We start from the raw sequence: 57,671 nt of genomic DNA, 5'->3' as shown, positions 1-57,671 counted from the left end.
GCCGACGACATGGAAAACGCCGACATCAAACCGCAGGAAGCCTTGCGCGCCATCGGCGCCAACCGGCTCAAAATCCTAGGCTTCGCCATCCTGCCGCAGGTCATGCCGCAATATATCGCCTATACCCTCTATGTGCTTGATCGCAATATGCGTATGGCCATGGTGATCGGTCTCGTCGGGGCTGGCGGCATCGGGCAGGAACTGAAAGGTCGCTACGACATGTACAATTACGGCCATGTCGGCACCATTCTGGTCGGGATCTTCCTGCTGGTGCTGATTCTGGAGCAGGTGTCCAACCGTCTAAGACGCATCTATCTGTAAGGCCGCCTTCCTGGACACTCTCTCCCAGATAAGGGGGCTGTTTGTTCGAGCCACCATCGTGGATTGGCAGTCCTGGATCTGACAAGAGCCTCAGACCTTGCGTCCACGCCATGCTCCCCTTCACTACCCCCAGGCACGTCTTGTCAGCGGCGCTAGGCATGACTCTCAGTCAGACCTCATCCCACGGCCCTCTAAGACATCGACGTGCAAACGCAAAAATCCCCGTAATCGATAAATGTAGCATTTATCGATTACGGGGATTGGCGACCAAGCGGCCTCTTAGAACTTAGGCAAGCGGGGCTCAGGCGCCACATAAGCCGCCGGCGCACGGGCCAGAGTTGGCGCCGGGTCGCTGAAGCTGTGCGCGCCGGTCTCGATCCGGCCGGCAAAGCGCCGTTCGAACCCGTCCGCCGTCACCGTGACATCGTACCAGTTGCCATGCTCGCCCGCCAAAAACACTTCCTTATGGCTTTGTCCTGGCTTCAAAGTCAGCGACTTGCTGCCGAGATTATAGACCTCGGCATCCACAGCCACAGTCAGCGACGCCTTGGTCGTGTTACGCAAGGTTAGGGTCAAGACGGCTGGCTTGGGCGACGTTGTGGCCGCAATCTCTATGGCGTTTGTCTGCCCTTTGAAGCTGCGGTGGAAACCGTTCGGCGCCAAAATCCACAGGTCATAATGACCGTCAGAGAAAGCGAAACGGTCGCTCAGTGTCTTGCCGGCCTCGACCGTATAACGGCGCGGAATCGCTTCGAGATTCTGGCGGTCATAGACGTGGAAGACAGCCCCCATCTTGCCGGTGTTGACGAAGTCCAGCGTGAGGCTGTCCGATTCAAGCTTCGGACGCACCTCAAGGGCGTATGGCAGAGCGCGGGATGGGCGCGTTCCGGTTTCCTGCGTCAAGGGCGACGGTGTCGCCGGCGGCTCGATGCGCTTGCGGTGGATCTGCTCCAGAACGGCTTTGCGCGAACCCGAGGCATCCGGCAGCGGCGCGACCTGCGCGTTCGGATTGGCAAAATCAAAGGCCGAGGTCAGGTCGCCACAAACAGCGCGGCTCCACGGACTGATAGCCGGGATCACCACATCAAAGCGCTTTTCCAGGAACCGGCCGACAGAGGTGTGGTCGAACACTTCGGATGACACCCAGCCACCGCGGCTCCACGGCGAGACGACATACATCGGCACGCGCGGGCCAAGGCCCCAGGGCCTAAGCGTGCCCGTGATCGTGTCATCGGCTTCAAGGAACTTGCGCTCAGGATCACTAAAGTAGAAGCCCTTTACATCTACCGTCGACTTGCCCATGAGCTCGCCGGCGACGTTGAAGGAAGGCGGCGCCGGCGCCGGCGCGTGATCGAACAGGCCGTCGTTTTCATCGAAGGTCTGGAAGAAGACCGTACTGGCCCATACTTCAGGATTGCTGGTCAGCGCCGACAAAATGCCGGCCGTAAATTCCGCGCCTTGCAGCGGCGTCGAGGCGGAAGGATGCTCCGACCAGTCCTTGGGTGGCAAAATCCACGAGACTTCCGGCAGGGTGTTGTCTTTCACATCCTGCGCGAACTGCTCAAGCGACCAGTGGCGCATGCCTTTTTCGTAAATGGCCGAACCTGGCTTGGCGTCGCGGAAACTGGCGAACGCCAGGGCGCCGTGCATGGCGCCGGTCCAGTTGTCGTTCGGGTCCTGATAAAAGCGCCAGGACACGCCGGCTTTTTCCAGAACGTCCGGCAGGGTCGGCCAGGTGAAAGCGGAACCCTGGTAGGTGTAGCCAGGTTCCGGCAGAGTTCCCTTGACCCAGCAGCGCAGGTTCATAGGTTCAGAATTGTCTTTCGTCGCATTGATGCCCTTGGCGCGTAGGTCCGGATCGTGGTTCGAACCTGACCAGAAGACGATGCGGTTGGGATCCGTGCAAGAGGTCAACGAGCAGTGATAGGCATCGCAGATCGTAAACGCTTCGGCGAGTGCGAACTGGAAGGGGATATCCTCACGTTGGTAGTAGCCCATCGAATAGGGGTTCTTGTATTTCGGCCAGTAGCCAAACTTGCCCTGGTTCCAGGCGGCTTGCGCGTCACCGAACCCATGCGGTGTGCCGGGCACCGCGATGGCATTGGTCGTTTTGGTATCGAGGTGGTAAGGTGGGATGATCTTCTTGCCATCCGACTGCTGCCATACCGGCCCGGCCGCCATAGGCACCGGATGGCGATCACCAAAGCCACGCACGCCTTTCAAGGTGCCGAAGTAGTGATCGAACGAGCGGTTTTCCTGCATCAGGATGACGATGTGCTTAACGTCTTTGATGGTACCGGTGACGGATTTGGCCGGGATGCTGAGGGCCTGGGCGATAGCGTTCGAAAAGGGCGTGGCGCTGGCGGCCAGACCCGCCCCAGCGCCAAACATACGAAGAAGATTGCGACGGTTGGTCTCGGTCATGGGATCGTGCTCCGGAAAGGGAAAGTCCAAGCGGTGAAGCCTTGTCCTGCCCGTCTCAGGATGTGACGGACAGGACAAGGCAGGATCACATCGGAGGAACGCGCGCGGCTAAACGCTTTCTCGCCACGCGCGCCCCGAGTGTTGACGGGGACACACACAAAGTTGGCACAAGAGAGAAACTAGAACTTGGTGGCGAAGGTCATGTAGAAGCTGCGCGGCTTGCCTTCGAATTCGTAGCCGTAGAAATAACGGTCATCGGTATTGCTATAGAGGCCCTTGTTATAGTCGACGCCGTAGAAGTTGTTGCCGTAGCCATAACGCTCGGCATAGTGCTCATTGAAGAGGTTGACGATGCGGAACTGGAGGCGGTGCTGCATGTCGTCGCCGAGCAGATAGGTGACGCTGCCGTTGACCACGGTGTAGTCGCCGAAGTTATGACGGTAGCGCGGCACACCGGAGTCAGCGCCAATGCCATTCACCGCCGGCTTGGCGGTGCCAGGCATGGCGGGGCCGCCCGTTGACCATTCCGGCCCCTGGATACGCGGCAGAAGCTGGATCTTCAGGCGCTTGTCACGCGAGGTCCAGTCGATGGCACCGATGGCGAACCATTCCGGCGTTTCATTGATCTGCAGACCCTTGCGCGAACCACTTTCGTCCGAGGCGTCTTGTTTGGTGTAGCCAATATTGAAGTGCCACTGTTCACCCAGGCGCAGGTCAACTTCCGCCGTCAGCCCCTTGATGATCGTCTTGGCCGAGTTGTTGAAATAGGTGTCGACCGGGGTGTTGACGCCCTTATATTGTACGATGATCGGGCGGCCCGATGTGGTCTGGATACGGTTGGAAATTTCCGTGTTGAAAGCGCCGACTTCCGCAAAGAAGCCCATCTTGCCGAAGTCATGCTTATAGCCAATCGCGGCGTTGTAGGTCTCGGTTTCCTCCGTCTGCAGATCCGGATTGCCGATCACGGTAAAGCCGGCCGCCGTCGCCGTCGTCGGACGCGGATTATTGATGTAAAGTTCGTTAGTCTGCGGCAGGCTGTAGGACGTGCCACCATTGGCGCGGGCGTAGAAGTCCTTTAGGAAGGGCTGCTTTACGCCGAACTTCCAGATCATCTTGTGATCGAAAGCGTCCGAGAAATCTTCGCGGATGGCCAGAGAAATGCGGGTATCCGGGCTGAACGGCAGGCGTGGATGGACATCGATAAAGACGCCGGTCGTGGTGCTGTCATTGTTCGGGATGGCGAAGCGGTCATCAGAGTCATCAGCATAGGTCACATATTGCAGACCGCCGACCAGTTCGAGATAAGGGTTGACGTTCCAGGTGGCACGTACCGTGGCGCCCTTTTCCTTGAAGCCACTAACATATTGGTTGCTGTTGCCAAAACCATGGCCAAAACCCGGCTCGACCGCACCCGTCCAGGCACCCTTCGGAATGGTCTTGGTCGGGGCGTTCGGATCAACGCAGCCCGCCGCGATCATGCAGATTTCAGGATAGACTTCGGCATTCCACAGCTTTGGATTGGAGTAGTAGGCCGAGGCCTCCAGGAACAGCTTGTCGTTCCAGCGCTTGGTGAAAGACACATCAAAGATCGGGTAGCGCAGCGTATTGGGTGAATAGGATTCACCGGATGGGAATGGGTCCTGGAACCAGCTCTCGGTATAGATGGCGTTGGCGCGCAGTTCGGTGTTTTCGTCAATCTGCCACAGGTACTTGATGCCAATGTCGTTCTTGTTGAGCGGATACTTTTGCACGCCGCCTGAAAGCGCGACATTGTCGGTAAAGACGGCGGGATCGAATATGCGCGGACCGTCGGTCGCCAGCATCGATCCGTAGAACATGATCGAATGTTTGCCGTCCTTATCGAGCGGGAACGAATAGTTACCCCAGATCTCGCGCGTCTGGAAGGAACCGTAGGAGACGCCGAAGTCACCCTTGCGCGTACCGTCGGGCTTCTTGGTGATGACGTTAACGACGCCAATGCCGCCGTTCGATCCGAAGTACAGGCTGTTACCGCCGCGGAAGACTTCGATATTGTCGATCATATGCTGATCGATGGTAGTTGCACCCCAAATGTTCTCCAGCGCCGGGCCGCGGTCGTAAAGTGGCGTGCCATCAAGGGTCACCAGCGTATCGCGGTCACCGCCGCCATCAAGACGGATCGTGAACTCGCCTTCATCGGGCGAATAACCGATATTGACGCCCTTGACGAGGAACTGAACAGCTTCGGCGAAGTTGACCGCGCCGCTTTGCTCGACCTGAGCCGATGAAATGACCTGCACGTCGTTGCCGTACTCGGCCTGCTCTTTGGCGACCGCTGTGGCGCCGGAGAGCTTGCGATTTCCCTTCACGACGACGTTGGTGATGCCATCCACCTCTGCACTGGTCGTGGTGGAGGCTTCACCCTCAGCGTGGGCAGCGCCAGCCAGGCAGGCCAAAGTCAGCGCGCCCAGAAGCGGCGCATAAATCACCCGTTTCTTAAAAGACATGGTATATCCCCTTGATGTTGCGAACCTGTGGGCGGCGCTATGAGCGTGCGGGGCCCGGTCGAGGGGAAACTAGCCAGTGGCCGTGACAGAAAATGCAGCCTTTTATGACAAATTAATGATTTTCACTCATTTTTACATTGGCAATAAAGTGAGTGAAATTTATCATACTTCGGCCGACCAACCGGGGAAATCGCGGAAGGAAAGACCTGACGCGGGGCCGATCAGGACGGCCCGCAAGCCATGCGCCCTGGCGCCATCGCCATCCGTTTTGGGGTTGTCTCCGATCATGACTGTGGTCTGGGGCGAAGCGCCAAGCACCTGGCAGGCACGCTCAAACAGGCCGCGGCTGGGCTTGCCTATGATGTCATAGTCTATGGATGCATGGTCGGTGCCGGCCAGAATCGCTGCAAGCAAGGCGCCGGTTTCCGGTACAAGGCAGCCATTGGCGCCCGGATGCGTCAGATCAGGATTGGCGACGATGAGGCGCGCACCGCGGCGCAAGCAGTTGGCGGCGCGCGCCAACTTAACATAGCTGAACTGCTTGTCGCGGAGCAAGACCACAAGGTCAGCCTCCTCGCGCACCACCATAAGACCAAGGCTTTTTGCATAGGTTTTAAGCCTATGATCACCCAGGACCATGACACGGCCAGCGCCGGAGTCACGGGCCTGATGGAGCGCCTCCGCCCCCGCCAGAAGGACATGAGACGCCGGCAGGGTTATGCCGGCGGCAGCCAAAATCGCGACGAAATCCTCCGGCATGTGGGTTGAGTTGTTAGACACAATGGCGACACGTCCTGCCCATGCGCGCATAAAGGCGATCGCCGCCGGCAAGGGTTTATCGGCCAAAGCGACACAGCCGTCCCAGTCAAGCAGAACGTGCGTAGCGCCGTCAAAGACGGTGGCCATATCATCGTGGGTCAAAGCGGCTGGCTGGTTCCATTGGCCCTTGCCGCCGGCAGGCGACGTGATCAGTATATTCAACACTATACTCCCTCGGTCGCGTTGCGAAGCCGCGTGCGACAATTTTGGGATGTGTAAATTTCACTCATTAATTATTCGCGACAATAATGAGTAATATTTATGTCAACAAACGGCTATATAGGCTGAATATGACAATCGACCCCGATCTCGCTGACATGATCAAATTGCGGAATCACGATACCAAACGGCATGTTAGGGAGAGCGGCAGGCCATGGACAAAAAGATTATGAAGAACGAAAAGACAGCGCGATCAGGCCCAACCCATCATACACCGGTGGAAAACGCCCTGGCGCGGCTCACGATCGCCTACCCGACCCTAGCCAAGGGGGCACAGCGTATCGCCGACTACGTCATCGAACAGCCCGAACGCATCGTCAGCATGTCGGTCACCGAACTGTCCGAAGCCACCGGCGCCAGCGAAGGCAGCGTGATCAACTTTTGCCGCAAACTGGGCCTGTCCGGCTTCCAGCAGTTAAAGCTAAGCCTGGCACAGGAGACCGTGCAGCCCGTACAATTCATCCATGAGGACCTTGAACGTGGCGACGATCCCGATACCGTCTGCCGCAAGATATTCCACTCTGGTATCCAGGCGCTGCGTAACTCGTTGTCCGTGCTTGATCCAAAATCCCTGGCCAAGGCCGTAGAGATATTTCGCCAAGCCAAGCGCATCGAAATCTATGGCGTCGGCTCATCCGCCCCCATCGCGGAGGATGCGCATTATCGCATGCTACGCATCGGCCTTGACGCCAAAGTCGTCACCGATAGTCATATCCAGGCGATCAGCGCCTCACAGGCAAATCCGGACGTCGCCGTTCTGACGGTTTCACACTCCGGCGCGACGCATGAAACGGTCACCTCGACCAAGCTGGCCAAGAAAGCCGGCGCAAAAACGGTCGTCATTACCAACTTTGCCCGCTCACCGATCCAGAGCCATGCCGACGTTGTGCTGTTCACTATGGCGCGTGAGACCCTTTTCCGAACGGAGGCGATGACCAGCCGAATCGCCCAGCTTTGCGTGGTCGATGCCCTGATCGCGGCGCTGGCGCTTGCAGACTACGACCGCTCGACGACATCGTTGAAGCAAACTTTTGAAACACTCTCGATCAAGAGATTTTAGCCTGGCGGTAAACTGTCGCCAAAAGGTAGATCCCTATATGCTTTAACAAGGGGAAAATTGAAGGGCACTTGTCTTGAGGTCCATGGCACAGCTTTAGTATCATGTGCGCGACACTTTCAATTCGCGTTCGGTCGTTCACGTTAATCTACTTGGCCAGTCGCCCTCGCTGGAGATTTCAGAGCGCCTTCAGCTTTTGCGGACCGTCCGACTGAACCCCTTGTCGCTTTGCAGGAAGGCCTCAAGCATGAAGGGGATCAGATCGGTGACCGATTCCTGGACGCCATACTGGACCCGATACAAATCTGCATAGTCTTTGAGGGCCTGGCTTAAATCGGCGCCAACCGTAATCGTAAGTTTGATCGGTGTGCGATCGGGCAGCCTTGGCAGTTTTATGTCGGTCACGGGCGATCTCCGTCCAAGCTTTCGGTAATGATCAGGTCTTTCTGGACGATCACCCGCAACGGCCAGCCCGGCCGCACCTTGAGCGTTGGCTGAACATCCAGTTGCCGGCTGACAATCTTCTGGCCGGCCTCATTGGCGGTCTGCTGAACGGACTGGCGCAACGCCCTGACCAGATCATTGTCGCTATCGTTTCCGATGTCTCCGGTGAGGGCCAAAAGGGTCGACAGTCCGATACCCTTTAGTAAGGCCGTGGAGTGGAACGAGACCTCGTCGTAAAGTCCGGCATAGCCCGACATATCTGAGGCTGGCATAGTGTCGATCTGCAGAGATCGACCATCTGGCCATATCAGACGCTGCCAGACGATGAGCGCACGCTCTTGACCGAACGATACCGTGTTGTCGTATGTCCCGATCAGGCGCGTGCCTTGCGGAATAAGAATCGACCGTCCGGTTAAATCATGCACGTCGCTGGTCACCTGCGCGAGGATGGTGCCTGGCAGATCCGAGTTCAAGCCTGTGATCAGCGCTGCGGAAATGACGGTGCCGGCCATCACGATGTTTGTGCTCGCCGGTTCCTGCACAACATAGGGATTGATATTGGCGCTCCGCTTCGCCGTTTCGAGGAAGCCTGTCTTTGCCGCCGATGGCGACGATGCCTGAGGGATTGCCGGCGTCAACATCAATGATTGGTTGTCAGTGCTGGAAAGATTGGGAGCCGAGGCCACGGGCCGCTCGGGTGCCACGGATGCGGCGACCTGGAAAAACAGGCTGCTCGTACGGTCGGCGGTTGACAGCGATGCCTTAGAAGGGGTTGGCGCACCCTGGTCTACCATCGCCATATCGCCATGCCGTCGCCTATATTCAAGAATCGCCTTCCCCAAATCGCCCGGTAACGGCTCGCCCAGTTTCGGTACATCAGCGTAGGTTTTCGGCAGGCCGGCAACCTGATCAGGAAGGCCGGCCTTGTGCTTTTCCGGGTCCTTGTCGTCCACCGAAGGCGCGCCCGGATGGATCAGGGAGGGGACCAAGCCCAGCGAGGTCAGACCAACAAGAACAACGCAAGCCCCGCCGGCAAGACCGATCAGAAGATTGCGCTTGATGCGAATCACACGGCGAGGTTTTGCGCGCAAGACCAGGGTTTCCGGATCGACCTTTTCCACTTTTTCTGTCTCAGTCATGGCGCGCACCGCCCTTCCGATCGGCCGTGATCCGCACGATCGCCTGCGGCTTTTCGCCGAGGCGCAGTTCCGCGACCTCAAACAGGCCCTCGACAATGTAGTAGTTGCGGCTCACCCGATAATTTACGAGTTGCGCCTGACCGCCCTTCCCTACGACGAACAAGGGCGGCGCCTCGGTTGTCGACAGGTCATTGGGGAATTCGATAAAGACGCGGGCGCCGTCGTCGAAAGCGCGTACCGGTCGCCACGCAGGCTTGGCGCCGGTGATCGCATAGCCAAAGTGGACGTTCTCCAGCGCAATCGCGTCTGCCGTCGGCGCAGCCACCTGGGCCCTCTTCTCCGCTGCCTTGAGCGCCAGTAATCCATCTTGCGGGTAGCGCCAGGACAGGGCGGCCATTGCGGTTGCCGGCGTGCTTTCCATCTGGAGATGGTAGGTGCGGCGGTCGGTCGCGATGATCAGGTTGGTCTTCAACCCACTGAGCTGCGGCTTGACCAGGATATGGACGCGGGCATCGGCACCTGCGCCGCTTTTGGTGTTGCCGATGATCCAGCGCGCTGTGTCACCACTGGAAATAGCAATCAACCCCTCACCGGCCTGGAGGGTGATGTCGGACACACGGTCCGGGGCCGCGTAGAGACGATAGAGAGCCCCTTCCATATAGGGGTAGACCTGTATCGCGCTGATAAATCCTTCACCACGCGGTTCCTGAAGCGCTGCCTTATTGGCGGCGGTTATGCGGTCGAGCGGTTTTGCCACGGCTCCCGCGGACGTGGCCGGCAACGGCACTGGCATTGAGACAATGAGGCCGGCAGGCACGGCCGGTGTATCGAGCGATCGCACGGTCACGGCGGGCGGAGTGCTGGACAGCCGCTTGGCGGCGACGAAGTCCGGTGAAACCAACGGCGTGCCAGCCACCGCGCAGACGGCCAAACTGGACACAGACACAACAAGTGGCAGACAGATCAAACGCATATCAAGGCTCCTCAAGATCAGGGTTGAACAAGGGGTAAGGGACTGGCAGGCGAAGGATTGGTGGGTACGACCTCGCCGCCATAGTCTTTCGACCAGGCGAGCGTTGTGACGTAGAGACCCAGCGGGTTTTTGCGCAGCACGTCGGCGGTACTGGGAGTCTTCTGGCGAACGCCTAACAGGGCCGTCCACCGCGTGGTCGAGACGAGACTACCGGACGCGAACACCTGCTCGACCCATTTGACCTGGAACGTGCCAGCCGATGCGCGCACAGCGCTGGCGATGTTCACCGTTACCGACCGCTTGCCAACATCCGTAAACGGATCATTCAAGCGGGCCTGTTCGTTCAGGAAGCGCGCCGCGTCGTCCGTGGCGAAGACATAGGCTTCCAGCCAGTTTTGTCGTACCAGGACCGGGTCTGTTGGCAGGCCTCTGACATCCGTGATGAACCTTGAGAGAAACCAGCCAATCTGGGCGTCTGTGGGTTTAATCGCTTCTGACGCGGGCGCTACAGCGCGCACGCCTTCCCCCGGTCCGACCTCGACCACATAGGGTGTGACACGGCTTTGACTGCCCTGATAGATGAGGCCACACGACAGCAGCGCGCTGACTGCGACCGCCCCGAAGGCCAGCGCGCGCCAATTGGCGGCCTGGGCGGCCGCGCTGCCGATGCGGCGATCCCAAACCTCACCCGCCTTCTGGTAGGGCGTGAGGGGCCCCGGCGTATCGCCATATTTCTGGATAATGCGTTTGAACATGAGGTCTCCTTCCGGGGTGAAGCTTTGAAACAGGCAGATTAAAAAACGGAAATATCAGGACTTGTCGGTGATATCCGGCGCAGGCCCACTGCCGCCCTGGTCACCCGACGTGATGGCGGATTGGATCATATGGATGTGGCCCTGACGTCGATGTTGCTCGTGCTGGCGTCTGGCCCAGGCCGGTGGCGTATCGTCGCTGCCACTGGCAGTAGGGCTTTTTGGCATATTCGGCGGAGGACCACCGACGCCAGCCCCTCCACCGGAGGAGCCGCCGCCACTCGACGGGCCGCCGTTCCCACCCGTCCCACCATTGCTCATCCCACCGGACATACCAGCGGCGGCCTTGACGGCACTGAAGGCCTGGGCGCCACCGCCGGCCAGGGCGCGCACCGCCCCACCGGCCAGCATACCGGCCCCTACAGCGGCCGCGGCGGTCCCAACAGCGGCGCCGGCGCCCAGTTGCGGTGCTCCGGAGACAAGCCCGGAGGCGATGGTAGGTCCGAAAATGCCCAGGCCCAAAAGGGTCAACGAGGCCAGGGCCAGGGTCAGGGCCTGGACGAGATCGGGCGTGGCGCCGTTCAAACCCATGACATAGTGTTGAAAGAAGGACGCGCCGATGCCGACGATGACGGCCAGCACCATGACCTTGACGCCGGAGGTGACCACGTTGCCAAGGACGCGCTCGGCCAAAAACGAGGTCTTGTTCCACAGGGCAAAGGGCACGAGGGTAAAGCCGGCCAGGGTCGTTAGCTTGAACTCCAGGATCGTAATGAACAGTTGAATGGCCAGCACGAAGAAGGACAGGAGGACAAGCAACCAGACGATGAGCAGGACAGCGATCGTAAGGAAGTTTGAGAAGAAGGTGTCCAGGCCCATGAGATCGGCCAGTTGATCCAGCAAGGGCTTGGCCGCGTCGAAACCGATGCCGGCGAGACGGCCGGGCTTGAGCAGGTCGGCGGCTGACAGGGTGTTTGCGCTGGCATCCAGCCCCAGGGTCGAGAACGACGAGAAAATGATGCCGGCCAGGGTTTTGAAATTGTTGATGATGTAGGCGAACGCGCCGACGAACAGGACCTTTTTCACGAGCCGTGTCAGGATATGGGCCTCTTCGTCCAGCAACCAGAACAGGGCTGCCAGGGTGACGTCTATGGCGATCAGTAGTCCGGCCAGATGACCGACGTCGCCCTTGAGCAAGCCAAACCCACTGTCCAGATACTGGCTAAAGACACTCAAAAACTGGTCAACGACATTGAGATCCACGGGGGGCTCCTAAACAAAAACCAATGTGGGTTAGTGTGCAGTGTAGGCAGAGCCGGAGCCGATAAAGGCCTTGGTCATCGCTTTTGCGGCCGCTTCGCCTTGTGCCTTACGGGCCAGGTCGAGGGCCTCGGCGCGATACTGGGCGGCCAGAAGGGTGGTGATCTGCATCTGCTGTTTGGTGTTCAGGGCCAGAAGCTGGTTGGCCGCCTGTTGTGCCTGGAGATTGCCGTCTGCGCCCTGGGAGGCTGACACGAGATCGCTCAGGGTCATGGCGTCATCCGTCAGGCTTTCATTGACCTTGGCCTGGACGAGCAGGGTCTGCTCAAAGGCATCCATGCTGCTCTGCCACCGGGTCATGGCCTCACCGATCAACCCGCTCGACTTCACATTGGCATAGGCGCTGGGATACTGGCCTTTGAAGGCGGCCTCGGTTTCCTCAATGGTGAAAGCGATGCCCTTGGCCTGTTTCATCAGGTCGTTGATCGCGGCGATATCGCCATTGAGCTTGGCAAGCTCATTGAGATCTAGCTTTTGCAGATGCTTGGCCATGCTGACGAGCATGGTGGCTTCATTGGACAGGCTCTGGATCTGATTGTTGACCTGCTGCAGGGCACGTGCCGCCTGCAGAACGTTGGACGCATAGTTGGTGGGGTCGTAAACGACCCATTGCGCGCGGGCCGGTGATAGGCTTCCGGCTCCCAGCATAAGGGCAACAAGTGCAGGCAGTACACGGGTTTTCAAACAGGTCATCACAGTCTCCTCAGTTGGCATTCAGATAAAGGGGAAGGGTCGCAGGCCAGTCAGAGGCAGCGCCTCCTTCAAAGGCTGGCAACAGGTCACGCGCCCAGTCCGGTCCGCGGGCGTTGATCAGGGCGTTTGGGAATCCTTCGGCGCCGTGTTCCGCCAGAAGGCGATCGACCAGCGCCTGGTCCTCTGGACCGGACACACCGCAGACGGCCAGGGCGATCGGACCCAGAGACAAATCGAACAAACGATTGCCGCGGCGTGACTGCAGATAATAGTGCTGCTTCGGCGTGGCGCGCGCGATGATCTCAATCTGGCGGGTATTGAGACCGACGCGTTCATAGGCAAGCCGCATCGCTGGCTCAACCGCCCGATCATTGGGCATCAGGATGCGCTGTGGGCACAACTCGATGATGGCCGGCGCGATGGGGCTTTCGATGACATCGGTCAGGGATTGAGTGGCGAAGACGACGCTGACGTTTCGCTTGCGCAGGGTCTTAAGCCACTCCCGAATACGCGCCGCAAACAAGGGCTGATCGAGAAACACCCAGGCCTCGTCCAGGATCAGCAGGGTCGGCCGCCCGTCGAAGCGCGCCTCAAGGCGATGGAAGAGGTAGGTCAGAGCCGGCCCCAGCAGGCTGGGCTCCACCATTAGGTCTTCGGTCTCAAAACAGGCCACCCGCCCGAGATCGAGGCTATCTTCCTCGGCATCAAGACACTGCCCGAAAGCCCCATCAAGGGTGTAGGGACGAAAGGCCGCTTTCAGCGCGTTCGAGGACAGAAGCATCACCAGACCGGTCAGGCTCCGTTCCGCAATCGGTGCCTGGGCCAGGCTGTTTAATGCTGACCACAGGCTTTCCTTGGCTTCGGGGGTGATGGTAACGTTCTCGACCGCTAACAGCCCCTGCAGCCACTCCAGCGCCCAGCCGCGCTCGGCTTCATCATCGATCCTACGCAATGGCTGGAATGCGAGCGCAGCCTGGCGCCCAAGCCGGTAATGTTGTCCGCGCAGTGCCAGGGTCGCCGCACGGGCGGACCCTCCCTTGTCGAAGATGAAGACCTGCGCATCTTTATAGCGCATGAATTGCAGGGCCATGAAACTCAGCAGGACTGACTTACCGGCGCCGGTCGGCCCCAGCACCAGGGTATGACCGACGTCGCCAACATGGAGGCTCAGACGAAAGGGCGTCGCACCCGAACTCAGGGCATAGAGCAGCGGCGGTCCGTCCAGATGGGTATCGCGCGCGGCACCGGCCCAGACGGCCGACATCGGCATCAGGTGAGCCAGATTGAGACTATGGACCAGGGGCTGGCGGACATTGGCGTAGACGTGACCGGGAAGACTGCCGAGCCAGGCCTCGACCGCGTTCAGGGATTCATCGATGGTCGTAAAGCCCAGGCCGTTGATCACCTGTTCGATCTGGCGGAGCCGGTCATCGGCGATCGACTTGTCCGGATGCCGTACCGTCAGCGTCGTGGTCAGATAGCCGAAACTAACCTGATCGGCGCCTACGGCCTGTAAGGCGGCATCGGCATCGAACACCTTGTTATCAGCATCGGTATCGACCAGCCGGCTTTCCTCGGAATAGATCACCTCCCGCAGGATGGCCGTGACGGACTTGCGCTTGGCAAACCATTGGCGTCGCAGCTTCGTCAGGGTCGACACGGCTTCCGTCTTATCGAGAGGGATAAACCGCGTCACCCAACGGTACGGGATATCGAGATGGTTCAAGGCGTCGAGCACGCCGGGATATGTATGGTTCGGGAAACCCAGAAGGGTCAAACTGCGCAGATATTCCCTTCCCAAAATCGGGGACACACCGCCCAGCAGGTCCGTGTCCGCCAGTATGGCGTCAAGATAGACCGGGGTTGCGGGCACGGCCACGGGATGGGTCTTCGTCGAGACGCAAGTGTGCAGATAGGTCAGGGTCTCCGTATCGTTCAGGGCCGAAATCTGGTTGAGGGAGCCTGACAACAGATCGAGCGCCGCGTCGGTGCGGCGGATAAACCGGGCCAGGGCTTCACGCCAGTCCCGCCCCTCACCCGCCCTCTCCGTGTCGAGTACGACCATACCGATGGCGTCCGTCTGATCGGCGTCGGGCAGGAAGACCAAGGTGAAAAAATAGGCCGTCTCAAACGTATGGGCCAGTTCGCCTTCGAACCGGGCGCGTCGCTCCTCATCCACGAGACGGGCAACGCCGGTTTCAAACCCCAGCCCTGGATAGGCCATGGCGGGTTCACGGCGGGCCTCGAAAAATAGCGCCCAGCCAGAGCCAAACCGACGCAACGCATTGTTGAGGTGGGCACAGATGCCGACGAGGTCTTCCGGCGTCGCGCTGTCAATATCCGGCCCCTGATAGCGAAACGTCCGCTGAAAGCTACCGTCCTTGTTGAGCACAATGCCGGGCGCGACCAGCGCCGCCCAGGGCAGGTGATCTGCCAGACGATCCGCGCTATGGCGATATTGTTTGAGGTTCAGCATGACCAATACCCTTTCTGACGGAGGTGACGCAGAAGCACCGGCACGAAATCCGGGTCTTTTCGGGCGGCGAAGACCGCCAGGCTATGCCCGGCCAGCCAGACGGCCAGACCGGGCAGCCACAGGTGAAGGCCGAGACCCAGCGCGGCCGCCAGCGTGCCATTGACGATGGCGACCGAGCGGGGTGCGCCGCCCAGGAGGATGGGTTGGGTCAGAGCCTGATGAACAGGCACCTCGAAGCCTTCAACGGGATGGGACATCAGACGACCGCGCCTCCGCCGAAGCTGAAGAAGGCGAGGAAGAAGCTGGACGCGGCAAACGCGATGGACAGACCGAAGACGATCTGGATCAGCTTGCGAAAACCGCCCGAGGTTTCCCCGAAGGCCAGGGTCAAGCCCGTGACGATGATGATCATGACGGCGATGATCTTGGCCACCGGCCCCTGAACCGAATCCAGGATCTGCTGGAGGGGCTCCTCCCAGGGCATGTCGCTACCGGTGGCATTGGCGACGGCGGCGAACATCAGGACAGGCAGACATAGGCAGCCCGCCCGGGCAAAGGCGCGTGACGACGGGGAACGCAGAACAGTTACAAACATAGGACTTTCCGTAAAAAAGGTGGATGAACCTTCAGGCCTGGATCAGGGGCTGAAGCAGGTAATCGCCGGTGGCGTCGAGGCCGACCAGTTCGGCAATGGTCTCGACGTGGCGGGGCGAATGGGTGTGCGGATTGTCGCCCGCGATGTAGACAATGACGTCGATGCCGTCGGCAATCAGGGCGCGCGGCACACAGGTGACGGCTTCCTGGATGAGGTGTTCCAACCTGTAGAGCGCCCCGCGTGCGGAATTGGCATGTAGGGTGGCGACACCGCCGGGATGGCCGGTGTTCCAGGCCTTCAGCATATCGAGCGCCTCTCCACCCCTGACCTCGCCGACGATGATCCGGTCGGGACGCAAACGTAGGGTGGAGTGCACCAGATCTCCCAGCGAGACCCATCCGGGTCGCGTACGCAAGGCCACGCAATCGCGGGCGGCGCAGCGCAGTTCGCGTGTGTCCTCTATGAGGATGATGCGTTCATTAAGCTCGGCCATCTCGGCCAGAAGGGCGTTGGTGAGGGTGGTCTTTCCGGAGCTGGTACCGCCAGCGACCAGGATATTGCGCCGGTCGCGCACGGCGGTGCGCAAAGCTCTGGCCTGCAGGGATGACATGACGCCGTCAGCGACATAGTCGCCCAACCCGTAGAGACGATGCGCTGGCTTGCGGATCGAGAAACAGGGCGACACCACCACGGGCGGTAGCAGACCTTCGAACCGCTCCCCCGACAGGCCATCGCGGAAGGGCAGTTCCGCGCTCACAATGGGATTGTCGCGATGGGCTTCCGCCCGAACGTGACTGGCAACGAGCCGGATTATGCGTTCAACCTCGGCCGGTTCCAGCCGGCTACCGGTCTCGATACGGCCTTGCCCGAGACGATCGATACGGATCTCGCCATCTGGGTTGACCATGATCTCGGCGACTTCGGGATCGGCCAGAGCGGCTGCCAGGACATTGCCCATGGCCGTGCGCAGCATAGACCGAAGGCGGCGGGCGGAGACGGTCTCAGTCATCGAGGCCTCCCAATATCTCCGGATCGAAGCTGGGCTCATCCTGAGCCAGTCTGCGGCCCACCTCAGCCACGAAGGCGCGAAAACGTTCCGCGCCTCGGGCGCGGGTGGCTTCATCCGTTTCCGGCAGAAAGGCGTCCCGCTGGAGGTTCAGACGGATGAACAGGGCCAGGGTCTCCATCAGGACGCGCTGATCGCGTTCAAAGCGTTCGAGCTGGACGCCGTAGTTGCGGAAGCGCACGCCGAACCGGTCATCCAGTTCGTTGGCCGCCTTGCGGTCTATCCACGCTGTGATGGCCATGGCGAGGATGGCCGATTTGTTGGTGCCAGGCCGGGCGGCCAATGCCTCGAAGCGCGCCACGACCGGACCATGCAGGTAGATCTGATATTTTTTCTTGATGGGCAGGCGGGTCATGTCAGTTGTCCCTGAAGAGATCGAGGTTGAGGCCCCTGGCGGCGGCCTTGCGGTCCGACGCCATCGTGGCAGCCTGGGTAACGGCTCGCGACGCACAGGCCAGATCGATGGACTTCTTGTCAGCGACGGCATCGCCATCATCGTCGGAAGGTGGACCTGCCGGCTCCGGCGCCGGTCGCAGAACAGGAGGTGCGGCCGGGTGAAAACCGGGCACCTTCTGGAGGGTCACACCGTCTTCTTCGGCCTGCCGCGCCTCTTCGGCCTTCAACGCAGCGCGCAAGGTTTCGGACACAGCGCGCACATGTTCACCCCACTCATCCGGTCGGTTGGCCGGCTTGTCGGCGTAGCCGTCCGTCGGGAGGGCTGGAGCAGACAAACGTCGCACTACGAAATTTCGGTCCTCGAAATAGCGCAGCTTTTTAGCGCGGACGGGCGGCAGGCCTGAGACAAGAACCAGCTCATCCGACGGCGGCAGTTGCATGATTTCGCCGGGCGTCAGGAGCGGACGCGCGGTTTCCTGACGTGACACCATGACGTGGGCAAGCCAGGGTGACAGGCGGTGGCCGGCATAGTTGCGTTGGGCGCGCTGCTCAGTCGCTGTCCCCAGCGCGTCGGATATGCGCTTGGCTGTGCGCTCATCGTTCGACGAGAAGGCGATGCGGACATGGCAATTGTCGAGGATTGAGTTGTTCTCACCGTAGGCTCTGGATATCTGATTCAGGCTTTGGGCGATCAGGAAGGCGCGGATGCCGTAGCCGGCGATGAAGGCTAGGGCCGTCTCAAAGAAGTCCAGGCGCCCCAGGGCGGGGAATTCATCCAGCATCATCAAAAGCTGATAGCGATGTTTGAAACCGTCGTGCCCCTCGAGCTTTTCGGTCAGGCGGCGACCGATTTGGTTCAGGATCAGGCGGACCAATGGCTTGGTTCGGGAGATATCGGAGGGCGGGACGACCAGATAGAGGGAGGCGGGCCGCTCGCCGTCCATCAGGTCAGCAATCCGCCAGTCGCAGGCCGCCGTTGTGGCCGATACGACCGGATCGCGGTACAGTCCGAGAAAGGACATGGCGGTCGACAGCACGCCGGAGCGTTCGTTTTCGGACTTATTGAGAATTTCCCGAGCGGCGGAGGCGACAACGGGGTGTACCAGTGGTTCGTCCTTGGTGCCCAGATGGTTGGTGGTCATCATCCGGCGCAAGGTGTTCTCGAAGGTGCGCTCGGGATCAGAGAGGAAGGTCGCCACCCGCGCCAGAGTCTTGTCGGGGTCCGCGTAGAGTAGGTGGAGGATAACACCGACCAACAGCGAATGGCTGGTTTTTTCCCAATGCGAGCGGTGCTCCAGCGCGCCTTCGGGATCGACCAGGACGTCCGCGATGTTCTGGACATCCCGCACTTCGTTGGAGCCCTTGCGCACTTCCAGCAGCGGATTGAACCGGGCAGAGCGAATGTCGGTCGGATTGAACAGCAGACAGTGCGAGAACTTGGCGCGCCAGCCGGATGTCAGTTCCCAGTTCTCGCCCTTTATGTCGTGGACAATGACGGACCCGGTCCACGACAACAGGGTCGGCACTACCAGCCCGACGCCCTTTCCGGAGCGGGTTGGGGCAAAGGCGATCACATGCTCCGGGCCGGCATGACGAATATAGCCGTCTTTCCAGCAACCGAGAAACACGCCCGCATCGCCCAGCAGGCCCGAATGTTCGAGTTCGGTCTGGGTCGCCCAACGTGCCGAGCCGTAGGTCGTCACCAGCTTGGTCTGCCGGGCCCGCCAGACCGATCCGGCTATGGCCGTGGAGCATCCGACCAAACCGCTGAACGCGGCCAGCACACCTGAACGGGCGAAGATCTCCGGCGCATAGGCATCGTAGAAGTACCACCAGATGAACAGCTGCCAGGGCCGGTAAACCGGCACACCCAAAACCGAAAACCAGGCAGGTCCCAACTGAGATTGATAACCCAGCTGCGCCGCGGCCCACTGGGTCGCCGCCCAAACCCCCAATAGGGCCGTCAGCAAGACGATGAATATCTGACCGAACAGGAGTTTGGTGGGGGTCATGTGGAGTGTCCGAGGGGGAAGGCTTATGCCTCGTCATCCTCGGGCACTCTGCGTGAATCAGCCAGATACCAGGGAGGGCCTAGTCAGGCCAAATGAGGACAGGTAAACCACGCCGGTCGGGTATTGCTTGCAGTCCTGCGTTCATCGCGGATGTGCCCCAGTCTCATCGGACGAATTGTGGCTCCGCTTTTGGATTCGTCAGTTGGGCACCGACCGGTTCATAGCGAATGTTAGTGGACGCTTAATAGGCGACATGATACAAAACATATACCTGAAAGATAATCAGTTATAGGTTTTGTATCATGCAGCCCCTGGCCGCCACGCAGCAGCAACGCCTGAAGGCTATCGTTGAAGCCCAACCGCTTGTGCGGGCGTATGACCTGAGGGCTCAAGGTATCACATCCGCAACGATCGCCCGTGCCGAGGCCAGCGGTCTCATCGGTCGGGTCGCTCGTGGCCTCTACCGAAGTCGTGATAGTGAACTGGAAAACGACCACGCTTTGGCTGAAATTGCCAAACAAATCCCCAACGGCATTATCTCCATGACCTCCGCCCTGGCCTTTCATGGCCTGACAGACCAGATGCCCCGTAGAGTTTGGGTGGCCATTGCCAAGGGCGCCTGGGCGCCTGACGTGCGTTCGCCACCGATACGACTGGTGCGCTTTAAATCCGGTTCCTTTCGCGATGGCGTTGAAACCCATACGATCTCCGGCGTTCACGTACCGATCTACTCCATTGCCAGAACGCTGGCAGACGTCTTCCGTAACCCGCGACTGGTGGATAGATCCATCGCTATCGAGAGCCTAAAATCTGCGCTGACCCAACGCAAAGTGACGCCATCTGACATCTATGAGGCGGCGAGACATGGCGGCGCGGTCAAAATCATAGCGCCGTACCTGGAAGCCCTGACCTCCAATGGATAAGGCCAAGTCAAACCTGGCGGCATCGTTTAAGGACCGGCTCCTGAGGCTTGCTAAGGCCCAGGGACAGCCGTTCGATGTGATCCTGGTCCGATACGGCCTGGAGCGACTTCTGTACCGGCTTTCAATTTCAACCTATCGGAACCGATTTATCCTCAAGGGCGGCCTGCTTGTCACACTCTGGGTGGACGATGCTATGCGCGTCACCCGAGATGTCGATTTTCTTGGCCATGGTGACGATAATCCTGATCGTCTGCTAGAGACCTTCGCTGAGATATTCGCGATCGACGGTCACGACGGCCTGATCTTTGACGCCGAGGCCTTAACCGCCGAGGCGATCCGCGAGGATGCTGACTATGGCGGCACCCGCCTTAAGACCGTAGCTTTGCTTGAGAAGACGCGCATTTCGATCACCATTGACATTGGTTTCGGAGATGCGGTTGCTCCACCTGCTATGGACATCGACTTTCCCAACCTGCTGGATGGCCAAGCCTCCCGCATACAAGCCTATCCGCCCGCAGCGGTGATCGCAGAAAAGTTCCAGGCGATGGTCCATCTCGGCCTCATCAACGGGCGTATGAAAGACTATTACGACCTGTGGGCTATTCCCCAGAGCCTGGCCATAGAGCCGAATTGTTTGGATGCCGCGATCGAAGCCACATTCAAACGGCGTGGCACGGCCGTACCCACCGAGACACCGCCGGGGCTTTCAGAAGCGTTTTATACCTCTGCGGACAAGCGGCGTCAGTGGGATGCCTATGCCCGCTCCATCGAATTTGACGGCCCGCCCTTCCCGGACATTGTGCGCGCCATTTGGGCTTTGGTTGGCCCCGCGTGCCGGCGGCTCAACAACCCGTAACGGGGCGCCAATAAAATGACGGGTGGCTGGCCTCTCATACGGGCAACCGTCCTTTCGCCTAAACATCGCCCCTGATGTGAAAGCTGTCATTGTACGCCTCTCCCCCTGCCACGGCCGATCGTCCAATTAATGCCCCCGTCACGGTTCATACCAGACACGGTTTTCCCGATATGGTCTTCAAGCACCGGCCGCCAGGGCACCAGCGTGAACTGCTTGCCCTTTTCAACCATGGCAAACTTCCCACTTGGCAAGTTGACCGACTGTCTGAGCTGCCCTTCGATCCGTTCGCCAACTTGAGCGGCTCGGTAACTCAATCCAGACTCTTTGGTGAGGCGCGCTGCCGCTTTAAAGAGGTCGCGTGTCTCTAGCTTCCCCAGCATGTCCGGTCTGGTCACAAACTGCCCCTCAACCTCGATGGCCATGTCCTCTTGCAGGAGCCACGCTTGACGGAGTTGTAGGGCGACCCGGACTTCTTTTCCAAAGCCAGCGTCCGCCACCGCGATCGTGCTCTCGTTCAGTTCGCGATCTAGCCATGTGGCCCCATTATATTCGGGCAGCCGCGATAAGACGATCGGCGAAAGGGGCTGGACGTCTGCCGGCGCTTGGTCCACCCGCTTCTTTTCATATGTAAGGGCGTGATCGAGATAGGCCTCGTCGATATGAAAAGCACCCGTGTCATTTCTTTCCACTTTTCCGGTCAAACGCCGAATAGCTTCCAAACGCCGCGCGTGGGTCTCCGCGAAGGCTTCAGTCGCCGACTGATCGAAGTTCAGATGGGCGGCGACATCATAATATCCGTTATTCGCCGCTGCCACATCCACGATTGTCCTGTCGGCCGGCTTGATTTCGGCCTGCCGAAATTCGATACGAACGAGCATGTTCTCTGACAGTGGGCGTGTCCGGCCGGCCCGCCCGATATCAACCCAATGGACGGCGCCGTCGACACCGTCGATCATGAGGAAGTGACGATCTGACTCGCTGTCGAGCAGACCGCGTTTTAACACTTGGCCGACGAGGGGGGGCTTGGCGATGGTCGGATCATTCGATCTATGGATAATGCCTTCCTCCGCGGCACGCGCCATGCCTTTGAGCGCGAGCTCCTTATGCATTGCTTTGATGATGTCGCCGCGTTCGCCCATTTCCCGCAACGTGGCGTCGAGATGCTCAGCTAGTCGCCACCGGCCCTGCCCCATTTCCTCTGCCAGGCCGAACTCACGCAATTTGCTTAGACGTCCAACCTGAAGCGATCTCGTCTTCACGTTCGAAATATCGGGTTCGACGATCCGGTCCAGGGACATGTTTCTTATCAACTGACGATCGAGACTGGTCAGCCGGCTCTGTTCGACCTCCTGGCGTCGGGCAATATCGATTTCCCGCTCGGAACGGGGCCCGAGGTCAAGGGTCACTAATTGCTCAAGCCGGTCACGCATACCCTCACTGATATAATCACGGGCAATGACCAGTTCCTTCCCGGCCTCATCGCGACCGCGGACCACAATGTGGGTATGGGGATGCGCCGTATTGTGATGATCGACCGCGACCCAATCGAGGCGCGTGCCCAGGTCCTTCTCCATCTGATCCATAAAGCGTCGGGTCAAAGGCTTCAGATCCTCATACTTGTCGCCATCCTCGGCAGAGACAATCAGCCGGAACTGAATCGGATCGTCTGCAGCCCGATCCATGAAACCTCTGCCGTCTGCCTGGTCGCTCAATCGGTCATACATCTGCCCCGGCTCCCCCTCCGGCGTCACCCCGTCACGCTGGAGATAGCGTAGGTGCGCCCTGGCCGCTTTGACACCGCTCGGCGTGAAACGGGTGTACCGCGTTTTGACGATCACGCGTCGTGCAGAAAGCCCCCTAACCCTCGCACCCGCCGTAACGGCGGCGATACCCGCCCCCCGCCCCCGACTCCAGAGCTTTCCCCGCCCCTTTCCGCCCGGCGTTTTAAGACCGCCTGCTTTGCGCGCGGCCTTCAGGACTTTGGGCAGAAAAGATTGGTCGCCCTTAGCCCGGATTCGACCCAGTTTAGGCCGCACATCGTCATCCTGCATCACAAAACCCACAATCTAATGATTTCAGCCAGTTACCGCGATTTAACTCCAAACAATTTTCGTAAATCCCTAAAACCGATGTGCAGACAAACCCTTAAGCGAAACGGGAGTTGAGCCTTTATCTTGCCTTCACTCAGTTCTCATTTTGTGCTCATTTTCAGGGTATGGTCAGGGGGACAAAAACCGAGGGCACGACGGAGGATTCCGAGGGCGCCACCGGATCGCCTAAATTCACGAAAATGCTGTCAGGTGCAGGGGCCTGGGCGGTGGTCGCTCTGGTCACCTTGCGCAGATAGTCGCGCGTTTCCGCAGGCAGTCCGTGGCCGTTCAAGCTGCGGGCGTATCGCTCTGGCCCTGCATTATAGGCAGCGAACAGGCCGGGATATCCGAAGCGGTCGAGGTTCAAACGCAGGTAAGCGGCCCCGGCGAGAATGTTGTCGCCGGGCACGTACGGGTCATCACCCAAACCGTAAAGTCGGCGCATCTCGGCGTAGGTAGGCGGCATGAGCTGCATCAGCCCCATCGCGCCTTTTGGTGAGGTGATGGGTCTGCCGCCGACCTCCGTCTGCCCGTTGCTTTCCGCCCCTATAACCGCAGCAATCCAAGCTTCCGGTATGGAAAATCGCTGGGCGGCGATGGCGATCTCCGCATGCCAGCGCGACAGGATTTCGGTGTGTGAAACCCCGTCTGTGGCCGCTTCGATTGCCATAGACGTAAACGGGAATGCCACCAAGGCAATGGCGGCAGAAAGCACTGACAAGCGCATCGCACGGGTCATAAATGCACCAACCGGGCCAGCACAGCCTCTCGGGAGACGACGCCAAAGTAGCGCCCGTCAAATGAACTGGGAGAGAACCGGTTGATGACAAAGACATCGTTCGCTCCCAGGGTCCGACATCCTGTCCACCATGGCAAAGGCCGTCCGTGATGATCAACGTGTAAGCGGGCCGCAATCATCGCACCGTTGACGTAGATCAGGGAGCCGCTTGCGCAAATGCGATCCCCAGCGAGGGCGACGACAGTTTTGATCATGGGCACAGACGCGGACAAATAGCCGCGTTGATCCGCCAACTGTCTGGCCGCTTTCGGCGCTCTTACAAGCACCCAGTCGCCTCTCATCAGCGGGCGGGCGGGTAAGGTGCGATAGTAGCCGAGCGGCGCGCTTGGACTTGGATTGTAGACCAGAGCGGGCGTTCCGGGATGGCCAGAGAGTGACAGAGCACCGATGGCAATCGCGGAGATTTTGCCGTAGAGGCGCGCGGATTTCGAGCCTGAGGGCCCGTGATTTCGGGGTTGCCAGCGCAGCATTACATGTCATCCCATTCTGGCTTTTCGGGAATCTTGATGAGGGCTTCCGCCTTACACCACGCCTTCAGGTCATCGATATGGTAGCGAATGGTCCAGCTCAGTTTTCGGAAAGCCGGGCCGCCGCCGGTGATCCGCAACCGTTGCAATGTCTTCGATGAAAGGCCGAGATAATGGCCAGCCTGCTGGGTATTTAAGTAAGGGCTACCCTTTCGTGCCAGGGCGGCACGCGTAATTTCGTCGTCCATAGAGGTCTGTCCTTGAACCGCCGGGTGCGAGGGCCACCGGTCGTCAGGACAGCGTATTTTTGAGGGGTGTTTTCGGGAGAGTCGAAATTCGCTCCGAGACAAAAACGATTCCCTATTTCAAGACCGGTTTGACCTGAGAATTGGGATCCCCGCGAGCCATGCCGTCGGCATGGCGAGCCGCCGGAAACACGGGGTTCCCGACGGCAAAACGGGCCTATGAGAGCGGGTTCAGACAACCACTGACATCAATTTCTTAGCCTCCTTTTCCAATTCCAGACGGCTATCCTGATGCGGCTTTTGACGGGCCAGGGCGGTAATACCTTGGACGAAATCAAAGATGCTTTCCGGCTTTTTGCCTTCTTCTTTGAGCACGGCGTCGATGATTTTGGCCGTCTCCGGCTTCGAGAATCCGCGCTTTTTCAGGAAGGTTTCGCGGTCATCGTCATCCTTCGCCACGACCCTGTCCCGTGCCGCCTTGATCCCGGCAATGAACGAGGCTGGGGATGAATTGGCGAAATTTTTCAGGGCCGGCGCGGCTTCATGGGCGAAGCGCTGGGCGGCAAATTTAGAGTGACGAATGGTGATGTCTTCAAAGCTTTCAACACCCCATAGGTTGCGATTTTGACAAACCCCACGCAGGAAAAAGGACGCGATGCCGAGGGTTTTGGAGCCGACTTCCGAGTTCCACGCATAGAACCCCCTGAAATAAAGATCCGGCTCGCCATTGGGCAATCGCCCTGCCTCGATGGGGTGGGTGTCGTCCACGAGAAACACGAAGACGTCACGGTCACTGGCATAAAGGGTCGTCGTTTCCTTGGTGACATCGACATAAGGGTTATGGGTCATGGTACCCCAGTCGAGCACGCCGGGGACTTTCCAGCGTGTATCGCCAAGGCCATTTCCGGCAATCTTCCGCACCGCGCCGACCAGTTCATGATCCCAAATGCGGCCGTAGTCCGGTCCGGTCACGGCGCGCAATTCGACCTGCCCGTCACCGGTTTCTAAGGTTTTCATCAGTTCAGCGCGATGACTTAACAGGCCGTGTTGCAGATTGATCCCGGCCAGCGGCGCAGGCAACTGACGCATATAGGTGCTGGGCGCACCGACCATGCTGCACAATTGCCCGAAGCTCCAATGTGTCGGGGCAATTTCGGCATCGCGTCCCGGAAGGATCAGGCGCAATGACTCGGTATCGTCACGGTCGGCTTCCACCCGTACCTGATCGCTTTTCACGGTGCGAACCTGTGCGCCATCAGCACGGCGACGGGTGCTTTCATAAAGGTCATCCAGATTCAAAAACCTTTGATCGTCCGGGCGGCTGAACCACTGTGACGACACAACGCCGTTGTGACTACCACGCGAGACATCGACCTTAAAAGCCCCTGAAATCGGCGCGGCACACGTTGTAATATTTGAGGTATTCATAGCGTTTCGCTCCTATTTGATGATGTGGACGTAGTGGCTCAGGGGGACAAAATCGGCCACGGTGAACGCTGAGAGCGCGTCCCGAATGGGCTGCATCCCTTCTGTCGAGAGGGTGCGGTCGCCGTCTTCATCGGGTTCAATATCCATGATGCCATCGAGCAGGCACACAAGGCTCGGCGCCATGGCCATGGCGCGCGCGAGGACATGGATAGATATGCCGTCGAGTGTGTTTATGGTCACCGTGGCGACAGGCGTCGCTTGTGAGTCATCCTGAACAATGGCCATCAGGCTGGGCAGGTATGTCATTTTCATATGGGTCTTTCCTTTTGAGGCTGGGTTACAGCGGCCTTCCTTGGCGCGCTGAAACCCTGCCCGTCGGCGAGACCGGGGTAGCAGAGGTCAAGGACGGCGCGGGCGGAGGGGGATCACCCAACCTGCACAAGCCCCCTTGGGCGCGGAAGGTTGGGGAGACCGCCCGCGCCGGTCCCCCTATCGGGACGTTCTCCTTGACCGTCGCGAGGGCAGCGCCCTTAGCCCCTTTCTGTCAACAGCGTCACACTCAGGCCCCATTTTTCGCCTATAATGCGAATTCGCCGCCCTGTTCATCCCCCCGAATCTGGCGGCGCGCGGGCGCCTTGCCCCCCAGGGCGCCCGCTCCCTTTTTTGTCCGCGTCATCGCCCTTTCGGTCGTGACCAGACCAGATTGAAGCGATTTTCATCGTCATCGGCAAACAGGCTCGCATAGATCGGATGGGGAAAGGCCGGATCGTCAAGCTTCACGGACAGGAACGCCTGGCCGGCGTCGTTGGTCCGCTTCCAGGCCGCGCCGCAGTCAACGCAGCCCCAGTGGATCCGATAGTCGGGCGACTGGTCTGAAACGCGGTCGGCGGGGACAATATTGACCGTCACATTGAGTGTCAGGGTCAGGATGGTGCCGGTAAAGATGTCTCCGGCCTTGGTGAAAGTACCTATGGTTGGCATGCTCGTGTTCCTTTGTGGGATCGGACCGCTCCGTTGCGACCTCGATGACGGTTCCAGCGCTCAAGTCCGCGCTGAAACCCTGCCCACCGGCGAGGTTGGGGGTAGCAAGGGCCACGGCCCAGGTTCGGAGGGGGATCACCCGGCCTGCACAAGCGCTTCGCGCGGAAGGCCGGGGATACCGAACGTGGGCCTTGCCCGCGCGAGGGGCGACGCCCCTGAGACCTGAAGTCAGATAAACTAAGCATTGACGGAATTCAAAATGCTTGGTGAAATCACCCAAGGCTCAAGACCTGCGCGGAGGACTGGATTTCCATGACACAGCGACCGCCGTCTTCAGGGGCCACCTCAGCCGACGCACCCGCCTTCGACGTCGGCGAGGCCGTAGATCGGTTGTTCCAGGACATCATCGACTCTGCGGATAACCCGCTGCTGCAGACGAGCATATCATTGCTGCGGGAAGAGACACTGGCGATCCGCGCCTACGAGGCCGAGATGTTGCCGGATCGGGAGGCGGAATATCAACGCATGCTCGATTGCTGGCGCCGTAAGGACAAACGCGGGCTGCAAAGGGAATTGGCAGCCTATTACGAGCGCCGCGAGGGGATTGCCGCCCAGGTCGCCAATCGCCTGTCACCGTTGAACTGATCTGAACACGGACGGTCGTCCGCCAACACCTAGCCCGCCACAGCTTGATTTTACCGCGCGTTCATTCTATTATGAAGCGACTAATTCCTCAAAATATCACGCCCAAGCTGAAGTCAGCCGGTTGGCTGTCTAGGTTTCAGGCGTCTGCAAGGACCGTCATGGGCAAGCCGTCTCGTATTGAACACATCTATAGTGATCTGCGGCCGCACCTGTTGTCGGCGCCGCTCCAGCCAGGCCAACGGATAGATATCGAAGCCCTGTCGCAACGCTACGGCGTCAGCACCATGCCGATACGCTTATTACTCAACCGCATGATCGGCGAACGCGTGGTCGATATCACGCCACATGAGGGATACGTCATTCCGGCCGCGAAGGAGCGCCGCGTCCGCGATGTCCACAAATGGAATAAAATGATCCTGATGCTGGCGATTGAGACCGCCATGGACAACGGGCCTGCGCCACACTTTCCGGAGTTGAACCTGGATCAGGCCGATATCGTGGCGGCCACAGAAGCCCTTTTCCTGGCGATCGCCGATTTCAGCGACACCAGCGAGACACGGTATGCGATCGCTAACGTCAACGACCGTCTGCGCCCCCTTCGGCAACTAGACACCGGCAACCTCATCGACCTGCCAGCCGAGATGGCCGAATTCAAGGCGGCGTGGGAGGCGCACGATCTGGGCTCACTTCGGGATCTCGTGAAACGCTATCACCATCGACGCCTGGCCCTGGTGCCAAATTTCATTGCTCTGGCCTACGGTCAGTAGCCTCAAAAATTTCAGATTTTGAGGGGTCACGTGATAATCGTTTGATCAGAATAAGATCAGTTTGGGATCAAATTTCACCGGTCGTACAGTCGAAAGGCCATGAATTTCCATGGCTTTTCAAAACTGACAAAGGAGACTGTCATGACCAAGTTCGATCATGAATCCGAAGACCTCATCGACCTGGGCAACGCGTCGGTCGAAACCAAGGGCAATCAAACCATCTTCGCGCCCGACGAAGTCGCCCAGCACCTGCGGCAACCCGGTCTGAGCAACGACTGATCACCCGGCGGAGGACAGTACTGATCCCGTTCTCCGCATTTCCTCTCATCTCCGAAAAGCTCATCCCGCCGACAGATTGTCGCCGGCATAGCTTCTCACAAACTGAAAGCAGCGACCATGACCAAAATCGAACCTCAAGACGTCATCGACCTTGGTGCCGTAAGTACCGAGACCAAGGGCATGCAGACCCAGTTCCAGGCAGATGATGCCCTCCAGCACAAGCCTAACCCTGGCCTGAGCCATGACTAAACAGGTGGGGCAGTGCGGGTAGCGCTGCCCTTTCTTCATTTTTATGGGCGGTATCAGCATGGCATTTGCTTTCCGAACGGACGTGTATGGATGCGTCGCCAACGGTCGTGTCGTCGTGCTCGATCTGGCCGCCGACCGGTATTTTGCCCTTCCCACCGCGACGGATGCCGCCGTTCAGGACTGGTTTAACGGCAAGGGTCTGGACCCGGCGACAACGTCCAAACTGATGACCGCTGGGCTTATTGTTCAAAGTGAAGCGGGCGCCCCCCGTCAGCAGGTGGCCCTTGCACCTGCCCGTTCCAGTCGGCTGCCCCAGCAGAGCGCTAGTCTGTCTTTGCTCCCTCCGTTGTTCCCTGTCTTCGCGCAGATCCAGGCACGGCACGATCTGAAGCATCGGCCTTTGAACGACATAATTTCCGATATCCGCCAACATAAATGCCGAAAGGCCTCTCACGCCCCACCTGTGGATGGCGACACGCTCAGCCATATAACCCTGCGATATTTGGCGTCCCGGCGCTTTATCTCTGGGCAGAATGAATGTCTTCGCTGGTCGATCGCGATGGTGCGTTATCTCAGCGCCTATGGCTACTATCCAAACCTGGTGCTGGGTGTTCGCATGATGCCGTTTGGCGCGCACGCCTGGGTCCAGGACGGAGACACCCTTTTAAACGATACGGTTGAGCAGGTCTCAGCCTACACACCTATTCTGGTGGTGTGACATGGCTCTGCGCTATATCGCCATCGTGACGCGAGATTCCGATCGAAGGGCTCGTGTCTCGCGAGCCGTCAGTGCGATCGGTCTGGCGCAGACCGTGACGTCACCGGCGGTAATGATTCATTCGAACACCCCTTTGCTGCCGCTTCACGGTGGCATCGGCGCAGTCGTCGGTGATCTGTTCACGCGCGCGCCGTGTTCCGTGCGGGTTCAGGTCATGGATCACCGGGCGAGCCAGATCGCGCGGGACACCCTTGGACAGAGCTTTCTGACGTCCTATTGGGGTGGCTACGTGGCCGTCATCGAAGATGCCCGAGGCCTTGTTCACGTCGTGCGGGATCCGTCTGCCGCCATGCCTTGCTACGTTTTGAAACATGAGGGCGCCGTTCTTTTTGCATCTGATGTGGATGTGCTGGTTGCCGCAGGCTTCCTCACCCCTGAGATCGATTTCAGCTTTCTCGGGCGCCACCTCCATGCACCAGATATCCGTACGCCGGACACGGGCCTGGTCGGGGTTCAGGAAGTCATGGCGGGTTTTCGGCTCTCCATTGGGGCTGAGGTGCAGATGGCCACTCAGGCCTGGTCGCCATGGGATTTCGTTCAAGCGGACCGCGCACAATCGGATGCGGAGATGGTCGAACATCTTGAGGAGACCCTCCTCTCTTGCGTTGCCGCTTGGGCCGGTCGGTATCCGCGGTGTTTGCTGGGTGTGTCCGGTGGACTGGACTCTTCGATCCTGGCGGCCTGTCTGGTCGAAGCGGGCGCCGATCTCACCTGCGTGACCCTGGCGACCCATGAAGCGGAGGGGGATGAGCGCGCGTTTGCGCGCATCCTGCGCGACAGGTTGCAGGTCCCACTAGTAGAAGCGTTTCATCGCCCAGAATTGGTGGACTTCACACGCGCGCTGTCCGCCAACCTGCCGCGCCCTATTGGTCATGCCTTTGCCCAAAGCAATTTCGGCATCCGCTTCGAACTGGAAAAAGTGCTCGGTATAGATGCCTTTTTCAGCGGCATCGGTGGCGACAACGTCTTCTGTTTTACGCAATCGGCGACGGCCCTGGTGGATCGGTTCCGCAGCGAAGGGCTCGGCTTGGGTCTGGTCCAGACCTTCGCTGATATATGCCATCAGAACAATGCGAGTGCCGGTGCCGTCTTTAGGATGGCATTTCAACGGTATGTCGACGCAGACCCGACCTATAGATTTCACGGTGAGACGCGCTTCCTTGGTCCCGCTGCGGCTCACGTCAGCGATAGTCCGCTGAGCCATCCCTGGCTACACGCCCCAAAGGCCGCCCTCCCGGGCAAGGCGGCTCACATTGCGATGCTGGCTGGTCTTCAGGGTACGATTGACGGACTTCCGAGGGACCATGCCCCGCAGATTTTGCCCCTGATTTCGCAACCGGTCATGGAGACCTGTCTCCGGATTCCGATGTGGAAGTGGATCGCTGGCGGGCGCAACCGGTCTGTTGCCCGGGCAGCGTTCGCCCGGCGTCTCCCCAAGGCGCTCATCGAGCGCACCTCCAAGGGCGGTCCGAATAGTTTCGCCTACACCGTCATGGAACACCACAAGGACCTGGTACGCGAACGTTTGACAACGGGGCGGCTCGCCCAAGAGGGCCTGATCGATGCGCGGGCCGTGTATGAGGCGCTGGCCCCAAACGCGCTCATCAAACCGCTCGACCACATGCGTCTGTCTGACCTGGCGGAGGCAGAAGCGTGGGTACGACATTGGGAGGCCGTCCGAAAGGAAAAGACGGCCCCGACCATGCTCGAATGATCGAGGCCGCACACCGGACGCGGGAATGCCTAATTCCCTCTGGATGCGTCCGAACCCGGCAGGTTGGCGCGGAGTGATCGCCACCGTTTGTATTGCTCTTGTTTTGCCGGATTAGTGTCTTCCTGGCCCAGGAGCCAGAATGTGAACCAGTCGAGATTACGCGCGTAAAGTGCACGCCGATGTATGGGGTGCCACTTCTCGTGAAACTCATCTGGAAACACATACATCTCGACGGGCGCGGCCTGCTCCTTGAGGGAAAAGTAGCTTTCCAGCGACGCGAGATATTCGTGATCCGCCAGTTCCATCAACAGGGGTGTTTTCATTCGGCCGGCGTTCAGGCGCATGGAAAATGGCGCCCAGAAGGCCCTGCCGTCCGCCGTCAGGCCAGGATAGCCATAACGACGCATTTCGTTTCCACCCTGCTCGCCGTACACCGTGAAGATCGAGGTCATGTCTTCGCAACAGCTTCCGATGACAGCCGCAGAAAACAGATCGCTGTTCAGCAAGGCCCAGCGCGTGGTGTTGGACCCAGCGCTGATGCCCGTAATGCCTAGCCGCTTCTCGTCGATCGCGCCCGTCGCGACCGATTGCTTGATGGCCAATTCGAGCAGCTCTTGTGTGCTGCGATGGCCACGCCAGTGGATGCGATCATAAGCCGTGATCGCGTCCCAGGAGGGGCCGCCTTTTATGGACCCGGGCGACTGGTAATCTTCAAAACTGAGCACGGCCATGCCGTTGGCAGCGAACAGGAGAATTGGTACCTCGTCATTGATACCACCACGCAAAAAGCCACGATTGAGATATTGTACTACGACGAGCGGTACCTTATCTCCAGGCTTACGGTTGGCCGGCAGGACTAGGTCTGTAAAGCCTTGCACCCCAAAACTATTGACGTACTGCAGCCGTTTGACGGGTCCGAAGGCGATGGCCTTGTACTCCGGATTGGGGTCGAACAGCGTCTCTAACCGCCTTGATGTCAGATCAATCCGCACGATATCACGGGGTTGCACCTTGGCTTCGTGGGCGCATACCAGGACGCCTGTAGCGATCTGGCATCCAGCGAGGAGATCCTCCGTCTTGAGGATCTGCCGCACCTTGCCTGAACGGATAGACCATTCGTACAGGCCGGTCTCGGATCGCGCCCAGCCTTCGAGTTTCTGGAAAACGACAGTCTCCTCATCGCGCCACCAGACCGCCCTCGCACCTGCACAGACCTCAGCCGCACAGGTCCAGACTTTCCCGTGAGGTCCGCTGACACCCAGGCGTTCAGGCGACGCGACATTTTTGGGGTCAGACATCTCGGTCCAAGCCACTTGGCCGGATGGCCCTGAGACGCTGTTCAGGGCTCTTTCGGGGGTGGCGGTCGATCGTACACTCAGACTTTTCGCCACTTCCATATCGGTAGCCAACCGGGCCTCACCGGTCTCCACGTTGATGAAATAGGCTTGCCTGGGGACATTGTTACGACGCCACGGTACATTGCTGTCGAAGGGAACAAAGCGGTCATCAAACAAATAGCCGTTTTCACCTTCGCGCTGAATCGCACGCTTCGCGTCGTCCAGGCCCGGTCGACCCTTTACGATCAGACCCAGTCCATCGGGTGTCCAGCTCAGGTCTTCAACGTCGAAAGGGAGATGGGAGACGGCGCGTGACCCGCTTCCGTCGGCAGCGGCGATCCAGGCCTGAATACTACCATTGTCGCTGCGCTTGAAGGCGATGACCTTGCCGTCGGGCGACCATTTGGGCGTGATAATTTCAGTATATCCGCTCGGCCCGTTGGTGAGCGTGCCAATCTCCTGTCGCACGCGGATATAGTCGCCGCCTGTATCGACGATGGTCGGTCTTCCGCCGGGCGTAAGCGGCATCACCACCATGCCCAGACAGTAGGCATCCATCTCAGGATCGGCCCGACGAAGTTGAAATGCCACGCGTGTACCGTCCGGCGACAAGCTCAAGATGGGGTCGCTCGCCGATGGGTGCTTCGGTCCGATGTCCCTAAGCCGTAAGAGGTCGTCAGCGACGATGGCGCGCTTGGCGTCTCCTGCCAGCGAAGGTGCCGGCAGGAGGCTGGTACAAGGGGCGGAGTTTGCGACCCCGGCCGTACCGAGGCTGAGCCCGACCAGCAGGGCGATCGGTGAAGCAAACGACGTGATGCGCATCTTTACCAGCCCTTGGTCAGGGTCAGGCTGACAGTACGTCCGATGAGAGAGGCATTGGTGCTGTCGAACGCCAGGCCCTCGTAGAAAAGGGCCGGGCTGGGCGCGTAGGGTGGATCGCGATCAAAGAGGTTGGAGACGGACAGGGCTAGTTTCAGGCCTTGGGCAAAACCTGACCGGCCCGCGAAGCTGTAAGCCAGATGGATATCCACGGTAGTCCAGGACGCGATCACGCGGTTGGGCGTCACGCCGGTGTCGGTCTCCTCGCCCAGATAGTTCACGATGCCCGAGAGGGATAGCCCGCCATTTTGCCACGTCATCCCGCCGCGCGCCTTGAAATCAGGAGCGTTGAAGATGGTCCCGGACAGACCGACCTTCGGCTGTGTTGCGATGGTCTGCTGTTCGAGATGAAGCCAGGTGGCGTTGGCAAACGCGTCCAACCCTCCGCCTCCCAGAGTGAAGTGCTGACGATAGCCGAGGTCCACCCCATGCGCGGTCTGGGCCGTCGCATTCTGATAATTGTCGTAGACTATCACCGAGACCTTGTTCGGGTCATAGGTCAGGCCCGAATAGTTATCCATGGAATAGGCGTTGGCGACTAGGGCTTCAACGGTCGCTGTGGCCGGATCGACCTTGAGGAACGGCTCAAACTGCGGATTCGACAGGGACGCCGTTAGCGGATTGATCGGTTGCACGACCCTGTCTGTGTAATCGATATTGAACAGGTTGAGCGATAGCGTCAGGCCCGGCATACGTGCCGGGGCGTAGTCCGCGCCGAGTGACCATGAGGTGGACGTTTCCGGCTTCAGGTCTGTGTTGCCACCATAGACGAGCATCGCGATCGAACCGTCATTGCTGCCCCCCAGAAGACCGGGCTTGTAGAGCGCCAGGGTGACCGCCTGATACATTTGCAGGAAGGAGGGCGCCTTAAACGACTTGCCCCAACTGGCCCGGAGGGTCAGGTCTTTGAAGGGAACGTACCGCATACCGACGCGCGGATTGGTCGTCGATCCAAAGTCGCTATAATGCTCTGTGCGCGCCGACAGATTCAGTTCCAGGGCATGTAGCCCGGTCCGGTCCGAGGACGGCGCGATCAGGGGCAACTGCCCTTCGAGATAGGCATAGTCCACCTGCCTTGAGGGCATCAGCAGGCTGGGGCTGCCTTTAAAGCCTTGCTGAAAGCCCTCGGTGCGCATGCCTCCGCCCACCGCGACCTTTAAGGGACCACCTGGCAAGGACATGAGGGTACCGTCCGCCGTCGCCTCGATATACTGAAGGTGGTTGGTGTTGTAGTTTGGGTAATCCACGCCATAGGACCTGATGCCCGTGCTGTTGCGGCTGCCGGCTGCGCCGCCGGCGATATGGGCCTTCCAGCCCCCGGACAAGGCGACATCGACCATGGCCGTCACAGAGAAGGCCGGTGTGTAGGCCCAGCCGGTGTAACCGGGATAGTCCTTGTAAATATGATTGAGATAGGTCGTGTCCCGGTCCGACAGCAAGGCATCCAAGGATACCGAGACGGCGTCGCTCAGGTCACGGCCAAGACTGACGAACGCCGAGCGTCTCACCTGCGGCTGAATGAGGGTCGCGTCCGAGGCAACGTTAGACGCGAAGGCACGGTCGCCCGCCAGGATAGCGTCCTGTTTGGCATATTCCAGATTGAGCATTGCGTAACCAGCGGTGCCGGCGCGGCCTGCCAGGAGGCTGTAGGTTTGTTCCGCGCCGCCGCCTTGGGTGGTCGTCCCCAGACGGGCACTGACCTCGGCCCCATTGAACGTCCTGCGAAGAATGATATTGGCGACACCGGCCACCGCGTCGGATCCGTAGAGGGCCGAGGCGCCGTCGGGCACGATCTCGATACGCTTGACGGCCGAAAGGGGTATCCCGGAGATATCGGCGCCCTGAAACGAACTGTCTGCGGCCAGACGGTGGCCGTTGACAAGTACCAGGGTGGCATCAGACCCCAGGCCTCGCAGGTTCATGGTCGAGGCGTTGGTGATGTTCATATTGGCAATATTGCTGTTGGAGGCCCCCAAAACGCCGGGATTCTGGCCGCCGGCGAAATTCTCCGGCAGGCTGCGCATCACGTCGCCAATCTGCGAAAAGCCCGAAGCATCGATATCAGCACGCGTGACGGTATGGACGGGCGAGGTCGGGTTTCCGCCCCGGATGTGGCTGCCAGTGACAATCACCTCAGTCGCCGCCTCCCCTTTACCGGCAGTCACGCGGAGGGAAATACTGCCATCCTTCTGTTCGGCGATCTCCAGGCCGCTCCCCGACAGTATCAAAGTCAGCGCCTCATCAACGGAATAGGTGCCCTTGAGGGCGGGCGCGGATGTGCTCGCGACGAGATCGTAGGGAAACAGCAGATGGATATTGGCCTGGGCCGCCAGGTCGTTCAGCGCGGCAGCGGTGCTTTCCGCCGGAATATCGAAAGCAATTTTTCGGTCGTCCGCGACGGCAACCCCACTGGAATAGAGGGCGGCCCCGATGATGAGAGCGATGACGGATGCGCGCACAGTAGACGGATGGTAATGGTTGGACATGATCTTTTCCCCTTCGTGACGTGTCACTTTTGTGACCGTTGGGGAGAAGGAGTGGGAGATCTCTGGATACCCCACACGCTTAGATCAAAAACCACCATCGCGCCGGAAATCCGTCACCAAATTTAGGAAAACTTCAGCCCAGACGCACGCTGTCTATAATGAGTGCCTAGCAGCCGCCTAGCACGGTAAAATGTGCCTCATAAGCCTATAAAATAGTTCATTTTTTCGCGCGCCGTCAAACCCAGGCCAACACGCGTCACCGCGTAGCGCGAATAATCAACAATTTATGCCTGTAAAGAGACTTCGCAAAACGACCGGCACATTCCCCTCGATGTCGGCGTCCTAGGCCCAAAGGGTTTTTGAACGGAACCTCACGAAGCATATCCAAAAGGGAAAGAGCATAAAGCTCGCTTCAGATACCCGCCATGGAAAGCCTTGAAGATCTTGATCGGCTCCCAATGCTCAGGCACCATTTATTGAAACAAAGTTTTTGCAAATCAAACATCTAATGGATCAGGTTGTGATTCCGCTTTGGATGCCGTTCCACAGTCCTGACCGCATATTTATGTGCTTCAATGTCGGACATATCTAACATACCGACATCATCGGCCAGCGGTTTCTCCATGGCAACGCCGTCTCCAACTCGGTGGCCAGAGCCAACAGGGTCGGTTCAGATCCGCGATTTCCCGCGAACATGATACCTGCTGGCAGTTCCTTTTCCTCATAGAGAGGCAGAGAAATAGCCGGAGTTCCGGCAAGATTTTGTAGCGGCGTGAAACCGAGAAATCCGAACATACGCTCAATCAAGGTATCACCGTCAACCGTCGGGGCCTGTTCGCCGATTAGCGGCGGCAGATGTGCCAGGGTGGGCGAAAGCACGACATCGTATGCCTGATGGAAAGCGTCGAGTTGGCGCGGCAGGTCGGTCAGTTGACGATAGGCCGCTTCCAGTGCCGAGACCGGCAGAGCCGCCGCCATGCGCCCCAAGGCGTTGGTCCATGGTTCCAGCACTGCTCCCGGGTCTTGCCCCGTTGCTCGGCAGGCATCGACGCAATCGGCGCCTATATGAATCCAAAGGGTACGCTCGGCTGCTTCCGCCGCCGGGCCATCAATCGGATAGTCTACGAAGCTGACCTGATGACCGAGACTTTCGCATAGCTTGGCCCCCTTGATCGTCACCGCCATCAGTTCCGGCGCCGCCTGCGCACCAGAAAGCGTGCGCGTGGTCACGGCGATGCGCAACCGGCGATCCACGGCCGGCGTCATTTGCCCCGTATGCGCCAATGAGAAACCAACGGCGACGTCACGCACGCTGCGCGCCATCAGGCCGTCGCCAACCAGCAGGTCCTCAATGACGTGACGAGAACGTACCCGCACCGTAGCGCCGCGGCCCGGCTTCAGCCCCACCAGGCCACAGCACGAGGCCGGGATACGGATTGAGCCCGCGCCATCCGAACCATGCGCCACCGGCACCAGACCCGCCGCGACCGCCGCACCAGCGCCCCCGCTCGAACCACCGGGTGAATGTTGTGCCGACCATGGATTGCGTGTGGCCGAACGAATCAAAGGTTCGGTAACCGGCAGCAGGCCGAATTCCGGCATGGCGCTTTTGCCCAGGGCGATCAGGCCACCGGCGCGAATACGTTCGACATAGGGAAAAGCCGACGTCTTCGCGGTATCCGGCTTGCTGCGCGAACCGCCCAAGCTTGGCATGCCAGGATAGTCGAGCGAATCTTTCACCAGCCATGGCACGCCCGCTAACGGGCTGTCCGCGAGTGGCGACGAGGCCTCGCCCCGTGCCTGATCATAGGCCCTGTAGCTCACCGCATGTAGCTCCGGATCCAGCGCCTCAATGCGCAGAATCGCCGCCTCGGTGAGTTCCAAAGCTGAGACCTCGCCCAAGCGTACCAGCGCCGCCTGATCGTGACCATCAAGCTGGCCTAGCGCAAACGCCTCGGCCAGCTTCATGCCGGAACCTCGGAATCCGCCTTGACCGTCGCGAACAACCTGGCCAGCCACATCGCGCCATCATGGATAGCTTTTTCAGCCAGTGGTGAGATCGAGACAGCCTCAAGGAAGCTGTGCGATGCGCCGGGATAGATTTCCACTTGCGTAGCGATACCCGCCGCCTTGAAACGCTCGGCCATTATCCTGCTCTGACCACTCAACACGTCACACTGTGGAATCGTGAAAAAGGCCGGCGGCAGGCCGGTCACATCGGCGCGCATCGGCACGGCCAGCGGGTTGTGATGATCGGCGTCATTGTTGAGATAGTTGTCCCAGAACATCACCATCTCAGCGCTGGAGAGCATATAGCCCTCGCCACCATAGCGGATGTGATCCTCGGGGCTTGAATCATCGTCAAATGCGCCGTAATGCAACATCAGGCCTTTCAGCAGATCGCCCTCGCCGACATCGCGCAGCATCAGGGCCGTCGCTACCGACATATTGCCACCGACACTATCGCCGCCAATGGCGATACGATCAGGATCGATGCCCAGTTCGGCGGCATGGTCGTGCGTCCAGCGCAACGTGGCCACCACCTGCTCCAGCGCCACGGGAAACTTTGCCGCCGGCGCATAAGCGTAATCCATGGCGATGACGACGACACTAGCCCTCGCCGCATATTCGCGCATCACGCGATCATGGGTCTGCATCGAAAACAGCATCCAGCCGCCGCCATGGACATAGACCAGGCACGGCTTAGGTGCATCGCTGGCAGGTGTCGGGTCGAGCAGGCGCACGTTCACGCGGCCATGCGGCGTGGCGACCTCAAACGCTTCTGTGCGCACCATTACCGGTCCGCCCTGACGCCACGGTGTGCGTACGGCTTCGCAGACGGCCCTCATCGCATCCGGCGAAAGCGTGTCGAAGGGCGGATGATCGCCGTAGGCCGCGCCAGTTTCCTGAATGAAACGGCGAATATCCGGGTCGAGATCGGCGCCGAAGGCGCTGACAGGTGGCATCATAAGCTATGGAACTTTCGTCAGTTAAGATTTCAGGCTGAGTTCAGCGAACGACCAGAACAGCGCCGCCTGTGCGAACGCGTCGGAAAGGCCCGAATTGCTCTGGTGGCCGCCGGACATATTAATGCGGAACAGGATCGGCTTGCCGGACGTGGTGTGGGCACGCAGGGCCGCCACCCACTTGCCCGGTTCCCAATAACTCACCCGATTATCGCGCACCCCCGCCGTTGCCAGCACCATCGGGTAAGCCGCCTTGTGGACATTCTCATACGGCGAGATCGAGGCGATATAATCATAGGCCTGTCCGTCCGCGAGCGGATCACCCCAGTCAGGCCGGAAGGCCGGCACTAACGGGTGCGTGGCATCCGACATGGTGTTGAGCATGTCGACGAACGGTACCTGCGCGATGACGCCGGCATAAAGATCAGGTCGCAGATTCAGCGAAGCCCCGACCAGAAGACCGCCGGCCGAAAGCCCGTAAGCAACAAGGCGCTTCTTTGCGGTATAACCTTGGGCGATCAGGTACTCGGCGCAGGCGTTGAAATCGGTAAAGCTGTTGCGTTTTTTGAATTTGCGCCCATCGAGGAACCAACTCCGCCCTTTTTCCGAACCGCCGCGCACATGGGCGATGGCGTAGATCCAGCCGGCGTTGACCAAAGCAATATTGGCTATGGAAAAGTCGGCTTCCGAAGGCACGCCGTAAGCGCCATAGCCATAGAGCAGCAGTGGCGCTGTGCCGTCAAGCTTTGTCCCCTTCTTCATCAGCACGGTCAAAGGCACCTGCTGGCCGTCAGGCGCTGCGGCAAACAAGGCCCGCACCTCGTAGGCCTGAGGATCGTGACCGGGGACGCTGGAGCTCATGATGACGGTCTGCTGCGAGGTCGCCATGTCGTAGGCTATCCAGCGCTCCGGCGTCCGCGGCGACTGATAGCTCAGGCGCAGGGTTTGGGAGGCGAACTCCTGATTATCGGCGACACGCACATCATAGGCCGCTTCATCGAAGGCGATCGTCTTCGTCCTCCCATCGGCTTGCGTGACGACGACCTCTAACTTGCCCCCGGCACGCTGAAGCAAGACAAAGTGGTCCCTGAAAGGATGCATTTCGAGCAGGTTGCACCCTTCAGCATACGGCACCCAATCCTGCCAGTCGGTTTTGCCGGGTCTGGAGACATCCGCACGGACCAGACGCCCATCAACGGCGCTGTCAGCATCGGTCAGGATGATAAGCTGGTTGTTCCATGTCTCGACCTGGTAGTGCAGCCCTACGGTGCGTGGCTCGATCAGGACCGGCTTGCTTTCTGGCGCAGCCGCCGGGATGAGATGCCATTCGTCGAGATCGGGACCGGAAATACGGATCGTCACATGGCTGTTGGACGCAGTGCGGCCAAGCGAGACAAACAAGGCGCCGTCGTGTTCTTCATAAACAAGCGCCTCTGGGCCACCGTGCGCCGGCATACGCATGACCTTGGCCGGGCGGCCATACTGATCACGCTGGATACGGAAAACCCACTTAGAACACGGCGAAACGATCACGCCCAGCCAGCCATAGGTGTCGGTGGTTGTGGTCACCGATACCTTGCCGGTTTTGAGATCATGGACGCCTATATCGAAACGGTCACCGCCGCCGAGGTCCTCGGCCCACACAAACAGGTTGTGATCGGGCGAATGCTGCGCGTCTTCTACGCGGTAATAGTCGCGCCCCTTGGCGCGTGCCTGTTCATCAAGAAGGATCTGCTCGTCACCACCTCCGCGTGGCTTGCGCGCGTGGATGGTGTGGTCCTCGCCGGGTCGGATGTAGGTGTAGTAGTTCCAGTCGCCGTCGGGAGACGGCGGTGTCTCGCTATCATTCCCGACCATGGCGTTCATGGAGGCGACATACTGCGCCTGACGATCTTTGGTCGGCGCGAGAATGGCGTCGGCGTAGCGGTTTTCATCGTCGAGATGCTGACGGATATCGGGCTGCATCTTGGACGTATCGATAAACACCTCGGCCCAGTTCGAATCACGTAGCCAGGCATAGTTGTCGATCCGCGTCCGCCCCAACTGCTCGATCCGTTTCGGGATCATCGCGGTTTCGGGCGGACGTAGAACGGTTTTGGCAAGAACAGGGTTTGAGCCAAACGCGGGCATGAAGGCGGTGGCTGCCGCCGTTACAAGAAAACCTCTTCTGTTCATGCCCGCGCTCCTGCTCATATCCGCTTTTACATACCCCAGCTCAGGCGGACACCATAGGTGCGTGGACGGATAATGCCCTGCCCCGTGCCGTTAACCTCACCGACCTGACGGGTGACCCCGCGCTCGTCGGCAATATTGTCGGCATAGACGCTGACGGTTGTTTCACCCATATCAAGCTTCAGGCGGGCATTGATCAGGTTGTAGTCGCCCTGATAGTTCGGCGCGCCCAGAGCGGCCGAGCTGAGATCGCTGATCCCGCGCGACAGGTAGCTATGGGTCAGACTGAAGACAGGGCTGTACGGCGCGCTGAAACGGTAGGTCAGGCTGCTGGAGGCCGACCACTTGGACGAACCCGGTAGTTGCGTGCCCGATTTGGCGGTGCCGTAGTAGAGGATGAACATATCCTCGGTCAGTTGCGCATCCGTGTAGGTGATGCTGGTCGACAGGTCGAGCTTGTCGGTGGCGTGCCAGGTGGCGGCCACTTCCACGCCCTGGCTCTTCGCCTTGCCGCCATTGGCCGCGTAGTTGAAGAAGTCCGGTGTTTGCAAACGAAGCTGGATATCGCTCCAGTCGACATAGAACAGGGTGGCGTCAAGCAGCACGCTGTTGCCGAACAGGTTCGAGCGCACACCGGCTTCGTAGTTGATCAGTTCATCGCTCGTCGATCCGGAAGGGATGTCATAGGTGCTGAGACCCGGCACGTTCGGCGTACCGAAACGAAAGCCCTTGGAAACCAGGCCGTATACCATCAGATCCGGCGACGCCTTGTAGGTCAGGGCCACCTTCGGCGAGAATCCCGAAGTCCTTGCTCTTGGAACTGGAAAACAGCGGCGTATTGATGTGCGTCGTCGTATTATAGGTCGAGAAGCCATCCTGCAGGGTGCCGGAATAAACCTCAGTCTCGAACAGACGCCCGCCGACGGTTACCTTCCATTGCGGCGTGAAGTTGTAGGATAGTTCACCGAAGACAGCCTGCTCTGTGCCCTTGACCTTGGTGTAGTAGCCGTTGAACACCTCGCCATCCGGTGCGATGACCGCGCCGGCGTTCGGATCATTGGCCCAGGCAGAGGTGTTGAACTCCGCGGCAGCACCTTCGGCGCCGATCACTTCGTAAAGATACTTGTCCGACTTGTAGTACATGGCCCCGGCCACCCACTCGAACTTGTCCCCCTTGGGCGAGGCCAAACGGGCTTCAAAGGTGGTGTTCTCACTGTTGCCACCGGAATTGATATAGAGTGGCGCAGTCAGGTTGAGGTCGAGATCGGCATTGTAATAGATTTCGATCGGCGTGTAATCGATGGTCCAGGCCTGCGACTTCTTGCCATAGGAGGCAATGCCGGTGAAATTGGCCCAGCCGAAATCATGATCGACGCGCAGAGAGTGCAGTTCGACCTCGGTTTTGACCGGCTCAAGCTGCGAGGTCGAGCGTTTCAGGTCGCCGAGGGAAGGAATCTGGTAGCTGGAATCAGCGACGTCGGTCTGCTGGTACATACTGAGCCAGGTCAGCCTGGTGTCGGCCGTGGGTGTATAGACGAAGGACAAGCGGCCGCCCGAGGTCTTAACCTCGTTGGCGCCATCGACGCCCACGCCGATATTGTCAAGATAACCAGCCTCCTGGCTGGCATAACCGACAACGCGCACGGCCAGCTTATCCTCGATCAGCGGCACGTTGAACATGGCTTTCAAGCCTGTCGAGGTGTCGGCGTTCTTCGTTGACGAGACATCGGCCTGAAGCTTGTACTCAAAACGGCTTGTGTCGGCGACGTTCGAGACGTAATTGATCGCGCCGCCCATTGAGGCCGCACCAAACAGGGTGCCTTGCGGGCCGCGCAGCACTTCGACACGGTTGACGTCAAAGGTGTCAATATCCGGCACGACAATGGTCCAGCCCGGCTCGGTCAGCGGCACATCATTGAGATAGTAACCGGTCGTGCCCTGCCCTTGCGCATTGCCCGATGATGTGGCGATACCGCGCAGGGTCACATGCGAGACGCCCGGCATGTAATTGTTGAACACGGCGCCCGGCACCCGCTGGATATAGTCGGCATAGGAATCAGCACCGAGATCTTCCAGCGCCTTGCCGGTCATAGCTGAGACCGAACCAGAGACGCTGCGCACCTTTTCAGAACGCTTGGTGACCGTAACGACGACGTCTTCACTGGAGGCGGCGGGCGCGGCGTCTTGTGCGAATGCCGGTAAAGCCATCGCAGACATAACGATGGCCAAAAGGCAGGTTTTACGCAGTAAGGCAGTTTTGAAATTGGTCATGTGTCTTTATCCCCTTGAAAAACGGCTCATGGCTTCGCTCCCGGAAGACCTGTCAATTCTGCGATTGACTGTCAGCCAACTTATGACGGAAATGCGACATGGCCAGTTGAGTGGAGGACATTAACTCAAGCAAATGGGCCAAACGACCGATGGATTGACAGCGTCACCTACGCGCAACACTGACGCCGAAGCATCATGATATAGAGCAAGACCCATAGACACGTGCGCCCTAGCTGATCCACGACCGCTTATACACTCACAAGCTGGGATGCACGCCTCGTTGCGCTTCGCCGCGTCATTGGCCTGAAACAGAGCCTTTTTGGTCTGTCCGATAGAGTGGCCTGCCGGAAACTGTGGTTTGGTGATGGTTTAGCCAACGGGGACCATGAGTGTGACGGGCAAGGCATTTTCACGTAAATCCATTGAAGGGCTAAAGGCTGAAACGCACGGGCTGCACCGTGCCCTTAGTTGGCCACACCTCATCTTACTTGGCATCGGCTGCATTGTCGGCGCCGGCGTCTATGTCATGACAGGCACGGCAGCCGCGCACTACGCCGGTCCCGCCGTCATCATCTCCTTCCTACTGGCCGCGGCGGCCTGCGCCTTTACCGGCCTCTGCTACGCGGAACTGTCCTCGACCATGCCAGTGTCAGGATCCAGTTACACCTATGCCTATGCCTCTTTGGGCGAAGTCGTTGCCTGGGGCACAGGTTGGCTCCTCATGCTGGAATACGGATTGGCTGGATCTGCCCTAGCCGTGGGCCTATCGAGTTACCTGGTTAATGTCCTGGGAGATTTCAATATTATTATACCACAGGCGTTCTCGACGCCAATGATCACATCGACCCTGGTAGATGGCTACACTCAGTTTGCCCTAACCGGGGGCGTGAACCTGGTGGCCGCCACTGCTTTACTTTTGGCGGCCCTGGTCCTCAGTCTGGGCGTCTCCAAATCAACCTTTGTCACCTCGCTTCTCGTCATCATCAAGGTCTTTATCCTTGTCGCTTTCGTGGCCGTCGGATGGGGAAAGATCGACACTCAGAACTGGCAACCGTTCATCCCCGCCAATGAAGGCGGATTTGCCTTCGGCTGGCCTGGAATCTTCCGCGCATCATCAGTGCTGTTTTTCGCCTATCTTGGCTTTGAGACCGTCTCAACAGCTGCGCTTGAAACCCGCAATCCGCAGAAGGATATGCCCAAGGGCATTCTTGGTTCGCTGGTGATCTGCACCCTGCTCTACATTGCCGTTGCCGCCACACTGACTGGGCTTGTGTCCTACAAGGACCTGAACGTCGCTGACCCTATAGCTGTTGCCGTAGACCGTATGAACACACCCCAGTTCGCCATGCTGATAAAAATAGGCGCCATTACCGGTTTAGCTTCCGTACTTTTGGTCAATGGCTATGGCCATTCCCGGATCTGCTACACCATGGCCCGTGACGGCCTGATTCCCCCCATTTTTTCCAAGCTGCACTCGACTTTCAAAACACCAGCCAATGCCACAATCATCGTGTGCCTGATCTCAGCCGTCATTGCCGCCTTCCTGCCCATATCCGTGCTGGGCGACATGGTCAGCTTCGGGACGGCGCTTGCCTTCTCTGTCGTCGGCTTCAGTCTCATATGGCTGCGTAACACGCATCCGGACTTGCCTCGCCCCTTCAAGGTGCCGCTCGGTGGCTTTAGGGCGGGCAAAATTTGGATCGGATACGTCCCTCTGATGGCGATCATCTTGTGCTTGGGCATGGTGGTGCCGGTCGCCATAGATATCGTGGCCCAGGCCCTGCGTGGCGACATCCTGCCCGCCTGCTTCGTCATCGCCTATGTCATACTCGGTGCGTTGATTTACATGTTCTACGGCCATCGTCATGCCAAACGGGAGGTCTGATATGGATCCCAAACCCGCCAAATACGTACCGAAATCACCTTCTGATCTGCTCGATCTGATCAAAGCTTACCCGTTTGCCTGGATCATCTCGACCGGTGGCACCTTCAATGCGACGCCCCTGCCCATTCGCCCGATTGTCGAAGGTGGCCACCTGGTGGCCATGCTTGGGCATTTTGGACGCAACAACCCGCAAGTCGAGCGCCTGCGCACCGATCCTTTCGCACACCTGCTCATCCTTGGTCCGCACGGCTATATCTCGCCGTCATGGCTTAGCGACAAAACGCAAGCACCAACCTGGAACTACGCCAGCGCGACTTTTGCCTGCCGGATTTCACTTCTCGAAACGGCGGCAGAGATCGGGGTCCTCCTCCGTGATCTGATCGACACCCATGAAGAGGGCCGGCCGAACCATTGGTCGCTTGATGATATGGGCGCGCGCGCAGAACGACTCGCCCGCGGAGTTGTCGGCTTCCGTGCTGACATCGTCGAGCAACAAATCGCTTTCAAGTTGGGCCAGGATGAGCAAGACCTTGAGTTCAGCGAAATTCTCACGGCGCTTGAGACCCACGGGCCGGCTGACCTCGCTACCTATATGCGCTGGCAGAACCCCAACCGGTAGTTACTCTGCGGTCCTCGCTTTACCCGCCTGTTCAAAGTACTGGCTGGGCGACGTTCCGAACGCGCGTTGAAACATGGTACCGAAAGCGCTGGGACTATTATAGCCCACCTCGTAGGCCACGGTCGTCACCGGCTTGCCCATGGCGAGCATCGAAACGGCCTCTGCCAGACGCGCCTGCTGGCGCCACTCCGCGAAGGTGATGCCCGTTTCGCGCCGAAAGGCTCGGGTCAGGGTTCGGCGCCCCATACACGCCACCTCGGACCAATGGTCGAGATCATCTTCACTGGCGGGATCGGTCATGATCGCGCGGCAAATCCGGATCAGCCGTGGATCCGCCGGCATTGGAAGGTTAAGCGGTGTTTCCCGATGGCTAACAGCCTCCGCGATCTCATCGAGAATGAGCGCCATGATTCTTGCTTCGCGACCGTCGAGATTATACTCCACTGGCAAGCTGCCCGCCTCGATAATCAGCTCTCTTAGGAGGCCCGATATTTTGACACTCATGCAGTGCTTTGGCATGCGTGTATCGGCTTCCGGCTCGACGTAGAGCGTCTTCAAAGACACACTGCCCCGGCACTGCGCTTCGTGACGTATACCGGCCGGAATCCATACTCCGCGCTGAGGTGGAATGGTGAAGCTCGCCTGATCCGTGATGACCGACATGACGCCAGATGTTGCGTAGACGAGTTGCGCCCGCTCGTGCCTATGGGGTGGATCAATGAACCCTGCCGGGTATTCATCCACTAGCACACCAATCGGTCGATTGACGCGCTGGTAGTCCGTTCCTCGGGTGCTACGAATGTCCATTGGCCCACAATAGAGGATTGGCGCAAAATCCCCTATAGCGTGACAGACACAGTTTCGAAGTTATGCGCGTACGACCGCCATAATTCGCCGTCCCCCGAAAGCGAATGACCCGGTTTTCGAAAGCTCGCTATTCGATTTTGGGCAGAACTGGGCGCCAAGCTGTTAACACTGGCGCTTGATGTGCATTTCGACATTCTCGACCCTCCCAAGAACGGCGTCACCAACATGACGCACAACAAGATCTCCGGGGAGTAAATTTCAGTGCGCAGGGCGTGACGTTTTGCGTCGGGGTATTGATCAACCCAACTGCCGCCTAATCCCCTTTAGACGTCGATCTTACCCTTCATCGCCAACGCAGCGCTTTCAGGTGTGGTGATGACGTGGCGTCCCGTAGCACGTTCGACAGCCTGACGTGCACGCGCGAGTGAAAATTGCCCCAGCACGATGACCTCAACATCGCCCAGCTTCGCCGCGCGATCAGCAACCAGTTGATCATGACGATCACCATCGCCACGTTTGAGCGCCGCAAGCGCACCTTCGGCAAGTACGGCCTGGATTTCGATTGCCTTGCCGCGGGCAGCGGCCATGACGCTCAACTCCTGCTTCAAAGCGCTCAGAGACGGTTCAAAAGTCACGACGAGGCCTATGCGACTGGCCACCCCCAGGGCTGTTTCAAAAGCCGCTTCATTTGGCCGCAATATCGGAACCGGATGACGCGCCTTGACCGCCTCGATGGCCTGCCCAAAGGCAGAGCAGGTAAACAGAATGCCCTGGGTGCGACCGCCCTTTCCTTCGCTGGCCAAGGCATATTCGGCCAAGGTCTGGAAGCGTGCCATCATGGCGTCATCCAGGCTTCCGCTGTTTGCCAGGTCCGTAGCCAGAGATGTATCAAGCACATCGAAGGCATAAGCTTCCGGCCAAAGTTTCGAGAAAGCCTCGCGGATTGGCATGACAAACTCTTCAAGTGCGTGAATCAAGGCAATACGAACTGGTTCTGTCATTGCGTTTTGGCCCGCAGCGCGCGGATCAGAGCGTCATCACGTTCAAGGGCCAGGCTTGCTATGGACCGTCCTGCGGCCTCGACGGCGACACCGTCAATGAGTTTTTCGCAGACCTCCGGCGTCAATTTTGGTGAACCCAGCGTCTGCCACCGGCGCTCCTGGCTCGGACCGAGATGCTTCAGGTAGGCTGCCATGCCACCTTCCCCGCCGCCGAGATGATAGGCCATATGAGCGCCCATCACCGACCAGCGCAAGCCTGGTCCATGTACTAAAGCGGCATCCACCGCGCTGACGTCTGCAATGTCCTCGGCAACGATGTTGACCGCCTCTCGCCACAAAGCAGAGGCCAGCCGATTGGCGATGTGGCCGACAGCGTCACGGTGTAACACGACTGGTCTGCGATCTAGCCCCGCGTAAAAAGCAACACTGCGGGCACGCATATCATCTTGCGCAGCATAGATTTCGACCAGACGCATCAGGTGCGGCGGATTAAACGGATGGGCCGTGATCAGGCGATGGGGATGGCGCATGCCGATGGACAATTCCGACCAGGTCAGCGACGACGTGCTGCTGGCGACAATAACCCTATCGCTCACGTAAGTCTCGATCTGTGCATAGAGCTCCTGCTTGAGTCCCAGCTGTTCGGGCGCATTCTCCTGGACCCATGTTACGTTGGCCAACGCCTCTTCCAGAGTGGCCGCAAGTGTCAGGTTGCCGGTGGCGGGGCGCGCGCCCGGCATCACCTGCCAGACCTGCTTTCTCGCCTTGTCTACACGCGTCTCGAAATCGGCCGTCATGCGTGGAGACGGGTCCCATGCGGTCACGTCATGGCCAAAGGCAGTCATCAGGGCGGCCCAGCTATCACCAATCAAGCCGCAGCCGATAATGGCGATCCGTTCTTTCATTTGGCCAGCGCGCCTTCGAGTATGTCCAGCCCCTCGTCAATCAGGGTGTCCGATATGGTGAGCGCGGGCAAAAAGCGCAGGGCTTCTCCGAAAACGCCGCAAGAGATCTGGATCAGACCGCCCGCGAACGCCTTTCCGATAACGGCTTTTACAGCATCCGCATCTGGCAGGCTGAAGGCATTCATGGCGCCCAGACCGCGGACATTCGTCACCGGCAGCAGATCGTTGCGTTGCGACCACTGAACGAAACGATAGCGCATACGTTCCCCAATGGCCTGCGCGCGAGCCACAAGATTTTCGTCTTCGATGACATCGAGCACCGCCAGAGCCGCGGCACAACTCAAAGGCGCCCCACCGAACGTCGAACCCAGACCGCCGCCATCGATTACATCCATGATCTCCGCCCGGCCGACCACCCCCGAAATCGGGAAGCCGCCGCCGAGCGCCTTTGCCATTGTCACTAAATCAGGCTCGACACCGCTGTGCTGAATGGCAAACATCTTACCGGTACGCCCAAACCCGGTCTGAACCTCGTCGGCGATCAGCAGGATGCCGTGGGTATCGCAGACTTTACGCAAGGCCTGCAGCAACGCCGCTGGTGCGATATGAAAACCGCCCTCGCCTTGCACCGGCTCGATAATGATCGCCGCCACCTGGTCCGGATCGGCATCGGTACGCAGTATACTGTCAAGCATCTTGAGGCTGTCCTCGACGCTTACGCCATAGGACTCAACCGGGAACGGCACACGCCAAATCTCGCCCGGCAGCGTGCCGAACAGTTTTTTGTAAGGCGCCACCTTACCGGTCAAGGCGGTGGTCATGAGGGTGCGGCCGTGAAAAGCGCCTGAGAAGGCGATGATGCCCGTACGCCCCGTCGCGGCGCGCGCGATTTTCACTGCGTTTTCGACGGCTTCGGCACCTGTATTGAAAAAGATGGTCTTGGCGGAAGAACTGATGGGCGCGAGGGCATTCAGGCGTTCGGCCAGGGTGATATAGCCTTCATAGGGCATGACCTGGAAAGCCGTGTGACTGAAGGTCTTCAACTGCGCTTCGACGGCCGCGACCACCTTCGGATGGCGATGGCCCGTGTTGCAAACGGCAATACCGGCAGCGAAGTCGATATAACGGCGGCCTTCGATATCCCATATTTCGGCATTTTCAGCGCGCGCGGCGAAAACCTGCAAACCGTTGACCACGCCTTTTGGAATGGCGGCGACCCGGCGGGCATAAAGTTCGGCATTGGTGGACATGAAAACTTCCTTTTCTTAAGCGGCTGCGACGGATTCGATTTCGATGCACCAGCGCGCGTCGTAAAGACCCGCCAGCACGACGGTGAAGGCGGGTTCGGCACGCAGGCCCAGCACCTCGTTGCGCACGGCCACCATTTCGGGAATGTACTGTCGGTCTGTCAGATAGACGCGCACACTGACCAGGTTCTCCAGCTGGAGTCCGGCGGTCTCCAGTTGATGGACGACATTGCCCCACGCCAGCCGGCACTGATCGCTGATGTCGGCCGGGATGACGCCATCCTTGTCTTGTGGCACCTGTCCGGCGATAAACACGAGGCGTTCCGCCTGATCGACGGCGCAGGCCTGAGCCCACCCCGTCCCGCTGGGATTGATCGGAGTTTTTTTCATTTTCAAGTGTCCGTGGGTAAGAGAATTAAATGCCGCCGAGCGCCAGGTATTTGATCTCGACAAAATCTTCGAGGCCGTACTTGGAACCCTCGCGCCCCAGGCCCAATTCCTTCATGCCACCGAAGGGCGTGGCCGGGTTGGACGTCAGGACTTCATTGGCGCCGAGCAGACCATAGTCCAGCGCCTCGCCGACGCGGAAAACGCGACCGATGTCACGGGTCCAGTAGTAGGCCGCCAGGCCATAAGGCGTATCATTGGCTAGGGCGATGACTTCGGCTTCGGTCTCAAAGGGAAAGAGCGCCGCCACCGGCCCGAAGATTTCAGTGTGGGCGATGTCCATGTCATGGGTGGCGCCGGTCAGCAGGGTCGGGGTGAAATACTGGCCGCCGCGTTCGTGCAAGCCCCCGCCAAGGGCCAGATAGGCGCCCTTCTCGACCGCGTCCTTCACCAGCCCTTCGACCTTTTCGACGGCCGCCGGGTTGATCAGAGGCCCAATGCGCGTTCCGGCCTGCAGCCCCGGTCCGACCTGAAGCCCGGCAATGGCAGCTTTCAGGCGCGCCGCAAACTCCGCCATGACACCCGACTGGACGTAGATGCGGTTGGTGGCGACGCAGGCCTGACCGGCATTGCGAAACTTCGTGATGATGGCGCCGGCCACAGCCGCATCAAGATCGGCATCATCAAACACGATGAAGGGTGAGTTACCGCCTAGTTCGAGCGACAGCTTCTTTACCGTGCCCGCGCATTGCTGCATCAGGAGCTTGCCGACACGGGTCGAGCCGGTGAAGGATATCTTGCGCACATCTGGATGTGTGGTCAGCACACCCGCCACGGCTTCGGCACGCCTGGCGGTAATGACCGTCATGACGCCCCGCGGAAAACCCGCGGCGTCGGCCAGCATCTGCAAGGCCAGGGCTGACAACGGCGTATCCTCAGCTGGCTTGATAATGATGGTGCAGCCGGCCGCCAGGGCTGGCGATACCTTGCGGGTAATCATCGAGCTGGGGAAATTCCACGGCGTGATGGCGCCCACCACGCCGATCGGCTGTTTGAGCACAAGGCAGCGCTTGTCGGCGGCGTGGCTGGGTATGATGTCGCCATACAGGCGTTTACCCTCCTCGGCGAACCATTCGATGAACTGCGCACCGAAGACGATCTCACCCAGAGCCTCTGCCAGCGGCTTTCCCTGTTCCAGGGTAAGAAGTTCGGCCAGGGCATCCTTATTTTGCAGAATGAGCTCGTACCAACGACGCAGGGTGTCGGCGCGAGTTCGCGCCGGCAGTGCAGACCAGTCGACAAAGGCCGCCTTTGCTGCGCCCACCGCCGCTTCTGTTTCCGCCGCGCCCATATCGGGTACGTCGGCGATATGACGTCCATCGGCCGGATTGGTCACCGCGAAGGTGCCCGACGAGCGGTTACGGAGGCCTAAATCTTCGGCGAATGCTTTCGTCTCGAACAGCAGTTTGACGCCGGCAGAGGAGAGATTATGAACATCAGGCATATCAGATATATCCAAGTTTTCGCGCCGTCGCATCCAGAGCGCGGGCGAGAATGGCGACCATTTCATCGACTTCGGCATGGCTGATTGTCAGCGGCGGACTCATCACCATGGATTGCCCGACAGCGCGGGCGATCAACCGGTTTTCGTAGCAAACCTCGCGGCAGAAGATGGCAGCGTTGTCCTGCGGCGTGCAGATCTCGCGGGTGTCTTTGTTGCGCACCAGTTGCAGGGCGGCCATCAGACCGACGCCGCGCCGTTCACCGACCAGCGGATGACGTTGCGCCAGGTCTTCCAGTCTGGACTGGAAATAGGGTCCGATATCATCACGGACACGCTCGACCAAACCTTCGCGTTTGATGACAGCGATGTTGGCCAGGGCGACGGCACAGGCAACCGGATGCCCGGAATAGGTATAGCCGTGCGGCCATAGCCCGCCACGCTCGATAACATCGAAGATGCGATCATGGACACCGACCGCCGCAACGGGGATGTAACCCGACGACAGTCCCTTGGCCATCGGCATAAGATCCGGCGCGATGTCGAAGGTATTTGATCCGAACCACGAACCGGTACGTCCAAATCCGCAAATAACCTCGTCGGCGATTAACAGTACGTCGTACTTTTTGCAGATGCGCTGAATTTCCGGCCAGTAGGTGTCGGGCGGAACGATCACGCCGCCCGCGCCTTGTACGGGTTCGCCGATAAAGGCGGCCACGGTGTCAGACCCCAGTTCAAGAATGCGGGCCTCCAGTGCCTGGGCGGCTTTAAGGCCATATTGCGCCGGGGTCAGGTCTGCGCCATTTACATACCAGTGCGGGTGCTCGATATGGGTGATCTCTGGCATCACACCGCCATCATTGGCGTGCATGGCCGGCATACCACCGAGACTTGAGGTCGCCACGGTAGATCCATGATAGGCCAGGGTGCGGCTGATGATCTTTCGTTTCTGCGCCTGGCCCTTTAATTGCCAGTAATAGCGCGCCAGGCGGATGATGACCTCGTTGGCCTCCGATCCGGAATTGGCGAACGTGAAGTGGTTGATCCCGTGAGGCGTCAGTTCGGCAAGCGTCTCGGCCAGTTCGATCATGGCCGGCGTGGCGCTTTGGAAATGGTTGTTATAATAGGGCAAGGCCGTCATCTGAGCGTGGGCGGCATCGGCCAGTTCGACGCGGCCATAGCCGATATTGACGCACCACAGGCCCGCCATGCCATCGAGGATATGGCGGCCATCGCTGTCGATGACGTGGCACCCCTCACCGGCCGTGATGATGCGTGAGCCTTTGTCGCGGATGACCGCTGGATCGGTGAAGGAGTGCAGGTGATGCGCTTGATCAGCGGCCTGCCAGGCGGCGGTGCTGCGCACCGGGTCATTTTGGGGCCAGGTATCCATTAGCGCAGCGCCTCCACCGTGGAATTGAAGAAATCATTATCGAGAATGGCCTCGGCGCCGCGCGGCTTGGCACGGGAACTAAGGACGGCGATCAGCACGTCCTGCGCCGGATTGAGATACATGTATTGGCCGAAGATACCGCGCGCGGCATAAGCGCCGTCAGCCAGCGAACCACTCCGATCCGGCACGGTCCACCACATGTAACCGTAATCGAGCCTCGCGCCGCCGACCGTGCGTGATACGCCGGCCTCCGCCATCCAGTTGCCCGGCAGGACCAACTCGCCGTCGATGACGCCGCCCTTCATAATAAAGCGGCCGAACCGCGCATAGTCTCGCAACGGCGCGCACAACCCGGAGCCGGCGACTTCAAGACCACCCGGCGCTTCAAGCCACCAGTAGGCGTCCGCCTCCATGCCCAGTCGTGACCAGATACGCGCGGACAGATAATCCGACAGCCACTTGCCCGTTGCCGCCTTGACGAGCGCGCCGACCACATAGAGTCTCGCCGGTCGAATAGTTCCAGACAGTGCCCGGTTCGGCGATGCGTGGCAGAGAAGCCATGAAGCGCATGATCTCACCGGGCTTTTGCGCCACCTGAAGCGCCAACATCCGGCGCCGTTCGGAGGCTGGATTGACCTGCGTGTCGTCCCATTTGATGCCGGACGTCATTTGCATCAACTGACGGATGGAGACGCCGTCATACCCCGACCCAATCAACTGGGGCAGGTATGCCGTGAGCGGCTCTTCGACGCTTTTGATATAACCATCACGGATAGCGCACCCAACAAGCGTGGTAGCGACCGACTTGGCCATCGACATCGACACCCAGTGCTCGGAGGGTGCATTGCCCAGCTCATAGCGCTCGTGCACAATCTCGCCGTTCTTCATGATCAGCAGACCTGCCACACGATTGCGCGAGACATAGTCGTAGAGATCGTAAATCTGGCCGTCAGCGTGAATCGGAAAATCATCGAGCGTTGTGCTGGCGTAGGCCAGCGGAGCCACCGGTCCACCGCGACGGATGATCCGCGTGGCGAAAGCGCGATGGGTATTTTTCAGGGTGTGCGCCTGGAAATCAGGCATGAGCTGGCCGGCATAGAGCTCGGTCATGTCGCCGACTTCGACGTCGGCAAAGCCCTCTTCAATCGGGGAGACCATCGCCGGCATTCCCGGCGCTTGTAAACTTGACAAAAGCGTTCCCCTTAATACAGCAAGATTGACGCTTAAGACCTACTCTTTTACCCCCTGCGGGCGAAGGTGCGAACCGTTGAGAAGGCGGTGCGCCCACAACACCACGACGGAAAATACGACTTAGAATGCAATAGCTTAAAGCAGAACAGGAACCTTTACGCCGCTGGCCGGCGGAAGGTCGCCAGTTCCTTGTTCAGTTCGTCCATAAGCCAGCGGCGGTAGCGGCGGATCATAGGCGTTTCCCACCGGTCGGCGCGGCCGATGATCAGATACTTGCCTTCTGTATAGGGCCGGAAGGCCGGATTGCCGCGACCGATCTCGACCAGTTGGCCCGATTTAAAGAAGGCTTGCCCGACCAGCGCATTGACCAATGCCACGCCGCGCCCGTGCAAAGCGGCATCGAGCGTCAGGTGGCCCTGCCACAGGCGTGGCCCGGTCAGGTCAAGCTCATCATAGACGCCATGCGCCGCCAGCCAGTGCGCCCAGCTGTCGAAATCCATTTCGTGTAGCATGCGTTGATGGATCAGGTCGCGCGGTGTCTCGATCGGCCCGGCCTGGGCAAGATAGTCCGGTGATGCCACAGCCATGACAGCCACACTGGCCACCTCCTGCGCTTTCATCTCCGCCGGCAGCTTGAGGGCCACGCGATAGGCCGGAACAAAGCGGATCTCGATATCGGCCTCGTTCAGCCCCGTCATGGCATTGCGATCCATGGAGCGCAGTTCAATATCGACATCGGGATGCAGCTTTTCGAACATGCCGACACGACGCGACATCCAGTGCAGCGCAAAGCCCGGTGAGCAGGCAATGTTGAGATGGTTGTGATAGCCGCGCCGCATCAGGTCGATCGTTGACGCCGCTATGGCGTCCATAGCGCTGGCGATGTCCTTGTGGTAGCGTCGGGCGTCTTCGGTAAGAACGACGCCGCGCGCCGTACGCTCGACCAGTTTCGCGCCGGTCCACTGCTCCAGGGTCTTGAGGTGGCGGCTAATCACCGCATGGTCGCGGCCGAGGCTTCGGGCCGCCTGGCGCACCCCCCCCAGGCGCGCGACAGCGTCGAAAGCGCGCAAGGCCTCGAACGGCGGAATGGTCTTGCGCGACGGCGGATTATAGGCGGCGGCGCGATCCTCTTCATGCGTATCCATCGGGTACTCCTTTATTGAGGCTTCGCCAGTAATATCCGACGCAGAGGCGCGTAAAGCACCAGCAGAATGAGGGCGCCGGCAAGCCCGATCCCGGCATGTAACAGCCAGAACAGCGGGGGATGCAAGGGTTCATAGAATCGCCCAAGCCAGCCGGAAAAGATGCCAGCGATGAACAGGCCGATATAGTAGCCGCCAACCATCATGGATTTGACCTGTACCGGTGCGCTGCGGGCGACAAGCGCCAGGGCCACGGGAGAACACAGGAGATACCCGGCACCAATGACGAAGTGGAAGAGCAAAGGCCAGATCACAGCGACCTTGCCCGCACCCGCCAGCCATTGGCCAACGGTCAACAAGACGCAGCCGCTGCCAAACAGGGCGCAGCCCATAGCGAGCTTGACGATGTCTGAAGGCTCCATGCCCCGTTTGGCCATGCCCTTCCACATTCCCATAACGACCGGCGTCAGGGCCAGCACCGCGAAGGCGTCTAACGACTGAAACCACGTGACAGGAATGCTGAGGCCAAGACCGATGCCGAGACTAACGTCGTCACGCAGCCACACCGGATAGGTGTTCCAGATCTGCGACTGCACCGTCCAGAACAATGAGGTGATCAGGATCAGGCCGCACAGGACGCCAATACGACCCCACTCTGCCCCTGTGAGGCACACCTTTTGCGCTTTGGTTGCTTTCAGGGGTTCCTTGAAGTGCTTCAAGCCGCGCAGATATACGGCAATACCCACCAGCATGCCAAGGCCGGCGGCACCAAAGCCATAGTGCCAGCCATACAGTTCCCCCAAGGTGCCGCAGACCAGCGGCGACAGAAAAGCGCCCACGACGACGGAGGTGACGTAGAGCGTGTACCCGTCATCGATCCGGCGATCGTCAGGCGCATAGAGCGCCGCCACCTGTGCTGCCAGATTGCCTTTCAGCAACCCTGCCCCGCATATAATGCACCCCAGCGCCGGCAAAAAGGCTGTCTCGAACACCATCAGGAAGTGTCCGGTCGCCAGTAACGCGGCGCCGGTGAGTACGGCGCGCGTCCGGCCAAGCCAGCGGTCTCCGACAAGACCGCCGATAACTGGGCCTAAATAGACGAGTGCGACGTAGATGCCGAATATCTGCGCCGCCAGAGCCTGAACGGACAGAGGACCGGTGACGCTTTCAACAAGGTTGCGAAACTGTGCGAAGCCCCAGACCTGATCCACCACGCCTGGCTTCAGCAGACGACCGGTCATGTAGAGCATCAACAACGCCTGCATCCCGTAGAAGGAAAACCGCTCCCACGCTTCCGTAAAGGCGATATAGGCCAGGCCTTTGGGGTGGCCCATAAAATCGTCTTTGCTCATCCGGTACTCCAGGAAAATAACATGGCCCGCTGCCATCATCTGGCAGCGGGCCGGCATGTCTATCAGAAATTACGCGACAGGCTGACACCCACGGTGCGTGGCTTGGTCCGCGACGACTGTTGCCAGGCGTCATAAGGATCGACCAAAAGGTTCTCGTTCGTCAGGTTGGTGACGTAGAGTTCCGCCGTGATCTCCGACCAAGTGACGCCTACGCGGGCATTGAGCAGGTTGATGCGGTCGGACGACTGGGTACGGGGGATAAGGATCGAGTTGTCGGTGGCGTAGGTCTTGTCGCGATAGACGTAATCGACATGGACGAAGCCCGGCACGTTGGTGGCCCAGTTGAAGCTGTAATCCGCCGCGATGGTGGAGGAGAACTTCGGTGCATAGTCAAGACCATCACCGACCTGGAAGTTGGTCGTCTCTCCAGCGCCGAGATTGAGCTTGGTGACTTCACCGTCGATATAGGCGGCATTGGCCGACAGGGTCAGGGCCGGAGTCACGCGCCAGTCGATTGTGCCTTCCAGTCCCTTAATTTCCATCTCACCGATGTTACGGGTATAGCTGACATAACCGGCCGGAAAGTTGAAGAACTGCCCGGTGCGCAAGGCATCGTCGTACTTGCTGTAATAGGCTGCGATATCGAAGCGTACCTTGCCGTCAGCCACAATCCCCTTGGTGCCCAGTTCGTAATTCATGAGCTTTTCTGGATCATAG

General features: G+C 59.5%; 53 protein-coding genes (2 of these 53 only partly in view). 12 read left to right on the top strand and 41 right to left on the bottom strand.

Translation table 11 applies throughout. The features are described 5' to 3' along the window. Window positions 1-321 carry the 3' portion of a phosphonate ABC transporter, permease protein PhnE gene (gene phnE, locus ABQ278_RS18135; RefSeq protein ID WP_349322434.1) on the top strand. 693 nt of this gene lie to the left of the window's left edge, so only the last 321 of its 1,014 coding nucleotides appear in the window; its start codon lies off the left edge, out of view; the stop codon is at window positions 319-321. A gap of 279 nt (window positions 322-600) precedes the next feature. Here phnE and ABQ278_RS18130 read toward each other — a convergent pair whose 3' ends face one another. From ABQ278_RS18130 to ABQ278_RS18120, 3 genes are all read right to left on the bottom strand, one after another. After that, window positions 601-2,745, bottom strand: a complete 2,145-nt coding sequence (locus ABQ278_RS18130) for a phosphocholine-specific phospholipase C (RefSeq protein WP_349322433.1) — start codon at window positions 2,743-2,745, stop codon at window positions 601-603. 179 nt (window positions 2,746-2,924) lie between these two features. Then, window positions 2,925-5,231, bottom strand: coding sequence for a TonB-dependent receptor domain-containing protein (locus tag ABQ278_RS18125; protein ID WP_349322432.1), 2,307 nt, complete (start codon window positions 5,229-5,231; stop codon window positions 2,925-2,927). Window positions 5,232-5,393: 162 nt separating this feature from the next. Continuing rightward, the gene (locus tag ABQ278_RS18120) at window positions 5,394-6,212 is read right to left on the bottom strand and encodes an HAD-IA family hydrolase (RefSeq protein ID WP_349322431.1); all 819 of its coding nucleotides are present in this window, start codon (window positions 6,210-6,212) and stop codon (window positions 5,394-5,396) included. Between the two features lie 211 nt (window positions 6,213-6,423). Here ABQ278_RS18120 and ABQ278_RS18115 point away from each other — a divergent pair, with 211 nt between their 5' ends. Beyond that, window positions 6,424-7,329 carry a MurR/RpiR family transcriptional regulator gene (locus ABQ278_RS18115; protein WP_349322430.1) on the top strand — a complete coding sequence of 302 codons (906 nt, stop codon included), beginning with the start codon at window positions 6,424-6,426 and terminating at the stop codon, window positions 7,327-7,329. A gap of 186 nt (window positions 7,330-7,515) precedes the next feature. On the opposite strand, the gene ABQ278_RS18110 is transcribed toward ABQ278_RS18115, so the two are convergent. The 12 genes from ABQ278_RS18110 to ABQ278_RS18055 form a co-directional block, all read right to left on the bottom strand. Further along, a complete protein-coding gene (locus tag ABQ278_RS18110) occupies window positions 7,516-7,731 on the bottom strand; it encodes a DUF2274 domain-containing protein (RefSeq protein WP_349322429.1) in 216 nt (71 codons plus the stop codon). Then, on the bottom strand, window positions 7,728-8,909 hold the full coding sequence (locus ABQ278_RS18105; protein WP_349322428.1) for a TrbI/VirB10 family protein: 1,182 nt from the start codon (window positions 8,907-8,909) through the stop codon (window positions 7,728-7,730). Before ABQ278_RS18105 ends, ABQ278_RS18110 begins: the two co-directional genes overlap by 4 nt. Then, a complete protein-coding gene (gene trbG / locus ABQ278_RS18100) occupies window positions 8,902-9,882 on the bottom strand; it encodes a P-type conjugative transfer protein TrbG (protein ID WP_349322427.1) in 981 nt (326 codons plus the stop codon). The genes ABQ278_RS18105 and trbG overlap by 8 nt, the downstream gene beginning before the upstream one ends. 17 nt (window positions 9,883-9,899) lie before the next feature. Further along, window positions 9,900-10,637 carry a conjugal transfer protein TrbF gene (gene trbF / locus ABQ278_RS18095; protein WP_349322426.1) on the bottom strand — a complete coding sequence of 246 codons (738 nt, stop codon included), beginning with the start codon at window positions 10,635-10,637 and terminating at the stop codon, window positions 9,900-9,902. 54 nt (window positions 10,638-10,691) lie between these two features. Continuing rightward, window positions 10,692-11,897: a P-type conjugative transfer protein TrbL gene (trbL, locus tag ABQ278_RS18090; RefSeq protein ID WP_349322425.1), complete on the bottom strand. Its 1,206-nt coding sequence runs from the start codon at window positions 11,895-11,897 to the stop codon at window positions 10,692-10,694. 30 nt (window positions 11,898-11,927) lie between these two features. Next, a complete protein-coding gene (gene trbJ / locus ABQ278_RS18085; RefSeq protein ID WP_349322424.1) occupies window positions 11,928-12,647 on the bottom strand; it encodes a P-type conjugative transfer protein TrbJ in 720 nt (239 codons plus the stop codon). Between the two features lie 10 nt (window positions 12,648-12,657). Continuing rightward, window positions 12,658-15,123 carry a conjugal transfer protein TrbE gene (gene trbE / locus ABQ278_RS18080; protein ID WP_349322423.1) on the bottom strand — a complete coding sequence of 822 codons (2,466 nt, stop codon included), beginning with the start codon at window positions 15,121-15,123 and terminating at the stop codon, window positions 12,658-12,660. Further along, window positions 15,117-15,380, bottom strand: coding sequence for a VirB3 family type IV secretion system protein (locus ABQ278_RS18075; protein WP_349322422.1), 264 nt, complete (start codon window positions 15,378-15,380; stop codon window positions 15,117-15,119). Before ABQ278_RS18075 ends, trbE begins: the two co-directional genes overlap by 7 nt. After that, window positions 15,380-15,643, bottom strand: a complete 264-nt coding sequence (locus ABQ278_RS18070) for a TrbC/VirB2 family protein (protein WP_349322662.1) — start codon at window positions 15,641-15,643, stop codon at window positions 15,380-15,382. The genes ABQ278_RS18075 and ABQ278_RS18070 overlap by 1 nt, the downstream gene beginning before the upstream one ends. 106 nt (window positions 15,644-15,749) lie before the next feature. After that, complete coding sequence (trbB, locus tag ABQ278_RS18065) at window positions 15,750-16,727, bottom strand: P-type conjugative transfer ATPase TrbB (protein WP_349322421.1); 978 nt, start codon at window positions 16,725-16,727, stop codon at window positions 15,750-15,752. After that, a complete protein-coding gene (locus ABQ278_RS18060) occupies window positions 16,720-17,139 on the bottom strand; it encodes a CopG family transcriptional regulator (protein ID WP_349322420.1) in 420 nt (139 codons plus the stop codon). The genes trbB and ABQ278_RS18060 overlap by 8 nt, the downstream gene beginning before the upstream one ends. A gap of 1 nt (window position 17,140) precedes the next feature. After that, window positions 17,141-19,192, bottom strand: a complete 2,052-nt coding sequence (locus tag ABQ278_RS18055; RefSeq protein WP_349322419.1) for a conjugal transfer protein TraG — start codon at window positions 19,190-19,192, stop codon at window positions 17,141-17,143. A gap of 302 nt (window positions 19,193-19,494) precedes the next feature. On the opposite strand from ABQ278_RS18055, the gene ABQ278_RS18050 reads away from it, so the two are divergent. Together ABQ278_RS18050 and ABQ278_RS18045 are read left to right on the top strand one after the other, a co-directional pair. After that, window positions 19,495-20,115, top strand: a complete 621-nt coding sequence (locus ABQ278_RS18050) for a type IV toxin-antitoxin system AbiEi family antitoxin domain-containing protein (protein ID WP_349322418.1) — start codon at window positions 19,495-19,497, stop codon at window positions 20,113-20,115. Beyond that, window positions 20,108-20,971 (top strand): nucleotidyl transferase AbiEii/AbiGii toxin family protein, encoded by an 864-nt coding sequence (locus ABQ278_RS18045; RefSeq protein WP_349322417.1) that lies wholly within the window; start codon window positions 20,108-20,110, stop codon window positions 20,969-20,971. The genes ABQ278_RS18050 and ABQ278_RS18045 overlap by 8 nt, the downstream gene beginning before the upstream one ends. A gap of 86 nt (window positions 20,972-21,057) precedes the next feature. On the opposite strand, the gene ABQ278_RS18040 is transcribed toward ABQ278_RS18045, so the two are convergent. The 7 genes from ABQ278_RS18040 to ABQ278_RS18010 all read right to left on the bottom strand — a co-directional run bounded on the left by ABQ278_RS18040 (window position 21,058) and on the right by ABQ278_RS18010 (window position 26,981). Further along, window positions 21,058-23,022, bottom strand: a complete 1,965-nt coding sequence (locus ABQ278_RS18040; protein WP_349322416.1) for a DUF3363 domain-containing protein — start codon at window positions 23,020-23,022, stop codon at window positions 21,058-21,060. A gap of 157 nt (window positions 23,023-23,179) precedes the next feature. Continuing rightward, window positions 23,180-23,731, bottom strand: a complete 552-nt coding sequence (locus tag ABQ278_RS18035; RefSeq protein ID WP_349322661.1) for a lytic transglycosylase domain-containing protein — start codon at window positions 23,729-23,731, stop codon at window positions 23,180-23,182. A gap of 65 nt (window positions 23,732-23,796) precedes the next feature. Beyond that, on the bottom strand, window positions 23,797-24,330 hold the full coding sequence (locus tag ABQ278_RS18030; RefSeq protein ID WP_349322415.1) for a S26 family signal peptidase: 534 nt from the start codon (window positions 24,328-24,330) through the stop codon (window positions 23,797-23,799). Next, window positions 24,330-24,575, bottom strand: a complete 246-nt coding sequence (locus tag ABQ278_RS18025; RefSeq protein ID WP_349322414.1) for a helix-turn-helix domain-containing protein — start codon at window positions 24,573-24,575, stop codon at window positions 24,330-24,332. The genes ABQ278_RS18030 and ABQ278_RS18025 overlap by 1 nt, the downstream gene beginning before the upstream one ends. 228 nt (window positions 24,576-24,803) lie before the next feature. Next, a complete protein-coding gene (locus ABQ278_RS18020; RefSeq protein ID WP_349322413.1) occupies window positions 24,804-26,000 on the bottom strand; it encodes a DUF932 domain-containing protein in 1,197 nt (398 codons plus the stop codon). 12 nt (window positions 26,001-26,012) lie between these two features. Further along, window positions 26,013-26,312, bottom strand: coding sequence for a hypothetical protein (locus tag ABQ278_RS18015; RefSeq protein WP_349322412.1), 300 nt, complete (start codon window positions 26,310-26,312; stop codon window positions 26,013-26,015). 360 nt (window positions 26,313-26,672) lie between these two features. Beyond that, window positions 26,673-26,981 (bottom strand): DUF736 domain-containing protein, encoded by a 309-nt coding sequence (locus ABQ278_RS18010; RefSeq protein WP_349322411.1) that lies wholly within the window; start codon window positions 26,979-26,981, stop codon window positions 26,673-26,675. 312 nt (window positions 26,982-27,293) lie between these two features. Here ABQ278_RS18010 and ABQ278_RS18005 point away from each other — a divergent pair, with 312 nt between their 5' ends. From ABQ278_RS18005 to ABQ278_RS17980, 6 genes are all read left to right on the top strand, one after another. Further along, window positions 27,294-27,626, top strand: coding sequence for a hypothetical protein (locus ABQ278_RS18005; protein ID WP_349322410.1), 333 nt, complete (start codon window positions 27,294-27,296; stop codon window positions 27,624-27,626). 158 nt (window positions 27,627-27,784) lie between these two features. Beyond that, window positions 27,785-28,393 carry a GntR family transcriptional regulator gene (locus tag ABQ278_RS18000; RefSeq protein ID WP_349322409.1) on the top strand — a complete coding sequence of 203 codons (609 nt, stop codon included), beginning with the start codon at window positions 27,785-27,787 and terminating at the stop codon, window positions 28,391-28,393. Between the two features lie 141 nt (window positions 28,394-28,534). Next, window positions 28,535-28,672 carry a benenodin family lasso peptide gene (locus tag ABQ278_RS17995; RefSeq protein ID WP_349322408.1) on the top strand — a complete coding sequence of 46 codons (138 nt, stop codon included), beginning with the start codon at window positions 28,535-28,537 and terminating at the stop codon, window positions 28,670-28,672. Between the two features lie 117 nt (window positions 28,673-28,789). After that, window positions 28,790-28,921, top strand: a complete 132-nt coding sequence (locus ABQ278_RS17990; RefSeq protein ID WP_349322407.1) for a benenodin family lasso peptide — start codon at window positions 28,790-28,792, stop codon at window positions 28,919-28,921. A gap of 58 nt (window positions 28,922-28,979) precedes the next feature. Beyond that, window positions 28,980-29,639, top strand: coding sequence for a lasso peptide biosynthesis B2 protein (locus ABQ278_RS17985; protein ID WP_349322406.1), 660 nt, complete (start codon window positions 28,980-28,982; stop codon window positions 29,637-29,639). Between the two features lies 1 nt (window position 29,640). Then, window positions 29,641-31,413: an asparagine synthase-related protein gene (locus ABQ278_RS17980; RefSeq protein ID WP_349322405.1), complete on the top strand. Its 1,773-nt coding sequence runs from the start codon at window positions 29,641-29,643 to the stop codon at window positions 31,411-31,413. Window positions 31,414-31,442: 29 nt separating this feature from the next. Here the strand turns inward: ABQ278_RS17980 and ABQ278_RS17975 are convergent, their stop codons facing one another. From ABQ278_RS17975 to ABQ278_RS17945, 7 genes are all read right to left on the bottom strand, one after another. After that, complete coding sequence (locus ABQ278_RS17975) at window positions 31,443-33,572, bottom strand: Atxe2 family lasso peptide isopeptidase (RefSeq protein WP_349322404.1); 2,130 nt, start codon at window positions 33,570-33,572, stop codon at window positions 31,443-31,445. 2 nt (window positions 33,573-33,574) lie between these two features. Next, entirely contained in the window at window positions 33,575-36,115 is a 2,541-nt protein-coding gene (locus ABQ278_RS17970; RefSeq protein WP_349322403.1) for a TonB-dependent receptor, read from the bottom strand. Window positions 36,116-36,703: 588 nt separating this feature from the next. Beyond that, the gene (locus ABQ278_RS17965) at window positions 36,704-38,083 is read right to left on the bottom strand and encodes an amidase family protein (RefSeq protein ID WP_349322402.1); all 1,380 of its coding nucleotides are present in this window, start codon (window positions 38,081-38,083) and stop codon (window positions 36,704-36,706) included. Beyond that, window positions 38,080-39,084, bottom strand: coding sequence for an alpha/beta hydrolase fold domain-containing protein (locus tag ABQ278_RS17960; RefSeq protein ID WP_349322401.1), 1,005 nt, complete (start codon window positions 39,082-39,084; stop codon window positions 38,080-38,082). Before ABQ278_RS17960 ends, ABQ278_RS17965 begins: the two co-directional genes overlap by 4 nt. Before the next feature lie 21 nt (window positions 39,085-39,105). Then, window positions 39,106-41,256, bottom strand: a complete 2,151-nt coding sequence (locus ABQ278_RS17955; RefSeq protein WP_349322400.1) for a prolyl oligopeptidase family serine peptidase — start codon at window positions 41,254-41,256, stop codon at window positions 39,106-39,108. A 26-nt stretch (window positions 41,257-41,282) separates the two neighbouring features. Further along, complete coding sequence (locus ABQ278_RS17950) at window positions 41,283-42,038, bottom strand: TonB-dependent receptor domain-containing protein (RefSeq protein ID WP_349322399.1); 756 nt, start codon at window positions 42,036-42,038, stop codon at window positions 41,283-41,285. Beyond that, entirely contained in the window at window positions 41,935-43,524 is a 1,590-nt protein-coding gene (locus ABQ278_RS17945; protein WP_349322398.1) for a TonB-dependent receptor, read from the bottom strand. The genes ABQ278_RS17950 and ABQ278_RS17945 overlap by 104 nt, the downstream gene beginning before the upstream one ends. A gap of 385 nt (window positions 43,525-43,909) precedes the next feature. Here ABQ278_RS17945 and ABQ278_RS17940 point away from each other — a divergent pair, with 385 nt between their 5' ends. Beyond that, window positions 43,910-45,409 (top strand): amino acid permease, encoded by a 1,500-nt coding sequence (locus tag ABQ278_RS17940; protein WP_349322397.1) that lies wholly within the window; start codon window positions 43,910-43,912, stop codon window positions 45,407-45,409. A 1-nt stretch (window position 45,410) separates the two neighbouring features. Beyond that, complete coding sequence (locus ABQ278_RS17935) at window positions 45,411-46,028, top strand: FMN-binding negative transcriptional regulator (protein ID WP_349322396.1); 618 nt, start codon at window positions 45,411-45,413, stop codon at window positions 46,026-46,028. On the opposite strand, the gene ABQ278_RS17930 is transcribed toward ABQ278_RS17935, so the two are convergent. From ABQ278_RS17930 to ABQ278_RS17875, 12 genes are all read right to left on the bottom strand, one after another. Further along, window positions 46,029-46,835, bottom strand: coding sequence for a helix-turn-helix transcriptional regulator (locus ABQ278_RS17930; RefSeq protein WP_349322395.1), 807 nt, complete (start codon window positions 46,833-46,835; stop codon window positions 46,029-46,031). A 323-nt stretch (window positions 46,836-47,158) separates the two neighbouring features. Beyond that, the gene (locus tag ABQ278_RS17925; RefSeq protein ID WP_349322394.1) at window positions 47,159-47,785 is read right to left on the bottom strand and encodes an aspartate/glutamate racemase family protein; all 627 of its coding nucleotides are present in this window, start codon (window positions 47,783-47,785) and stop codon (window positions 47,159-47,161) included. A 47-nt stretch (window positions 47,786-47,832) separates the two neighbouring features. Next, on the bottom strand, window positions 47,833-48,741 hold the full coding sequence (locus ABQ278_RS17920) for a 3-hydroxyacyl-CoA dehydrogenase NAD-binding domain-containing protein (RefSeq protein WP_349322393.1): 909 nt from the start codon (window positions 48,739-48,741) through the stop codon (window positions 47,833-47,835). Continuing rightward, window positions 48,738-49,991 carry a 4-aminobutyrate--2-oxoglutarate transaminase gene (gene gabT, locus ABQ278_RS17915; RefSeq protein ID WP_349322392.1) on the bottom strand — a complete coding sequence of 418 codons (1,254 nt, stop codon included), beginning with the start codon at window positions 49,989-49,991 and terminating at the stop codon, window positions 48,738-48,740. Before gabT ends, ABQ278_RS17920 begins: the two co-directional genes overlap by 4 nt. A gap of 15 nt (window positions 49,992-50,006) precedes the next feature. Further along, the gene (locus ABQ278_RS17910) at window positions 50,007-50,378 is read right to left on the bottom strand and encodes a RidA family protein (protein WP_349322391.1); all 372 of its coding nucleotides are present in this window, start codon (window positions 50,376-50,378) and stop codon (window positions 50,007-50,009) included. 25 nt (window positions 50,379-50,403) lie between these two features. After that, complete coding sequence (locus ABQ278_RS17905; protein ID WP_349322390.1) at window positions 50,404-51,879, bottom strand: NAD-dependent succinate-semialdehyde dehydrogenase; 1,476 nt, start codon at window positions 51,877-51,879, stop codon at window positions 50,404-50,406. Between the two features lies 1 nt (window position 51,880). Further along, window positions 51,881-53,269 (bottom strand): aspartate aminotransferase family protein, encoded by a 1,389-nt coding sequence (locus ABQ278_RS17900; RefSeq protein ID WP_349322389.1) that lies wholly within the window; start codon window positions 53,267-53,269, stop codon window positions 51,881-51,883. After that, window positions 53,269-53,763 (bottom strand): serine hydrolase, encoded by a 495-nt coding sequence (locus ABQ278_RS17895; RefSeq protein ID WP_349322388.1) that lies wholly within the window; start codon window positions 53,761-53,763, stop codon window positions 53,269-53,271. Before ABQ278_RS17895 ends, ABQ278_RS17900 begins: the two co-directional genes overlap by 1 nt. Further along, entirely contained in the window at window positions 53,654-54,460 is an 807-nt protein-coding gene (locus ABQ278_RS17890; RefSeq protein ID WP_349322387.1) for a serine hydrolase domain-containing protein, read from the bottom strand. Before ABQ278_RS17890 ends, ABQ278_RS17895 begins: the two co-directional genes overlap by 110 nt. A 155-nt stretch (window positions 54,461-54,615) precedes the next feature. Further along, the gene (locus ABQ278_RS17885) at window positions 54,616-55,605 is read right to left on the bottom strand and encodes a LysR substrate-binding domain-containing protein (protein WP_349322386.1); all 990 of its coding nucleotides are present in this window, start codon (window positions 55,603-55,605) and stop codon (window positions 54,616-54,618) included. 11 nt (window positions 55,606-55,616) lie between these two features. Further along, the gene (locus tag ABQ278_RS17880; protein WP_349322385.1) at window positions 55,617-56,954 is read right to left on the bottom strand and encodes a peptide MFS transporter; all 1,338 of its coding nucleotides are present in this window, start codon (window positions 56,952-56,954) and stop codon (window positions 55,617-55,619) included. Window positions 56,955-57,016: 62 nt separating this feature from the next. Next, window positions 57,017-57,671, bottom strand: the 3' portion of a protein-coding gene (locus tag ABQ278_RS17875; RefSeq protein WP_349322384.1) for a TonB-dependent receptor. The gene runs 1,508 nt beyond the window's last position; 655 of the gene's 2,163 nt are visible here — the last part of the coding sequence; the start codon falls outside the window, past its right edge; the stop codon is at window positions 57,017-57,019.

Source organism: Asticcacaulis sp. MM231, assembly GCF_964186625.1.
Lineage (GTDB): Bacteria > Pseudomonadota > Alphaproteobacteria > Caulobacterales > Caulobacteraceae > Asticcacaulis.
This window is presented reverse-complemented; position numbering and strand designations above follow the sequence as displayed.

Bases quoted from the DNA above. Each gene is read 5' to 3' on its own strand.
- ABQ278_RS18130 (WP_349322433.1), bottom strand. From the start codon at position 2,745: ATGACCGAGACCAACCGTCGCAATCTTCTTCGTATGTTTGGCGCTGGG.
- ABQ278_RS18125 (WP_349322432.1), bottom strand. From the start codon at position 5,231: ATGTCTTTTAAGAAACGGGTGATTTATGCGCCGCTTCTGGGCGCGCTG.
- ABQ278_RS18115 (WP_349322430.1), top strand. From the start codon at position 6,424: ATGGACAAAAAGATTATGAAGAACGAAAAGACAGCGCGATCAGGCCCA.
- ABQ278_RS18105 (WP_349322428.1), bottom strand. From the start codon at position 8,909: ATGACTGAGACAGAAAAAGTGGAAAAGGTCGATCCGGAAACCCTGGTC.
- trbG (WP_349322427.1), bottom strand. From the start codon at position 9,882: ATGCGTTTGATCTGTCTGCCACTTGTTGTGTCTGTGTCCAGTTTGGCC.
- trbF (WP_349322426.1), bottom strand. From the start codon at position 10,637: ATGTTCAAACGCATTATCCAGAAATATGGCGATACGCCGGGGCCCCTC.
- trbJ (WP_349322424.1), bottom strand. From the start codon at position 12,647: ATGACCTGTTTGAAAACCCGTGTACTGCCTGCACTTGTTGCCCTTATG.
- trbE (WP_349322423.1), bottom strand. From the start codon at position 15,123: ATGCTGAACCTCAAACAATATCGCCATAGCGCGGATCGTCTGGCAGAT.
- ABQ278_RS18075 (WP_349322422.1), bottom strand. From the start codon at position 15,380: ATGTCCCATCCCGTTGAAGGCTTCGAGGTGCCTGTTCATCAGGCTCTG.
- ABQ278_RS18070 (WP_349322662.1), bottom strand. From the start codon at position 15,643: ATGTTCGCCGCCGTCGCCAATGCCACCGGTAGCGACATGCCCTGGGAG.
- trbB (WP_349322421.1), bottom strand. From the start codon at position 16,727: ATGACTGAGACCGTCTCCGCCCGCCGCCTTCGGTCTATGCTGCGCACG.
- ABQ278_RS18060 (WP_349322420.1), bottom strand. From the start codon at position 17,139: ATGACCCGCCTGCCCATCAAGAAAAAATATCAGATCTACCTGCATGGT.
- ABQ278_RS18055 (WP_349322419.1), bottom strand. From the start codon at position 19,192: ATGACCCCCACCAAACTCCTGTTCGGTCAGATATTCATCGTCTTGCTG.
- ABQ278_RS18050 (WP_349322418.1), top strand. From the start codon at position 19,495: ATGCAGCCCCTGGCCGCCACGCAGCAGCAACGCCTGAAGGCTATCGTT.
- ABQ278_RS18045 (WP_349322417.1), top strand. From the start codon at position 20,108: ATGGATAAGGCCAAGTCAAACCTGGCGGCATCGTTTAAGGACCGGCTC.
- ABQ278_RS18040 (WP_349322416.1), bottom strand. From the start codon at position 23,022: ATGCAGGATGACGATGTGCGGCCTAAACTGGGTCGAATCCGGGCTAAG.
- ABQ278_RS18035 (WP_349322661.1), bottom strand. From the start codon at position 23,731: ATGGCAATCGAAGCGGCCACAGACGGGGTTTCACACACCGAAATCCTG.
- ABQ278_RS18030 (WP_349322415.1), bottom strand. From the start codon at position 24,330: ATGCTGCGCTGGCAACCCCGAAATCACGGGCCCTCAGGCTCGAAATCC.
- ABQ278_RS18025 (WP_349322414.1), bottom strand. From the start codon at position 24,575: ATGGACGACGAAATTACGCGTGCCGCCCTGGCACGAAAGGGTAGCCCT.
- ABQ278_RS18020 (WP_349322413.1), bottom strand. From the start codon at position 26,000: ATGAATACCTCAAATATTACAACGTGTGCCGCGCCGATTTCAGGGGCT.
- ABQ278_RS18015 (WP_349322412.1), bottom strand. From the start codon at position 26,312: ATGAAAATGACATACCTGCCCAGCCTGATGGCCATTGTTCAGGATGAC.
- ABQ278_RS18010 (WP_349322411.1), bottom strand. From the start codon at position 26,981: ATGCCAACCATAGGTACTTTCACCAAGGCCGGAGACATCTTTACCGGC.
- ABQ278_RS18005 (WP_349322410.1), top strand. From the start codon at position 27,294: ATGACACAGCGACCGCCGTCTTCAGGGGCCACCTCAGCCGACGCACCC.
- ABQ278_RS18000 (WP_349322409.1), top strand. From the start codon at position 27,785: ATGGGCAAGCCGTCTCGTATTGAACACATCTATAGTGATCTGCGGCCG.
- ABQ278_RS17995 (WP_349322408.1), top strand. From the start codon at position 28,535: ATGACCAAGTTCGATCATGAATCCGAAGACCTCATCGACCTGGGCAAC.
- ABQ278_RS17990 (WP_349322407.1), top strand. From the start codon at position 28,790: ATGACCAAAATCGAACCTCAAGACGTCATCGACCTTGGTGCCGTAAGT.
- ABQ278_RS17985 (WP_349322406.1), top strand. From the start codon at position 28,980: ATGGCATTTGCTTTCCGAACGGACGTGTATGGATGCGTCGCCAACGGT.
- ABQ278_RS17980 (WP_349322405.1), top strand. From the start codon at position 29,641: ATGGCTCTGCGCTATATCGCCATCGTGACGCGAGATTCCGATCGAAGG.
- ABQ278_RS17975 (WP_349322404.1), bottom strand. From the start codon at position 33,572: ATGCGCATCACGTCGTTTGCTTCACCGATCGCCCTGCTGGTCGGGCTC.
- ABQ278_RS17970 (WP_349322403.1), bottom strand. From the start codon at position 36,115: ATGTCCAACCATTACCATCCGTCTACTGTGCGCGCATCCGTCATCGCT.
- ABQ278_RS17965 (WP_349322402.1), bottom strand. From the start codon at position 38,083: ATGAAGCTGGCCGAGGCGTTTGCGCTAGGCCAGCTTGATGGTCACGAT.
- ABQ278_RS17960 (WP_349322401.1), bottom strand. From the start codon at position 39,084: ATGATGCCACCTGTCAGCGCCTTCGGCGCCGATCTCGACCCGGATATT.
- ABQ278_RS17955 (WP_349322400.1), bottom strand. From the start codon at position 41,256: ATGAACAGAAGAGGTTTTCTTGTAACGGCGGCAGCCACCGCCTTCATG.
- ABQ278_RS17945 (WP_349322398.1), bottom strand. From the start codon at position 43,524: ATGACCAATTTCAAAACTGCCTTACTGCGTAAAACCTGCCTTTTGGCC.
- ABQ278_RS17940 (WP_349322397.1), top strand. From the start codon at position 43,910: ATGAGTGTGACGGGCAAGGCATTTTCACGTAAATCCATTGAAGGGCTA.
- ABQ278_RS17935 (WP_349322396.1), top strand. From the start codon at position 45,411: ATGGATCCCAAACCCGCCAAATACGTACCGAAATCACCTTCTGATCTG.
- ABQ278_RS17930 (WP_349322395.1), bottom strand. From the start codon at position 46,835: ATGGACATTCGTAGCACCCGAGGAACGGACTACCAGCGCGTCAATCGA.
- ABQ278_RS17925 (WP_349322394.1), bottom strand. From the start codon at position 47,785: ATGCCAATCCGCGAGGCTTTCTCGAAACTTTGGCCGGAAGCTTATGCC.
- ABQ278_RS17920 (WP_349322393.1), bottom strand. From the start codon at position 48,741: ATGAAAGAACGGATCGCCATTATCGGCTGCGGCTTGATTGGTGATAGC.
- gabT (WP_349322392.1), bottom strand. From the start codon at position 49,991: ATGTCCACCAATGCCGAACTTTATGCCCGCCGGGTCGCCGCCATTCCA.
- ABQ278_RS17910 (WP_349322391.1), bottom strand. From the start codon at position 50,378: ATGAAAAAAACTCCGATCAATCCCAGCGGGACGGGGTGGGCTCAGGCC.
- ABQ278_RS17905 (WP_349322390.1), bottom strand. From the start codon at position 51,879: ATGCCTGATGTTCATAATCTCTCCTCTGCCGGCGTCAAACTGCTGTTC.
- ABQ278_RS17900 (WP_349322389.1), bottom strand. From the start codon at position 53,269: ATGGATACCTGGCCCCAAAATGACCCGGTGCGCAGCACCGCCGCCTGG.
- ABQ278_RS17885 (WP_349322386.1), bottom strand. From the start codon at position 55,605: ATGGATACGCATGAAGAGGATCGCGCCGCCGCCTATAATCCGCCGTCG.
- ABQ278_RS17880 (WP_349322385.1), bottom strand. From the start codon at position 56,954: ATGAGCAAAGACGATTTTATGGGCCACCCCAAAGGCCTGGCCTATATC.